At 73.4% G+C, this 55998-nt stretch carries 52 protein-coding genes (2 of these 52 only partly in view); 26 read left to right on the plus strand and 26 right to left on the minus strand.

The annotated features are described in order from the left end of the window. Positions 1-3023, minus strand: the 5' portion of a protein-coding gene (gene mfd, locus QA634_RS31865) for a transcription-repair coupling factor (RefSeq protein WP_012335952.1). Its footprint begins 589 nt before the window's first position; the window shows 3023 of its 3612 coding nt (coding positions 1-3023); its start codon is at positions 3021-3023; its stop codon lies off the left edge, out of view. Positions 3024-3181: 158 nt separating this feature from the next. Next, positions 3182-3478, minus strand: a complete 297-nt coding sequence (locus QA634_RS31870) for an FAD assembly factor SdhE (RefSeq protein ID WP_012335953.1) — start codon at positions 3476-3478, stop codon at positions 3182-3184. Between the two features lie 171 nt (positions 3479-3649). On the opposite strand from QA634_RS31870, the gene recG reads away from it, so the two are divergent. Then, complete coding sequence (recG, locus tag QA634_RS31875) at positions 3650-5764, plus strand: ATP-dependent DNA helicase RecG (RefSeq protein WP_012335954.1); 2115 nt, start codon at positions 3650-3652, stop codon at positions 5762-5764. Between the two features lie 21 nt (positions 5765-5785). On the opposite strand, the gene QA634_RS31880 is transcribed toward recG, so the two are convergent. Both QA634_RS31880 and QA634_RS31885 read right to left on the minus strand, forming a co-directional pair. Beyond that, on the minus strand, positions 5786-6127 hold the full coding sequence (locus QA634_RS31880) for a hypothetical protein (RefSeq protein WP_012335955.1): 342 nt from the start codon (positions 6125-6127) through the stop codon (positions 5786-5788). Positions 6128-6308: 181 nt separating this feature from the next. Then, on the minus strand, positions 6309-7586 hold the full coding sequence (locus QA634_RS31885; RefSeq protein WP_012335956.1) for an AMP-binding protein: 1278 nt from the start codon (positions 7584-7586) through the stop codon (positions 6309-6311). A 248-nt stretch (positions 7587-7834) separates the two neighbouring features. Between QA634_RS31885 and QA634_RS31890 the strand changes: the two genes are divergently transcribed. Next, a complete protein-coding gene (locus tag QA634_RS31890; protein WP_012335957.1) occupies positions 7835-8596 on the plus strand; it encodes an invasion associated locus B family protein in 762 nt (253 codons plus the stop codon). 136 nt (positions 8597-8732) lie between these two features. Here QA634_RS31890 and hspQ read toward each other — a convergent pair whose 3' ends face one another. Together hspQ and QA634_RS31900 are read right to left on the minus strand one after the other, a co-directional pair. Continuing rightward, positions 8733-9080, minus strand: coding sequence for a heat shock protein HspQ (hspQ, locus tag QA634_RS31895; RefSeq protein WP_012335958.1), 348 nt, complete (start codon positions 9078-9080; stop codon positions 8733-8735). Positions 9081-9229: 149 nt separating this feature from the next. Next, entirely contained in the window at positions 9230-10279 is a 1050-nt protein-coding gene (locus QA634_RS31900; protein WP_012335959.1) for an HpcH/HpaI aldolase/citrate lyase family protein, read from the minus strand. Positions 10280-10950: 671 nt separating this feature from the next. On the opposite strand from QA634_RS31900, the gene QA634_RS31905 reads away from it, so the two are divergent. Together QA634_RS31905 and QA634_RS31910 are read left to right on the plus strand one after the other, a co-directional pair. Then, positions 10951-12252, plus strand: coding sequence for an SLC13 family permease (locus tag QA634_RS31905; protein WP_012335960.1), 1302 nt, complete (start codon positions 10951-10953; stop codon positions 12250-12252). Between the two features lie 265 nt (positions 12253-12517). Next, entirely contained in the window at positions 12518-13882 is a 1365-nt protein-coding gene (locus QA634_RS31910) for a patatin-like phospholipase family protein (protein ID WP_012335961.1), read from the plus strand. Positions 13883-13889: 7 nt separating this feature from the next. Here the strand turns inward: QA634_RS31910 and hisI are convergent, their stop codons facing one another. Together hisI and folE are read right to left on the minus strand one after the other, a co-directional pair. After that, positions 13890-14297, minus strand: coding sequence for a phosphoribosyl-AMP cyclohydrolase (gene hisI, locus QA634_RS31915; RefSeq protein ID WP_012335962.1), 408 nt, complete (start codon positions 14295-14297; stop codon positions 13890-13892). Further along, positions 14297-14956, minus strand: a complete 660-nt coding sequence (folE, locus tag QA634_RS31920) for a GTP cyclohydrolase I FolE (RefSeq protein ID WP_012335963.1) — start codon at positions 14954-14956, stop codon at positions 14297-14299. The genes hisI and folE overlap by 1 nt, the downstream gene beginning before the upstream one ends. Before the next feature lie 264 nt (positions 14957-15220). On the opposite strand from folE, the gene QA634_RS31925 reads away from it, so the two are divergent. The 3 genes from QA634_RS31925 (at position 15221) to thrS (ending at position 18086) form a co-directional block, all read left to right on the plus strand. Next, a complete protein-coding gene (locus QA634_RS31925; protein ID WP_012335964.1) occupies positions 15221-15673 on the plus strand; it encodes an iron-sulfur cluster assembly scaffold protein in 453 nt (150 codons plus the stop codon). Continuing rightward, positions 15670-15975 carry a membrane protein insertion efficiency factor YidD gene (gene yidD, locus QA634_RS31930; protein WP_012335965.1) on the plus strand — a complete coding sequence of 102 codons (306 nt, stop codon included), beginning with the start codon at positions 15670-15672 and terminating at the stop codon, positions 15973-15975. The genes QA634_RS31925 and yidD overlap by 4 nt, the downstream gene beginning before the upstream one ends. A gap of 98 nt (positions 15976-16073) precedes the next feature. Then, positions 16074-18086 (plus strand): threonine--tRNA ligase, encoded by a 2013-nt coding sequence (gene thrS, locus QA634_RS31935; protein ID WP_012335966.1) that lies wholly within the window; start codon positions 16074-16076, stop codon positions 18084-18086. Positions 18087-18101: 15 nt separating this feature from the next. Here thrS and QA634_RS31940 read toward each other — a convergent pair whose 3' ends face one another. Further along, on the minus strand, positions 18102-18404 hold the full coding sequence (locus QA634_RS31940) for an alkylphosphonate utilization protein (RefSeq protein WP_018263469.1): 303 nt from the start codon (positions 18402-18404) through the stop codon (positions 18102-18104). Between the two features lie 77 nt (positions 18405-18481). Between QA634_RS31940 and QA634_RS31945 the strand changes: the two genes are divergently transcribed. Then, positions 18482-18928, plus strand: coding sequence for an NUDIX hydrolase (locus QA634_RS31945; RefSeq protein ID WP_012335968.1), 447 nt, complete (start codon positions 18482-18484; stop codon positions 18926-18928). A 64-nt stretch (positions 18929-18992) separates the two neighbouring features. On the opposite strand, the gene QA634_RS31950 is transcribed toward QA634_RS31945, so the two are convergent. Next, complete coding sequence (locus QA634_RS31950) at positions 18993-19664, minus strand: hypothetical protein (RefSeq protein ID WP_012335969.1); 672 nt, start codon at positions 19662-19664, stop codon at positions 18993-18995. A 347-nt stretch (positions 19665-20011) separates the two neighbouring features. Here QA634_RS31950 and QA634_RS31955 point away from each other — a divergent pair, with 347 nt between their 5' ends. The 7 genes from QA634_RS31955 (at position 20012) to QA634_RS31985 (ending at position 25336) form a co-directional block, all read left to right on the plus strand. Continuing rightward, positions 20012-20809, plus strand: coding sequence for a hypothetical protein (locus tag QA634_RS31955; RefSeq protein WP_012335970.1), 798 nt, complete (start codon positions 20012-20014; stop codon positions 20807-20809). A 384-nt stretch (positions 20810-21193) separates the two neighbouring features. Beyond that, positions 21194-21619, plus strand: a complete 426-nt coding sequence (locus QA634_RS31960; RefSeq protein ID WP_012335971.1) for a response regulator — start codon at positions 21194-21196, stop codon at positions 21617-21619. Positions 21620-21900: 281 nt separating this feature from the next. Next, positions 21901-22110: a NepR family anti-sigma factor gene (locus QA634_RS31965; protein ID WP_012335972.1), complete on the plus strand. Its 210-nt coding sequence runs from the start codon at positions 21901-21903 to the stop codon at positions 22108-22110. 175 nt (positions 22111-22285) lie between these two features. After that, positions 22286-23524 carry a poly(ethylene terephthalate) hydrolase family protein gene (locus QA634_RS31970; protein WP_012335973.1) on the plus strand — a complete coding sequence of 413 codons (1239 nt, stop codon included), beginning with the start codon at positions 22286-22288 and terminating at the stop codon, positions 23522-23524. A gap of 22 nt (positions 23525-23546) precedes the next feature. Continuing rightward, entirely contained in the window at positions 23547-24149 is a 603-nt protein-coding gene (locus tag QA634_RS31975; protein WP_012335974.1) for a glutathione S-transferase, read from the plus strand. A 53-nt stretch (positions 24150-24202) separates the two neighbouring features. Next, positions 24203-24397, plus strand: coding sequence for a hypothetical protein (locus QA634_RS31980; RefSeq protein ID WP_012335975.1), 195 nt, complete (start codon positions 24203-24205; stop codon positions 24395-24397). A 150-nt stretch (positions 24398-24547) separates the two neighbouring features. Further along, positions 24548-25336, plus strand: coding sequence for an SDR family NAD(P)-dependent oxidoreductase (locus QA634_RS31985; protein ID WP_012335976.1), 789 nt, complete (start codon positions 24548-24550; stop codon positions 25334-25336). Between the two features lie 19 nt (positions 25337-25355). On the opposite strand, the gene QA634_RS31990 is transcribed toward QA634_RS31985, so the two are convergent. The 3 genes from QA634_RS31990 to QA634_RS32000 form a co-directional block, all read right to left on the minus strand. Next, positions 25356-26225: a MipA/OmpV family protein gene (locus tag QA634_RS31990; protein ID WP_012335977.1), complete on the minus strand. Its 870-nt coding sequence runs from the start codon at positions 26223-26225 to the stop codon at positions 25356-25358. Between the two features lie 393 nt (positions 26226-26618). Further along, positions 26619-27848 (minus strand): amidinotransferase, encoded by a 1230-nt coding sequence (locus QA634_RS31995; RefSeq protein ID WP_012335978.1) that lies wholly within the window; start codon positions 27846-27848, stop codon positions 26619-26621. A 32-nt stretch (positions 27849-27880) separates the two neighbouring features. Continuing rightward, positions 27881-28144 (minus strand): hypothetical protein, encoded by a 264-nt coding sequence (locus QA634_RS32000; protein WP_150108761.1) that lies wholly within the window; start codon positions 28142-28144, stop codon positions 27881-27883. Here QA634_RS32000 and QA634_RS32005 point away from each other — a divergent pair. The 5 genes from QA634_RS32005 to hpnK all read left to right on the plus strand — a co-directional run bounded on the left by QA634_RS32005 (position 28143) and on the right by hpnK (position 33494). After that, positions 28143-29219 carry a flippase-like domain-containing protein gene (locus QA634_RS32005; RefSeq protein WP_012335979.1) on the plus strand — a complete coding sequence of 359 codons (1077 nt, stop codon included), beginning with the start codon at positions 28143-28145 and terminating at the stop codon, positions 29217-29219. The genes QA634_RS32000 and QA634_RS32005 overlap by 2 nt on opposite strands. A 5-nt stretch (positions 29220-29224) precedes the next feature. After that, the gene (locus QA634_RS32010) at positions 29225-29890 is read left to right on the plus strand and encodes a Tgt2/MlaC family protein (RefSeq protein ID WP_236728844.1); all 666 of its coding nucleotides are present in this window, start codon (positions 29225-29227) and stop codon (positions 29888-29890) included. Positions 29891-29953: 63 nt separating this feature from the next. Next, complete coding sequence (gene hpnI, locus QA634_RS32015) at positions 29954-31141, plus strand: bacteriohopanetetrol glucosamine biosynthesis glycosyltransferase HpnI (protein ID WP_012335981.1); 1188 nt, start codon at positions 29954-29956, stop codon at positions 31139-31141. A gap of 41 nt (positions 31142-31182) precedes the next feature. Beyond that, positions 31183-32622, plus strand: a complete 1440-nt coding sequence (hpnJ, locus tag QA634_RS32020) for a hopanoid biosynthesis associated radical SAM protein HpnJ (protein ID WP_012335982.1) — start codon at positions 31183-31185, stop codon at positions 32620-32622. Next, entirely contained in the window at positions 32619-33494 is an 876-nt protein-coding gene (gene hpnK / locus QA634_RS32025; protein ID WP_012335983.1) for a hopanoid biosynthesis-associated protein HpnK, read from the plus strand. Before hpnJ ends, hpnK begins: the two co-directional genes overlap by 4 nt. 33 nt (positions 33495-33527) lie before the next feature. Here hpnK and QA634_RS32030 read toward each other — a convergent pair whose 3' ends face one another. Next, positions 33528-36176 carry a hopanoid transporter HpnN gene (locus QA634_RS32030; RefSeq protein WP_012335984.1) on the minus strand — a complete coding sequence of 883 codons (2649 nt, stop codon included), beginning with the start codon at positions 36174-36176 and terminating at the stop codon, positions 33528-33530. A gap of 637 nt (positions 36177-36813) precedes the next feature. Between QA634_RS32030 and hpnH the strand changes: the two genes are divergently transcribed. Then, a complete protein-coding gene (gene hpnH, locus QA634_RS32035; protein ID WP_012335985.1) occupies positions 36814-37968 on the plus strand; it encodes an adenosyl-hopene transferase HpnH in 1155 nt (384 codons plus the stop codon). Here hpnH and QA634_RS32040 read toward each other — a convergent pair. From QA634_RS32040 to dxs, 11 genes are all read right to left on the minus strand, one after another. Next, positions 37891-38625 carry a phosphorylase gene (locus QA634_RS32040; protein WP_012335986.1) on the minus strand — a complete coding sequence of 245 codons (735 nt, stop codon included), beginning with the start codon at positions 38623-38625 and terminating at the stop codon, positions 37891-37893. The genes hpnH and QA634_RS32040 overlap by 78 nt on opposite strands. Positions 38626-38852: 227 nt before the next feature. Then, positions 38853-39113, minus strand: coding sequence for a hypothetical protein (locus tag QA634_RS32045; protein WP_050777528.1), 261 nt, complete (start codon positions 39111-39113; stop codon positions 38853-38855). Then, positions 39064-39684, minus strand: a complete 621-nt coding sequence (locus QA634_RS32050; protein ID WP_050777529.1) for an NAD-dependent epimerase/dehydratase family protein — start codon at positions 39682-39684, stop codon at positions 39064-39066. The genes QA634_RS32045 and QA634_RS32050 overlap by 50 nt, the downstream gene beginning before the upstream one ends. A 311-nt stretch (positions 39685-39995) precedes the next feature. Next, positions 39996-40817, minus strand: a complete 822-nt coding sequence (locus QA634_RS32055; protein ID WP_012335987.1) for a YdcF family protein — start codon at positions 40815-40817, stop codon at positions 39996-39998. A gap of 60 nt (positions 40818-40877) precedes the next feature. Continuing rightward, positions 40878-41909: a TIGR03885 family FMN-dependent LLM class oxidoreductase gene (locus tag QA634_RS32060; RefSeq protein ID WP_012335988.1), complete on the minus strand. Its 1032-nt coding sequence runs from the start codon at positions 41907-41909 to the stop codon at positions 40878-40880. 120 nt (positions 41910-42029) lie between these two features. Beyond that, positions 42030-44021 carry a squalene--hopene cyclase gene (shc, locus tag QA634_RS32065; RefSeq protein ID WP_012335989.1) on the minus strand — a complete coding sequence of 664 codons (1992 nt, stop codon included), beginning with the start codon at positions 44019-44021 and terminating at the stop codon, positions 42030-42032. A gap of 115 nt (positions 44022-44136) precedes the next feature. Next, on the minus strand, positions 44137-45411 hold the full coding sequence (hpnE, locus tag QA634_RS32070) for a hydroxysqualene dehydroxylase HpnE (protein WP_012335990.1): 1275 nt from the start codon (positions 45409-45411) through the stop codon (positions 44137-44139). Beyond that, a complete protein-coding gene (gene hpnD, locus QA634_RS32075) occupies positions 45411-46265 on the minus strand; it encodes a presqualene diphosphate synthase HpnD (RefSeq protein WP_012335991.1) in 855 nt (284 codons plus the stop codon). The genes hpnE and hpnD overlap by 1 nt, the downstream gene beginning before the upstream one ends. Continuing rightward, complete coding sequence (hpnC, locus tag QA634_RS32080; RefSeq protein WP_012335992.1) at positions 46262-47146, minus strand: squalene synthase HpnC; 885 nt, start codon at positions 47144-47146, stop codon at positions 46262-46264. The genes hpnD and hpnC overlap by 4 nt, the downstream gene beginning before the upstream one ends. Further along, positions 47143-48180, minus strand: coding sequence for a hopanoid-associated sugar epimerase (gene hpnA, locus QA634_RS32085; RefSeq protein ID WP_012335993.1), 1038 nt, complete (start codon positions 48178-48180; stop codon positions 47143-47145). Before hpnA ends, hpnC begins: the two co-directional genes overlap by 4 nt. 173 nt (positions 48181-48353) lie before the next feature. Continuing rightward, positions 48354-50318 (minus strand): 1-deoxy-D-xylulose-5-phosphate synthase, encoded by a 1965-nt coding sequence (gene dxs / locus QA634_RS32090; protein WP_012335994.1) that lies wholly within the window; start codon positions 50316-50318, stop codon positions 48354-48356. A gap of 365 nt (positions 50319-50683) precedes the next feature. Between dxs and QA634_RS32095 the strand changes: the two genes are divergently transcribed. The 4 genes from QA634_RS32095 (at position 50684) to ettA (ending at position 53959) form a co-directional block, all read left to right on the plus strand. After that, complete coding sequence (locus QA634_RS32095; RefSeq protein ID WP_265576470.1) at positions 50684-50914, plus strand: hypothetical protein; 231 nt, start codon at positions 50684-50686, stop codon at positions 50912-50914. A 28-nt stretch (positions 50915-50942) separates the two neighbouring features. Continuing rightward, a complete protein-coding gene (locus tag QA634_RS32100; RefSeq protein ID WP_018263449.1) occupies positions 50943-51824 on the plus strand; it encodes a DNA/RNA non-specific endonuclease in 882 nt (293 codons plus the stop codon). Between the two features lie 12 nt (positions 51825-51836). After that, on the plus strand, positions 51837-52100 hold the full coding sequence (locus QA634_RS32105) for a hypothetical protein (protein WP_012335997.1): 264 nt from the start codon (positions 51837-51839) through the stop codon (positions 52098-52100). A gap of 206 nt (positions 52101-52306) precedes the next feature. Then, positions 52307-53959, plus strand: a complete 1653-nt coding sequence (gene ettA, locus QA634_RS32110) for an energy-dependent translational throttle protein EttA (protein WP_012335998.1) — start codon at positions 52307-52309, stop codon at positions 53957-53959. Positions 53960-54035: 76 nt separating this feature from the next. On the opposite strand, the gene QA634_RS32115 is transcribed toward ettA, so the two are convergent. Then, positions 54036-55205: a polysaccharide biosynthesis/export family protein gene (locus QA634_RS32115; protein ID WP_012335999.1), complete on the minus strand. Its 1170-nt coding sequence runs from the start codon at positions 55203-55205 to the stop codon at positions 54036-54038. 257 nt (positions 55206-55462) lie between these two features. Between QA634_RS32115 and QA634_RS32120 the strand changes: the two genes are divergently transcribed. After that, positions 55463-55998 carry the start of an alpha/beta hydrolase gene (locus tag QA634_RS32120; protein ID WP_012336000.1) on the plus strand. The gene runs 730 nt beyond the window's last position, so only the first 536 of its 1266 coding nucleotides appear in the window; it begins with the start codon at positions 55463-55465; its stop codon lies off the right edge, out of view.

The following is a 55998-nucleotide window of genomic DNA, read 5'->3' on the forward strand; positions in this document are numbered from 1 at the left end:
GCGCCGCGGATGTCGAGGTCGTGGCTGGCGAGCTGGAAGCCCGCCCCCAGCGTGTCGAGGGATTGCAGCACCTTGAGCCGCCGCTCGGCCTGCACCGTCAGGGCCTTGCCCTCGGGCGTGGTGAAGAGCGCGTAGGCGCGGGCCTTCGAGCGGCCGACCCGGCCGCGCAGCTGGTAGAGCTGGGCGAGGCCGAACATGTCGGCCCGGTGCACGATCAGGGTGTTGGCGGTCGGGATGTCCAGGCCCGATTCGACGATGGTGGTCGAGAGCAGGATGTCGAACTTGCCCTCGTAGAAGGCCGTCATCACGTCCTCGAGCTGGCCGGCCGGCATCTGCCCGTGCGCGATCCCGACCTTGGCCTCCGGCATCTCCCGGTCGAGGAAGCGCTTGACCTCGTCGAGGTGCTCGATCCGCGGCACCACGTAGAAGGCCTGGCCGCCCCGGTAGCGCTCGCGCAGCAGCGCCTCGCGGACGAGCAGCGGGTCGAAGGGCGTCACGAAGGTGCGCACCGCCAGCCGGTCCACCGGCGGCGTCGCGATGATCGAGAGTTCGCGCACCCCCGTCATGGCGAGCTGCAGCGTGCGCGGGATCGGCGTCGCCGAGAGGGTGAGCACGTGCACCTCGGCGCGCAGGGCCTTGAGGCGCTCCTTGTGGGCGACGCCGAAATGCTGCTCCTCGTCGATGATGATCAGGCCGAGGTCCCGGAACCCGATCGTCTTGGCGAGCAGGGCGTGGGTGCCGACCACGATGTCGACCGTGCCGTCCGCGAGCCCCTCCCGCACCCGCTTCAGCTCCGCGCTCGACACGAAGCGGCTGGCCTGGGCGACGTTCACCGGCAGGCCTTTGAAGCGCTCCGCGAAGGTGCGGTAGTGCTGGCGGGCGAGCAGGGTGGTGGGCACCACCACGGCGACCTGCCTGCCCGAGATCGCCGCCACGAAGGCGGCGCGCAGCGCCACCTCGGTCTTGCCGAAGCCGACATCGCCGCAGATCAGCCGGTCCATCGGCCGCCCGGCCGTGAGGTCGCCGAGGGTCGCGGCGATCGCCGCCTCCTGGTCCTCCGTCTCCTCGTAGGGGAAGCGGGCCGCGAACTCGCCGTAGGTGCCGTCCGGCGGCACCAGCTTCGGGGCGGGGCGCAGGAAGCGCTCGGCCGCCACCTTGATGAGCGCGCCCGCCATTTCCAGGATGCGGCGCTTCAGCTTCGCCTTGCGCGCCTGCCACGCCCCGCCGCCGAGCTTGTCGAGGGGGACGTCGGCCTCCTCCGAGCCGTAGCGGGTCAGGAGCTCGATGTTCTCGACCGGCAGCAGCAGCAGGCCGCCATTGTACTGGATCTCCAGGCAATCGTGCGGCGCGCCCGCCGCCGTCACGGTCTTGAGCCCGGTGAAGCGGCCGATCCCGTGATCCGCGTGGACCACGAGGTCGCCGGGGCTCAGCGCCTGCACCTCCAGGATCACGTCCTGGGGGCGCTTGGCCTTGCGCTTGGGCCGCACCAGCCGGTCGCCCAGGATGTCGCCCTCGGCGACGACCGCGAGGCGCTCGATGGTGAAGCCCGCCTCCAGCCCCCAGACCGCCACCGCCACGTCCTGACCGCGCTTCAATGCCAGCGTGTCCGACAGGCGGGTGACGGTCTTCGGCTTGGGCAGGCCGTGATCGGTCAGCACGCCGCAGAGCCGGTCGCGCGAGCCCTCCGACCACGCCGCCAGGATGACGTGGTGGCCCGAGCCCTGCAGGGCGCGCACGTGCTGCACCGCCGCGTCGAAGACGTTGACGCCCTCCTGCGCCCGCTCGGGCGCGAAGTTGCGGGCGGGCTCGGCCTCGCAATCGACGATCGGGCGCCCGGGGCTCTCCGGCACCGCGAAGGGGGTGAGGCGGGCGACGCGGGCGCCCTCGACCCGCTTCGCCCACTCGGCCGGCGAGAGGTAGAGCGCGTCGGACCCGAGCGGCTTGTACGGCGCGACGCCGGGCTGCGGCGCCTTCAGCGCCTCGCAGCGGGCGTCGTGATACTCCTGGACCTGGCCGAGCCGCTCGCCCGCCGCGTCGTCCACGTCCTTGTCGAAGACCAGGGGCACGCCCGCCAGGTAGTCGAACAGCGTGTCGAGCCGGTCGTAGAAGAGCGGCATCCAGTGCTCGAGCCCGGCCGCGCGCCGCCCCTCGCTCACCGCCTCGTAGAGCCGGTCGTCGCGGGTCGCCGCCCCGAAGGCCGCGACGTAGCCCTGGCGGAAGCGCCGGATCGTCTCGGTGGTGAGCTGCACCTCGCTCATCGGAACGAGGTCGAGGGAGCGCAGCTGCCCGATCGTGCGCTGGGTCTCGGGATCGAAGCTGCGGATCGATTCGAGCGTGTCGCCGAAGAAGTCGAGGCGGACCGGGTTGGGCAGGCCCGGCGGCGAGAGGTCGATGATGCCCCCGCGCACCGCGTACTCGCCGGTGTCGCGCACGGTGCCGGTGCGCAGGAAGCCGTTGGCTTCGAGCCAGGCCACGATCTTGTCGGTGTCGACCGCGTTGCCGACCGCCGCCGAGAAGGTCTCGACCGCGATGCGGTCGCGGGCCGGCACCCGCTGCACCAGGGCGTTGACCGTGGTCACGACGACGCGCGGGCGCTCCTCGGAGCTGCGCGTGCGGGCCAGCCGCGACAGGGCCGTCATCCGCTCGGCCGCGATGGCCGGGTTCGGCGAGACCCGGTCGTAGGGCTGGCAATCCCAGGCCGGGATGCTCAGCACCTCGATCTCGGGCGCCACGAAGGCGAGCGCGCCCGCGAAGGCCGCCGAGCGGGTGCCGTCCCGGGCGACGTGGACGAGCGCGGCCGGGCCCTGCGAGGCCCGGCTCTGCGGATCTTGGCCGAGCACCCGCGCGAGGTCGGCCACGACCAGGGCGTCGAACCCGTCCGGGACCCGGGCGAGGGTGGGGCTGTCGCCCCGCCGCAGCGCCTCGACGGCCCGGGTGAGGGCGGCGGATTTGGGAAGCGCGAACCGGGCGACCGGCGGCTTGGAAGGCGGCTTGGAAGGCGGGTTGGGATCGGCTTTGGCCATCTCGAACGAATCTCGGGAATCCGGGGCTGCGCGGCCCCTGCGGGGCGGGGGCGGGTCCCCTGCAGGGCGAGGCGGGCCCCCGCGGGGGAGAGCTTCGCCCGCAGGAGGCCCGCGCGGCCCCTCACCCGCGCCGAAGGGGCCTCGCTCCCTCGGATTCCTCAGGTGTGGATCGGGGCGCCGTGCTGGTGGAAGCCCTTCAGGCGGCGGAAGACGGGGGTGTCGTAGTTCGACGGGGCCTCCTCCTCGCCGCTGATCCAGCGGAAGAGGTCGCGGTCCGGCACCTCGATCAGGCGCTCGAAATTGTCGAGCTCCTCCTCCGTGAGGGTGCCGATCTCCGCATCGGCGAAGCGGCCCATGATCAGGTCCATCTCGCGGATGCCCCGGTGCCAGGAGCGGAACAGCGTGCGGCGGCGGCGCGGATCGAGGTCGGCGCTGCTGCGGGTGGTGCCGGTCATCGTCGGGTCCCGAAGCGCAACGGGGGAGATCCGCAGGGCCACGCGGCCCGCGCGGATCGGTCTCGTATATGGGAGATGCCGCCGCCCGCGTCATCCCGCATCGTCGCAGGGCCCTCCGGGCCCGCCGCGCTCGTGTATACCGCCCCGGTCCCGCTCCTCGCCCACCCCCGCATGTCGCTTCGTCCCTCCCTGCTCGATCCCCTGTTCGCGCCCGCGACCGTGCTCCTCGGGGCGGGGCCCAAGATGGCGGCGCTGCTCGACAGGCTCCTCGGCACGCCCGAGCACCCGGCGCGGGTGGTCGACCTGCTCTTCCACCTGCCGCACGGCGGCGTGGCGCGGCAGCTGAAGGGGTCGATCGCCGAGGCGCCGACCGGCGAGCCGGTGACGCTCTGCGTCACCGTCGTGGCCCATCGCCCGCCCCAGACCGTCGGCGCCCGCAGGCCCTACCGGGTGCTGGTCGAGGACGGGAGCGGCGACATCAGCCTCGTCTTCTTCAACATGCCCCGCGCCCGCATCGAGAAGATGCTGCCGGTGGGCGCGCGCCGCTACGTCTCGGGCCGGATCGAGCTCTGGGACGGCTTCCGCCAGATGGTCCATCCGGCCCGCATCCTCGACGACAAGGGTTTCTCGGACCTGCCCGCCGTCGAGCCCCTCTACGGAGCGACCGAGGGCCTGACCTCGCGGGCGATCGGCAAGCTGGCGCAGGGCGCCGTCGAGCGCCTGCCGGACCTGCCCGAGTGGCAGGATCCGGCCTGGCTCGCCCGCCAGCGCTGGCCCGGCTTCGCGCAGGCCCTGCGCGCCGAGCACCGGCCCGACGCGCCGCCGCCCGCCGAGGGCGAGCCCCCGCCCGCGACGCGCCGCCGCCTCGCCTACGACGAACTCCTCGCCTCGCAGCTCGCCCTGGCGCTCGTGCGCAGCCGGATGCGGCGGCCGCCGGGGCGGATCAACGCGGGCGACGGCGACCTCTCGCGGCGGATCGAGGCGGCGCTGCCGTTCCGGCTCACCGGGGCGCAGATCCGCGCGCTCGCCGAGATCCGCGGCGACATGCGCTCCGACCGGCGCATGCTGCGCCTGCTCCAGGGCGATGTCGGCTCGGGCAAGACCGCGGTGGCGATGCTCGCCATGGCCTCGGCGATCGAGGCCGGGCGCCAGGCGGCCATGATGGCGCCGACCGAGATCCTGGCCCGCCAGCACGCCGAGCGCCTGCGCCCCCTGGCGGAATCCGCCGGCCTCTCCCTGGTGCTGATGACGGGCCGCGACCGCACCGCCGAGCGGCGCGCGACCCTGAAGGGGCTCGCCGAGGGCTCGATCGCCATCGCGGTCGGCACCCACGCCCTGTTCCAGGAGGAGGTGGCCTTCCGCGATCTCGGCCTCGCCGTCGTCGACGAGCAGCACCGCTTCGGCGTGCATCAGCGCCTCGCCCTCGGCGCCAAGGGCGAGGCGGTGGACATCCTGGTGATGACCGCGACGCCGATCCCGCGCAGCCTCGCGCTGACCTATTTCGGCGACATGGAGGTCTCGGTCCTCGACGAGAAGCCGGCCGGCCGCCAGCCCATCGCCACCCGCCTCGTCTCGACCGAGCGGATCGACGAGGTCGTGGCCGGGCTGGAGCGGGCGCTCGCCCGGGGCGAGCGGGTCTACTGGATCTGCCCCCTCGTCGCCGAGTCGGAGGTGATCGACCTCGCCGCCGCCGAGGAGCGCTGCGCCGACCTGCGCCAGCATTTCGGCGCCGCGGTCGGCCTCGTCCACGGCAAGATGCCGGGGCGCGACAAGGACGAGGCGATGGCGCGCTTCGCCTCCGGGGAGACCCGCATCCTGGTCTCGACCACGGTGGTGGAGGTGGGCGTCGACGTGCCGGAGGCGACCATCATGGTGATCGAGCACGCCGAGCGCTTCGGCCTCGCGCAGCTCCACCAGCTGCGCGGCCGGGTCGGGCGGGGGGCGGCCGCCTCGACCTGCCTGCTCCTCTATCGCGGGCCGCTCGGCCAGGTGGCGCGGGCGCGGCTCGAGATGATGCGCGAGACCGAGGACGGATTCCGCATCGCCGAGGAGGACCTGCGCCTGCGCGGGGAGGGCGAGGTGCTGGGCACCCGCCAGTCGGGCCTCGCCGCGTTCCGGCTCGCCCGGCCGGAGGTGGACGGCGACCTCCTGCTCGCGGCCCGCGACGACGCGCGGCTGATCGTCGAGCGCGATCCCGGCCTCGCGGGCGAGCGCGGCCGGGCGCTGCGGGTGCTGCTCTCCCTGTTCGAGCGGGACGCCGCCGTGAGGCTGCTCGGAGCGGGGTAGGGGGCGCCCGCCGCGGGCGCCTCAGAGGTCGGGCTCGTTCAGCACCCGCGTGCCGATCCGGCTCTGCAGGTCGATCGGCCCGCCATTCTGACCGCCGGCCTCGTCGATCACGATCACCGGGATGCCGGCCGTGCGCATCTGCTCGCGCAGGCGCTCGGCCATGGCGCGGAACGACCCCGCCTCGCGCGGGGGCACGTGCAGCAGGACCGCCGCCGGCCGGGGGATCACGGCCAGAACGTCATCCGCGGCTTCGAGCGAGGCGGTCACGCTCGCGTAACCCAGCCCGGCCAGCTCGGCGGAGAGAGCCCGATCGATGGCGCGGTGGCCATCGTCGACGACGAGAACTTTCTGCAGCGCACCCATGAGGCAAGTGGTAATCCGTCGCGCGCCTCTCGTGAAGGCGCCGCAGCATCAACTCGGATAGCCACCAAAGGTTCACCGCGGTGCGGCGCGGGGCTCCCGGCCGCGCGGCGCGCGGGACCGCCGGGCCATTCGCTAAGGCCCTGGTGAACCAAGCGTAAGCGGCGCCGCGAGCCGCCCCGTCTCAAACCGGCTCCAGGGCCGTGGCGACCCCGCCGAGCCGCGTCGCCCGGAAGCGCGACACCGTCCACTCATCCACACTTTCGTTGCGGGCGATGCCGCGCTGCAACACGCGCGCGGAGGCGGCCGGCCCCCGAACCGCGAGGCGCCCGTCCGGCTCGCGGCGAAGCTGCAGGAGGCCGCCCGCGCCGGCGCGCTCCGGCGCGGCCAGCATGAGGGCGACGTCCTGCGCGTCCCGGCGGCCGGCCACCAGGGCGAGCTCGTCGAGCACGACGACGTCGGTGACGCCGCGCCGCCCGGGCGCGCGGCCGCTCAGCCGGACGGGCGCGCGATGCACGAAGACGAGGCTGCGCAGGCGGGCGGGCACCTCCGTGCGGCCGAGGCCCGGCTCCATCCAGCCGGGCGCGACGAGATGCGTCGGGACGTCCCGCGCCAGCGTCGCCGCCAGGGAGGCGCTGTCGAAGACCGGGTGCGATTCCAGGGTCGCCCCCGCCAGCAGGGCCGCGGCGAGGCCGGGCACGAGGCCGCGCAGGTCGGCGGGCGGGAGCAGGCTGACGATGCGGTCGCCGGGCTCGATCCGGGCCGGGACCAGGAACTGGGCGGTCGCGGCCGTCAGCCCGTCGCCGTCGCGCAGGACCGGCCGGGGCGTCTCCTCGCCCGCGAAGGTGACGAGGCCGGCCACCTCGGCGCTGCCGAAGGCCGCGTCGGCCCGGTGGTCCAGCACCAGCCGGTCGATTCCCAGCACCCCGTCCGGGACGTGGGGACCGAAGGCGGCGACGAAGCGCAGGGGGAAGTAGCGCGCCGCGACCCGGCACAGGCGCTCGGCGGGGCGGTCCTCGCCGATCTGGCCCTGGGTGATCACGGCCTGGACCTGCGCCGCCTCGACGGCCTGGAGCAGGCGCGCCTCGTCCCAGGTCACCGGCAGCAGGCAGGGCAGGTGGCCCGCCTGCTCGATCGCCAGCAGGGCGAGGTGGCTCTCGGTGATCCCGGCCATGCACAGGCCGACGGGGCTGCGCGGCGGCAGGCGCAGGGCCTGCAGGCCGGCCGTGAGCCGCGCGGCGATCTCGCGCGCCGCCGCGAAGGTCCAGGTAATGGCGGGGCGCCCGCACCAGCTCGGCTTGTCGGGCTGGTCGATCAGGGCGATGCGCTCGGGATGGCGGTCCGCCGTGGCGGCGAGCAGCGCCGCGAGGCCGAGCGACCGCGCCGGCGCCGCCCCGGGCTCCCGCTCCGCCCCGGGGCGCGAGGCTCCCGCGTCCCGCATCACCGCATTCTGAGCCGCCACCGCGCACCTCGCCCGTCCGGCGCCACCCTCGCCGCTCGTGGTTAAGATCGGTTGAAGATGGCTCTCGCCAGGGCGGCGCCCCTGCGCTAAGGGCGGCGCCGGGAGGTCATGTCTTCGCCTCAATCGGCGGGGAAGCAGGCGCCCGAAGGTCGAGCGAGGTCGCCGGCCCCGCTCCCCACACCGTCCACACGCCGCCCGCGCGGCGCACGGCTTCAAAAAACCAAGCCGAACCGAGGGGTTCCCAGCTGATGTTCTTCGCGACACGTCCCGCGCGCCCGCACCAGGCCGCCCTCTGTCTCGCCCTGGCCGGGCTCGGGCTCGGCCTCGCGACCGGCCCCGTTCTGGCCCAGCCGAAGAAGCCCGCTCCCGCGCAGCCGGCGGCCCCGGCCCCGGCGGCCCCCGCGCCGCAGGGCGCGGCCCCGCAGCAGACCGGCCCGCAGATCGTGACCGTGAAGTCCGAGCCGTCCCAGACGGAATGGACCAAGGTCTGCGGCAAGGACCAGGGCAGCAACGCCGAGGTCTGCTACACCACCCGCGACTTCGTCTCCGAGCAGGGCCAGCCGGTTCTCGCCGCCGCGATCTACGACCTCAAGGGCGCGCAGGGCAACGTGCGCGTCGCCCGCTTCCTGCTGCCGCTCGGCCTGCTGCTGCAGCCGGGCATCCTGTTCTCGGTCGACCAGGGCCAGTCGACGCCGGGCAAGTACGCGGTCTGCTTCCCGAACGGCTGCTTCGCCGAGGTGGCAGGCCTGAAGGACGACCTCATCGCCGCCCTCAAGAAGGGCACGACCCTGAACCTGACCGTGCAGAACCAGGCGCAGCGCCCGGTGACCTTCGCGGTGCCGCTCGCGGGCTTCGGCAAGGCCTTCGACGGCCCGCCGATCGACCCGAAGGTGCTGGAGGAGCAGCAGAAGAAGCTGCAATCCGAGCTGGAGCGCCGCAGCGAGGAGATGCGCAAGCAGCTCGAGGCCCAGAAGGGCGGCGCCCCGGCCGCGGCCGCCCAGCCGAAGTGAGGGGGGGCCCGGCAGGGACGAGGACGGCCGGGCGGCGACGCCCGGCCTTTTTCATGGGCGCCTTTCATCGGCGCGTGTCATGGGTGCGTGTCATGGGCGGCGTCCCGCGCGGCGGGCCGGAGGCCGGGGCGCCGGCCTAATTCGCGGTCTCGGCCCGCATCCGGTAGGTGCCGGTCGCCGCGTCGTGCACGAAGAGGTCGGGGATGCGGGCGTGGCGCAGGGCCTCGCCCGAGGTGTCGGGCACGAGGTTCTGCTCGGAGACGTAGGCCACGTACTCGGTGTCCTGGTTCTCGGCGAGCAGGTGGTAGAAGGGCTGGTCCTTGGCCGGCCGCACCTCCTCGGGAATCGCCAGCCACCATTCCTCGGTGTTGTTGAATACCGGGTCCACGTCGAAGATGATCCCGCGGAACGGGTAGATGCGGTGGCGCACCACCGCCCCGATGTTGAACTTGGCGCGGCGGATCGCGACGGGCGGCGGAGACATGGCGGGGCCCATGGCGGGACTGACGGCGGGGTCGGGGGGACGGGTGTGCATCGCGCACAGGTAGGTGCGGCGGCACCGGCTTTCACCGGGCCGCCATGCCGCATCATGCCACAGGACGCGCGTCCCGGGGAGCCTCGGAGGCCGTCGCCTCAGAGCCCGTAGCTTTTGGCGAGGTCGGGATCCTTGGCGGCGACGAGCCGGGCGAGGTCCACGATCACCCGCGCCTGCTTCCAGGTCGCGTCGTCCTGCATCTTGCCGTCGATCATCACGGCGCCGGTGCCGTCCGGCATGGCCGCCAGGATGCGCGTGGCGAACGCGACCTCGGCCGGGTCCGGCGCGAACACCGCCTTGGCGATGGCGACCTGGCTCGGATGCAGCGTCCAGGCGCCGGCGCAGCCCATCAGGAAGGCGTTGCGGAACTGCGCCTCGCAGGCGGCGGCGTCGGAGAAGTCGCCGAAGGGGCCGTAGAAGGCCTTGATGCCGTTCGCCTGGCAGGCATCGACCATCTTGGCGATGGTGTAGTGCCAGAGATCCTGCTGCGCGCTCGCCCGCGCGGCCCCGCCCTCGGCCGGGTCGGCGAGGACGCGGTAATCCGGGTGGCCGCCGCCGACCCGGGTCGTCTTCATGCCGCGGGAGGCCGCGAGGTCGGCCGGGCCCAGGCTCATCCCGTGCATGCGCGGCGAGGCGCAGGCGATGGCGTCGACGTTGGCCACGCCCTCGGCCGTCTCCAGGATGGCGTGGACCAGGATCGGCTTGGCGATCCCGGCCCGCGCCTCGAGCTGGGCGAGGAGCTGGTCGATGTAGTGGATGTCCCAGGGCCCCTCGACCTTGGGCACCATCACGACGTCGAGCCGGTCTCCGACCTCGCCGACGATGTCGATCAGGTCGTCGAGGATCCAGGGGCTGTTGAGGGCATTGATGCGCGTCCACAGGCCGGTGCCGGCCGCCGCGAAGTCGGTGGCCTTCGCCATGGCGATGAAGCCCTTGCGCGCGGCGAGCTTCTGGTCGGCCGGGACCGCGTCCTCCAAGTTGCCCAGCACCACGTCGACCTGGCTGGCGAGGTCCGGCACCCGAGCCCGGACCTTGTCGTTGTGGGGCGGCACGAAGTGGATCATCCGCTCGAGGCGCACCGGCAGGTCGCGGAACGGGGCGGGCGCCCCGGTGGCGAGGGGCTGGAAGAAGCGGCGCGGCAGTTTCATGGCGTGATCTCCTGGTGGGGGTCGGGTCCCGTCGGGGGCTTCCCCCGGCCCGAGCCCTGCGCCGCGCGGGGCGGGGAGGCCCGTCCGCCGCCCTGGCTCGCCCGCGAGGGTTAGTGCATGCGCTGCGCCAGCGTAAAGACGCGGGCGCTCCGCCGATGGTCGGGGGCGGACCGGCGGCCGGGAGCGGAGCGTGGATGTCCAGGGATTGTTCGATCTCTTGGCCCCGTTCTTCGGGCTGATCGCCGTCGGCTGGGTCTCGGGGCGCTTCGTGCCGCGGCCCGAGGGGCGGCGGGCTTCGCGTGGCTGCAATTCTGCGTCATCCGCGTGGCGCTGCCCTGCCTGTTCTTCCGCCTCGTCTCGGACGAGCCCCTCGGCGAGACGACGCCGATGGGGCTGGCGGGCGCTTGCGCCCATAGCGGCCATATGGCTCCGCCCCTGGTGCTGGGGGCGCTCGGGCCCGCCGCGGGAGCGCCGGTCGCCCTGATCTTCGTGGCCGACAGCCTGTTCCTGGTCACGGCCGTGCCCCTGCTGATGGCGCTGGCCGGCCACGAGGGGCGGTGCCGTGAGGCGCCGCGCGGGAGCCCTTCGCGCGGCGCGAAGCGCCCCTTGCCCACTCACGCATGTCGGCGCGGCTCCGGTCATGCGATGCGGGGGCCAGGAGGAATCGCCACATGGGACCTGCCCTCGCCCCCGGGAGCCTGCTGCTGCCCGGCCTGATCGCTCTCGGCACGATCCTGCTCTGGGCCACCGCGCGGCTGCCCGAATACCTCACCGCGCTGCTCTTCTTCGCCGCCGCCATGGTGCTGCGGGCCGCGCCCGCCGACGCGGTCTTCGCGGGCTTCCAGTCCGCCGCCTTCTGGCTGGTGCTGAGCGGCTTCGTGATCGGGACGGCGATCCGCAAGGTCGGCCTCGCCGACCGGGTCGCCCGCGCCCTCGCCCCGCATCTCTCGGGCTCCTGGCCGCGCCTCGTCGGCGGCACCGTGGCGCTCGCCTACGCGCTCGCCTTCGTGATGCCCTCCAACATGGGCCGCATCGCCCTGCTCATGCCGATCGTGATGGCGCTGAGCGAGCGCTGCGGCCTCGCCGAGCCGGGGCGGATCGCGCTCGCGCTCGCGGTCGGCTTCGGCACCTACGAACTCTCGGCCAGCATCCTGCCGGCCAACGTCCCCAACCTCGTCATGGCGGGCGCGGCCGAGAGCGCCTACGGACTCCACGTCCCCTACCTGTCCTACCTCGCCCTGCACGCGCCGGTGCTCGGCGTGCTGAAGGGGCTGGTGCTGACCGCCTGCCTGTGCGCGCTGTTTCGCGCGACGCCGCGCCCGGTCGCGCCCGAGCAAGCGGCCCCCTTGAGCCCGGCGGAGCGGCGCCTCGCCCTTCTCCTCGCCGCCACCCTGATCCTCTGGGCCACCGACGCGCTGCACGGCGTGCCCCCGGCCTGGATCGGGCTCGCCGCCGCCTGCCTCTGCCTGCTGCCCCGGATCGGCTTCCTCAGCGGCGAGGATTTCGCCGCGGGGGTCAACATCCGCACCTGCCTCTACATCGCGGGCGTGCTCGGCCTCGCCGCCCTGGTCGCCCGCACCGGCCTCGGCGACGCGATCGGGCGCGAGGTGCTGGCGGTGCTGCCCCGCGACCCCGCGCGGCCGGCGCTCGGCTTCGCGGGCGTGCTCGGCCTCGTCACGGTGCTCAACTTCACGGTCACCGGCAGCGCCGCCCCGGCCCTGTTCACCCCGCTCGCCCGCGCCCTCGCGGACGGAACCGGCCTGCCGCTCGCCGCCGTGGTGATGGCGCAGGTGATCGGCTACGCGACGCCGCTCCTGCCCTACCAGGCGGCGCCGGTCGTCGTGGCCATGGGCATGGCCGGGGTCCCGGCGCGGGCGGGCCTGATCCCCTGCCTCGCCGTCGCCCTCGTCACCTTCGTGCTCCTCGCCCCCCTCGACTACGCCTGGTTCCGCCTCCTCGGCTGGATCCCCTGACCTCCCGCGCGATGTTCAGCCGGCTCACAGTCCCGCGCGGACCAGGCCGAGACGTCGTGGGGCCGCTCCACTGCCGTCGATTCGTGCAAATCCCCGGGTGAGCCGGACGGATCGCCCCGGCGGCACCCGAGGGTGCGCGGATACTTGGGGGCGCAAGTCGAGCCAGCCCCCTCATGTGTCGTCCCGCACATGCGGCGGCGCCGGGCCGGAACGGGGCCGGGAGCGGGGCGTTTCCTCTGCGAGGCGGGCGGCGGAGGACGAGACGATGTCGGGATCGACCCGGCGGCGCGGCATGGCCTGCGCCGCGATTCTGCTCCTCGGGGCGGGCCTCGCGACGCCGGCGACGGCCGGCAACCCGGCGGCCCCCGGACGGCGCGGCGACGCCCGCACCGAGTTCGCCCGCACCGAGTTCACGGCCGGCGACCTCGCGGCGGCGCGGCCCGAGGGTCTGCCCGCGCAGGTCCGCCTGAACGGCGACGACCCCGCCGCCTTCCGCGACCTCCTGGCCGGGGCGCCGCGGGCCGGGCAGGCGCCCTGGCTCGTGCTCTCGGGCGGGGGCGAGAACGGCGCCTACGCGGCGGGTCTGCTGAAGGGCTGGAGCGGCGCCGGGAACCGGCCGGATTTCGGCGTCGTCACGGGGGTCTCGACCGGCGCGCTGATCGCCCCCTTCGCCTTCGCGGGCGCCCGCTACGACGCGGCCCTCGAACAGGCCTACACGCAGACCACCGCCGCGGACGTGTTCGAGTTCGGGGGCAGCGACGCGGCGCTCACCGACACCTGGCCGCTGAAGCGCCAGATCGAGAAGAGCGTCACGCCCGCGCTCCTCGCCGAGGTCGCGGCCGAGCACCGCAAGGGCCGCCGCCTCCTGGTGGCGACGACCGAGCTCGACAGCGGCCGCCCGGTCCTGTGGGACATGGGGGCCATCGCCGGGATCGGCGGGCCCGCCGGGCTCAAGCTGTTCCGCGAGGTGATGCTCGCCTCGGCGGCGGTCCCCGGGCTCTTCCCGCCGGTGATGATCGACGCGGCCGGCCCGTCCGGCAAGAGGTTCCAGGAGATGCACGCGGACGGCGGCACCACCGCCCCGTTCTTCCTGGCGCCGGGCCGCCAGATCCTCGGGGAGGAGCCGGGCGGCCTGCCCGCGCCCGCCGTCTACCTCGTCGTCAACAACAGCCTCGCGCCCGATTTCCAGGTCGCCTCGCGCACGATGCTGAGCGTCCTCGGCCGCTCGCTCTCGGCGGCGATCCGGGCCCAGACCGCCGCGGCGGTCGCGCTCGCCCGCGGCTTCGCGGGCCGCACCGGCCTGACGCTGCACGTGGCGCTGATCGATTCCCGCTTCAGCCGCCGCTCGCCCGCGCCCTTCGACCAGGGCTACATGCGGGCGCTCTTCGCCCATGGCGAGGCGCTCGGGCGCGACGGCACGGCCTTCGACTGGCGGCCGGACGCCGTCACCACGAGCGCGATCGAGGGCAAGGGCGGCGAGGCCGAGGCCAAGCGCGGCGAAGCCGAGGTCAAGGGCGGCGAAGCCGAGGTCAAGGGCGGCGAAGCCGAGGTCAAGGGCGGCGAAGCCGAGGTCAAGGGCGGCGAGACCGCACGGAAGGGCACGGACCGGCGCGCCGAGGCGGCGCGCTGAGGGCGCCTCACCCGGCCGGGACGAGGCGGGCCCCGGCCGGCCCGGCCTCGACCGCGCGGTAGAAGCAGGAGCGGCGGCCGGTGTGGCAGCAGCCGCCGTCGCCGCCGACCCTCACCCGCAGCAGCAGCGCGTCCTGGTCGCAATCGACCCGGATCTCCACCACGCTCTGGACCTGGCCGCTCGTCGCACCCTTGTGCCAGAGCTCGCCCCGCGAGCGCGACCAGTACCACGCCTCCCCGGTCTCCAAGGTGCGGGCGAGGGAGTCCCGGTTCATGTGGGCGAGCATCAGCACCTCGCCGGTCTCGGCGTCGACGGCGAGCGCCGTGATCAGCCCGTCCGGCCCGAAGCGCGGCGTGAAGGCGGCGCCCTCCTCGACCTGGTGCCGGTCCCCGGGCGGCGCGAAGGCGAGGGCCATCAGCGCTGGTCGCGCACGAGGGTGAGGAAGCGGACCTGCTCGTGCGGGTCCTGCTTGAACACGCCGGTGAACTGGGTGGTGAGCGTCGAGACGCCCGCCTTCTGCACCCCGCGCATCGCCATGCAGAGGTGCTCGGCCTCGACCATCACGGCGACCCCGCGGGGATTGAGCACCGCGTCGATCGTGTCGGCGATCTGGGCCGTCATCGTCTCCTGGGTCTGCAGCCGGCGCGCGAAGGCATCGACCACCCGGGCGAGCTTCGAGAGCCCGACCACGCCCCGGCGCGGGTAATAGGCGATGTGCGCCCGGCCGATGAACGGCACCATGTGGTGCTCGCAATGGGAGTGGAACGGGATGTCGCGCACCAGCACGATGTCGCCGTAGCCCTCGACCTCCTCGAAGACGCGGTCGAGGATGTGGGTCGGCTCCTGGCGGTAGCCGCCGAAGATCTGCTCGTAGGCGCGGGCGACGCGCTGGGGCGTCTCGCGCAGGCCCTCGCGCTCGGGATCGTCGCCGGCCCAGCGGATCAGGGTGCGCACCGCCGCCTCGGCCTCCTGCCGGGTCGGCCGCTCGGTCACGCGCTCGGGGCGGCCCGTGTCGCTGCGCTTGTCGGCGGCGTCCGGCAGGCGGACCGACAAGGACTTCAGCACCGCATCCATGGAGCCTCCCGCCCGCGGGATACGGGCCTCACCTGCGCCTCTTCCCCGCCGGCCCCCGCCCCGGGAGGCCCGCGCCGCCCGCATGGGCGCGCCCACGCGCCGCGCCTCGCGATCCGGGGTCGGGCCGCCTATATCGTGCGTCTGCGTCCGGCGCGCAATGCGCCGGCTGCACGGCAGACCACCATGGTCCGGTGCCGATCCGAAGTCCACGGTGGAGACCATCGTCCCCGGCGGGGGCTCCCTCGTCCAAAGTCCGAAGCGGCCATGCTGAGCGACATCTACAACAGGCGCATCCTCGAACTCGCCGCCGACATCCCCCGGCTCGGCCGCCTGGCGGCCCCGCAGGCGAGCGCGAGCAAGCATTCCAAGCTCTGCGGCTCGACGGTGACGGTCGACCTCGTCACCGAGGGCGGGACCGTCACGGACTTCGCCCACGACGTGAAGGCCTGCGCCCTCGGCCAGGCCTCCTCCTCGCTGATGGCGCGGCACGTGGTCGGGGCGAGCGCCGCGGAGCTGCGCGACCTGCGCGACCAGGTGCGGCGCATGCTCAAGGAGGGGGGACCGGCCCCGGCCGGCAAATGGGCCGCCTTCGCGGTGCTGGAGCCGGTGCGCGACTACAAGGCGCGCCACGCCTCGACGCTCCTCACCTTCGACGCGGTGGTGGAGGCGCTCGACCAGATCGCGGCCCGGCCGAGCCCCGCCGAGGCGGGGGCGTGAGCCTGCCCCGCCGCGCCGCCCACGCGGCGATCCGCGCCTACCAGCTCACGCTGTCGGGCCTCGTCGGGCGCCAGTGCCGGCACTGGCCCTCCTGCTCGGCCTACGCGGACGAGGCGATCCAGCGCCACGGGCTCTGGGCCGGCGGCTGGATGGGCCTCGCCCGGATCTGCCGCTGCGGGCCCTTCGGCACCCACGGCATCGACCTCGTCTGCGAGGCGCTGCCGGAGGGCGCGGCCTGGCACCGGCCCTGGGCCTACGGCCGCTGGCGCGGGGTCAACGCGCCGGCACCCCTCGGCGAGTGATCCGTCTGGCCTTTTCCGGCCGCGCTGCTATGGAGGCGGCCCCGATCCGATCCGCTTACCTGCACGGTGCGCAGGAGTGAGCCGAAGGAGCCCGTCCCATGCCGATCCTGACATTCCCCGACGGTGCCACCCGCGCCTACGACGCCGCGGTCACCGGCCGCGCGGTGGTCGAGGGCATCGCCAAGTCCCTGGCCAAGCGCACGGTCGCGATGGCCCTCGACGGCCAGGTCCGCGACCTCGACGACGCGATCACGCGCGATGCCCGGATCGAGTTCCTCGACCGCACCGATCCGCGCGCGCTCGAACTGATCCGCCACGATTGCGCGCACGTCCTCGCCGAGGCCGTGCAGTCGCTCTGGCCCGGCACCCAGGTCACGATCGGCCCGGTGATCGAGAACGGCTTCTACTACGACTTCTACCGCGAGACCCCGTTCTCGCCGGAGGACTTCCCGGCGATCGAGGCGCGGATGCGCGAGATCATCGCCCGCGACGCGGCCTTCACCAAGGAGGTCTGGGCCCGCGACGCCGTGCGCGCGCTGTTCGCCGAGAAGGGCGAGAGCTTCAAGGTCGAGCTCGTGGACGCCATCCCGGAGGGCGAGGATCTCAAGATCTACCGGCAGGGCGAGTGGTTCGACCTCTGCCGCGGCCCGCACATGACCTCGACCGGCAAGGTCGGCACGGCCTTCAAGCTGATGAAGGTCGCGGGCGCCTACTGGCGGGGCGACTCGACGAAGCCGATGCTGAGCCGGATCTACGGCACGGCCTGGGCCTCGCAGGCCGACCTCGACGCCTACCTGCACCGGCTGGAGGAGGCCGAGCGGCGCGACCACCGCCGCCTCGGCCGCGAGATGGACCTCTTCCACTTCCAGGAGGAGGGACCGGGCGTCGTGTTCTGGCACCCGAAGGGCTGGACGCTCTTCCAGGAGCTCATCGCCTACATGCGGCGCCGCCTGAAGGCCGATTACCGCGAGGTGAATGCCCCCCAGATCCTCGACAAGGCCCTGTGGGAGACCTCGGGCCACTGGGACTGGTACCGGGAGAACATGTTCGTCACCAAGACCGAGGACGAGCGCGTCTTCGCGATCAAGCCGATGAACTGCCCCGGCCACGTGCAGATCTTCAAGCACGGCTTGAAGTCCTACCGCGACCTGCCGCTGCGCCTGGCCGAGTTCGGCGCCGTGTCGCGCTACGAGCCGTCCGGCGCGCTGCACGGGCTGATGCGGGTGCGCGCCTTCACGCAGGACGACGCCCACGTCTTCTGCACCGAGGCCCAGCTCGCCGCCGAGTGCCTGAAGATCAACGACCTGATCCTCTCGACCTACGCGGATTTCGGCTTCGACGAGATCGTCGTGAAGCTCTCGACCCGGCCGGAGAAGCGGGTCGGCTCGGACGCGCTCTGGGACCACGCCGAGGCGGTGATGACCCGGGTCCTCAGCGAGATCGAGGAGCAGTCGGGGGGACGCATCCGGACCGCGATCAACCCGGGCGAGGGGGCCTTCTACGGGCCGAAATTCGAGTACGTGCTGCGCGACGCGATCGGCCGCGACTGGCAATGCGGCACCACGCAGGTGGACTTCAACCTGCCCGAGCGGTTCGGCGCCTTCTACGTCGACGCGGACGGCCAGAAGAAGACGCCCGTGATGGTGCACCGGGCGATCTGCGGCTCGATGGAGCGCTTCGCCGGGATATTGATCGAGCATTTCGCCGGCCACTTCCCGCTCTGGCTCGCGCCCCTGCAGGTGGTGGTGGCGACGATCACGAGCGACGCCGATCCCTACGCGAGCGACGTGCTGGCCGCCTGCGAGGCGGCGGGGCTGCGGGCCGAGATCGACCTGCGCAACGAGAAGATCAACTACAAGGTCCGCGAGCACTCGCACGCCAAGGTGCCGGTGATGCTGGTGGTCGGGCGCCGCGAGGGCGAGGAGCGGACGGTGTCGATCCGGCGGCTCGGCAGCCAGCAGACCCGCACGCTGCCCCTCGACCAAGCGCTCGCCGACCTCGTCGGCGAGGCCGCTACCCCGGATCGCCGCCGCCGCGACGCGGTCGCCGCGACGGTGCCGACGGAGGCCGCCACCCTCGACGCCCATCACGGGGTCGCGGCGGCGCCCTGACGGGGCGCCCCGGCCTCAGCGCTTGCGCACGAATTCGGTGCGCAGCACGAGGCCCTTGATCGTGTCGTGGCGGCAGTCGATCTCCTCGGGGTCGTCGGTCAGCCGGATCGAGCGGATCACCGTGCCCTGCTTGAGAACCTGGTTGGCGCCCTTGACCTTGAGGTCCTTGATCAGGGTGACGGAATCGCCGTCCGCCAGCAGGGTGCCGGAGGCGTCGCGCACCTCCACCCGCGCCGCGGCGGCCGCCGCGGCCGCGACCTCCGCGGCCGGGCGCCACTCGCCGGTCGCCTCGTCGTAGACGTAATCGTCGTCGCCCATCATCCTGGCCCCACCTCGCGCGGACGGTCACGCCTTCTCGCTGCCGCCGGGGCAGATCGCAAGGGGCCGGAGAGCCGATGTGGGACGGTGAGGCCTTCGTCGGCGCCAAGCTCGCCCTCCTGTGCGGGGCGGACCTCGTCGCCTACCGGCGCGACCGGAATCCGGGCATCCCCTTCCCGGGTCTCTGGGATCTGCCGGGCGGCGGGCGCGAGGGGGACGAATCGCCGGTCGCCTGCGTGCTGCGGGAGCTCGGCGAGGAGTTCGGGATCCGGCTCGCGCCCGGCCGGCTCGCCTGGGCGCGCCGCTACCCGCCCCTCGCCGAGGGCCGCGCGGCGAGCTGGTTCTTCGCCGCCGCGATCGGCCCCGAGGAGGTGGCGCGGATCCGGTTCGGGGATGAGGGCGAGGCCTGGACCATGATGCCGGCCGGGCTCTTCCTGCGCCGCGCCGACGCGGTGCCGTACCTTCAGGCCCGCCTCGCGGATGTCCTGGCCGAGACTCCGCCCGGTTCCGCGCTCGGCCGATGACCCGGGGGCGCCGGCTCGGCGCCGCGATGCCGGTCCCGGCAATCGCTGCGGCGGGCCGTACCGCTCAGAACCCGAACGGGTCCGCGAAGGGCAGGGGGCGGCGGCGCACCGGGGTCTCCGGCAGGATCGGCCGCGCGATGTCGATCGCGACGAGCCCCTCGACCGCCAGCGCCAGCACGGCCGCCACCCCGTCCACGGCGTTCTGCACCACCCCGGCGCAATCGACCAGCCGGCCGGTCCCGCACTCGTCGAGGTAGTGCAGGATGCGCACCCGGTCGCCCGCCGACACGAAGCTGCGCCGGCAGGCCATCACCAGCCGCACCGTCGAGAGCCGCGGCTCGGCCCGCACGGTGGCGGCGCTCTCGATCACGAAGCGGCGCCCGTCCTCGGCCCAGACCGGTTCCCCCGCCACGTAGGCGGTGCGGAGCGGGTGGCGGGCGAGGTCCGCCTCCGCCACCACGTCGACGAGGAGCCCCGGCTCGTCCGTCCGGCTCACTTCGAAATCGGCCGCGTGCGCCACCGCCTCGTCCCCGAGCAGCAGCCGGGCCGGCGCGGGCCCGGCGCGCAGGGTCTCCACGGCCGGGTCGAGGGCCGCGATCGCCAGGAAATCGGCGACGAGCGCCATGCGGGGGGCGGCCGGGGCCGGCGCCGCCCGGCGCCCGCCCGCCCGGGCCGCGCCGCGGCGGGCCCCCGGGCGTTCGAGGAGGGCGGGATCGTGCAGGAGCGGGGCGGTCATGGCGGTGAGGGACTCCCGGAGCGCCGGCAGGCGCAGCCCAGCAGGCCACGCTGCAAGATCTTCTTGGATGAGGTAACAAGAACGATACGCGAACATGGCCCGGATGGTCAACGACCCGGCAGTGACCGCACCGCAAGCTTGGCCATTATGATCTTGAGCTTCTGCCGGATCTGCGTCGTCTCTAGCCGGAGCTCGGGTCCGAAATGCGGCGGTCGGGCGCGGCTGTGCTTCGCAAAAACGGTACAAATCACTCGCTCTTCGGAGTGATTCGTGCTAGACCAGCGGACGTGGTGGCGGGTGTCCCGCGCGGGCCCCGGCGCCGCCTTCGAGCAGGTGAGATCGATCGCATGAGTGCAACGACCGACAAGCAGATCGCGGAGATCCTCGCGACCTACGGGGAGCCTCTGGCCGGCAACGTCTGGCGGGTGCAGGGAACCGCCGTGATCTATCACAAGGCCCTGGAGCGGATCGCCGCCCAGGCCCGCATCCGCTTCGACGCGCCCGTGATCGTGCGCGCGGAGCGCGACGAGGCGGTGATCCTGGTCACCGGGCACATGCCGGGCCCGAACGGCGAGCGCAGCGAGTGGTCGATCGGCGAGGCGCTCATCGGCGTGAACTACAAGATCGGCGGCAAGCAGCCGGCCTACGTCTACGCCATGGCGGAGAAGCGGGCGAAGGACCGCGTGATCCTGAAGCTCGTGGGGCTCCACGGCCTGCTCTACTCGGAGGATGAGGCGGACGAGTTCAGGGCCTCCCGGCCCGACCTCCAGGGCGGCGCCTCCGCGCCGCATGGCGCCTCCGCGCCGCACGGCGCCTCCGCGCCGCAGGCCGGCGCATCGGCCGCGCGGGCCAAGCCGGCGCGGATCCAGGCGCCCGACGAGGAGGACGCGGAGGATCTCGCGGACGTCACCCGCGAGGGCGAGGCCCTGCCGGACGCCTCCCAGGCGGCGGAGGCCGACCTGAAGGCCGAGATCGACAAGGCCAAGAGCATCAACGCCGTCACCGACCTGATGCTCGACCCCGCGACCCAGGCGCGGCTCGCCGCCATGGCGCCGGGGCTGCGCGACGAGGTGCGCGAGCACGCCAAGCAGCGCCTCGTGGCCCTCGGCTGGCCGGCGAAGAGCCGCAAGGCCGCCGCGGCCTGAGTCGCGCGGGAGCCCGCGGCCCGAGCCGCGACGGGCGGGCGGTCCGGCCTCCGGGCCGCCCGCCCGTGTGCGGAGGCGCACGCGCTGCGCTCTTTTGCTGAATCGTGAACGGAATCCGGCCGCGCACCGCCTTGCGGGCGCGCGCCGATGCCGCAACATGGGGGTGGGAGACATCGACATCCGCGAGGAGCGGGACGGCGAGGGGCCGACGCGGCACCGGGCGGGGCGTTCCGCCGAGGCCGGACGCGGGGGCTCGTGGCCGGCGCGCCCTTGATTCGGTTCATCAAGAGCAAGATGATGCGCTGGTGGTCAAGCTTCCGTGAGCCCGCCGGGAGAACCGTTCAGGGCGATGCAACCAGTGGACTGGATTCCCGTTCCATGGCTATGAGCGAGTCCGGTGCCGCCAAGACGCAACCCGTGATCCTGGTCGTCGAGGACGAGCCGGAGGAGCGCTTCCTCGCGGCCACGCTTCTCGAGGAGACCGGCTTCCGCGTCATCGAGGCCGACACCGCCGAGAAGGCCCTCGCCATCCTGCGCGAGCGGGGCGGGGAGGTGAACGTCGTCTTCTCCGACGTGCGCACCCCGGGGCCGATCGGCGGGTTCGAACTCGCGCGGATCATCGGCGTGACCTGGCCGCGCGTCCACGTGCTGCTGACCTCGGGCGATGCCGGCGACCAGCCGAGCGACCTGCGGATGTCGGCCACCTTCATTCCGAAACCCTGGCGGGCCCTCGACATCCTCACCCTCGTCGAGCAGGCCGCCGGCTACCACGGCGGGCGCTCGGCCGTGGGCGACGCCAGCGCCGGCTGAGCGCCGCTGCGCCTGTTCCGGGCGCGCGGTGACGTCGCGGAAGCGGCCGGTCACCGCCGCGCGGGCGCGAATGCGGTCCCAGTCGTTCCGGGCGCGCCCGCCCGTGACGGCCGTGCAAGGTTGACGACCGAGAATCGCATCATCGCACCCTCGATCCGGAGGATCTGCGCAACCCGGCCCGGGGAGCCGCGTTGTTACTCGGGATTTGTTGACGCCTGCCGCCTCACGGTCCCGCGCGGCTGTTGCAAACCGGAGGCAGGGCACCCGCCCGAAGACGATCCATGAAGGTCATCCCGAGCAACCACGCGGCGAGCTTCGGCCAGACGCATGCGACGGCCTCGTCGCTGGCGGACGCCCTGCTGCTCGCCAAACTCGGGCACGATCTGCGCTCGCTCTACACCGACACGGTCAACCAGCCCGTGCCGGAGACCCTCACCCAGCTGATCGCGCAGCTCGACGCGCTCGACCGGGAGCGGCGCGAGGAGCGCTGACGGGCGCTCGTCCGTCAGCGCTCCTCGCCGCTGGACTGTACCGCGGAAGCGACACACCTGCCCGTGCCGGGCCGCGTGCGACCGATGAAGCCTTGAGATTGCGGGCGAAGTGGTGTCGGGTGGGGCGGATCGACGGTCCGGCTACCGCCGGCGGATCCCCGCTCGTCCCGGTCGCATGCGCCTCACGATCCGTTCCTGCCACGCCCTCGTCCTGACACTCGGCCTCTGCGCGGGGATCGGTCAGGCGGGGGCTGCCACGCCGCCCGCCCAGCCCAAGGAGGGACCGGGCGGCCAGGCCTACACCGCGTCCTCGGTGGTGAAGCGGGCGCTCGGCCGGACGGGGGCGATCACCTTCGCGTTCTACGGCAGCGGCCCGGCCCCGGCCGAGGGCCGGCCGGTCGCGGTGGTGCTGCACGCCTGGGGCGCGGTCAACCCGCAATCCTACGGCTCCTGGATCGAGCACCTCGCCCGCGAGGGCTACCTCGTCCTGTTCCCCCGCTTCCAGGAGGTGAACCGCACGCGTCCGGCCGATGCCAGCGCGGCGGCGACCCGGATGGTCAAGGAGGCGCTCGACGCGCTCGCGGGCGACCCCGAGGCCAAGCCGGACCCGGCCCGGCTCGCGCTGATCGGCCACCTCGCGGGCGTGCCGATCGCCGCCAACCTCGCGGCGGACGCGGCGGAGGCCGGCCTGCCGGCCCCGAAGCTGATCTTCGGCGCCATGCCGGGGGGCATCGCCCGGGACGAGAAGACCCGCGGCATCGCGCTCCACGACCTCTCCCGGATCGCGCCCGGCACGCTCCTCATCACCATCATCGGCGACCGGGACGCGCGGGCGGCCGATCTCGCGGCGCGCCGCCTGATGCGCGAGACCGCGGCGGTTCCCCCCGCCCGCAAGCTGCTGATGCGGGTGCTCTCGGACGATCACGGCTTCCCGGCCCTCTCGGCGACCCTGGCCTCTCCGGCCGGCAGCAACGCCGCCTACGACGCGGCGGCGATCAAGCTGCCGCCCGAGCCGCCCAAGGATCAGAAGCAGAAGCCGCCGCCCTTCAAGTGGTCCGCCGACATGGCGCTCACCGGGGAGCAGACGACCCTCGTCGCGCAGATCAACGCGGCGGGGACCGACACCCTCGACTACCTGGGCTTCTGGAAGACCTTCGACATGGCGGCGGCCGCCGCCTTCGCGGGGCAGGACGCCGCCTCGCTCAAGGCCAATCCGCGCTTCACCGACATGGAGCGCTGGAGCGACGGCTGGCCGGTGCGCCGCCTCGCCGCCGAGAGCCCGCGCCCGCCGGCCGAGCGGCCGGCCGCCACGGCCGCCACCGCCGCCAAGCCCGCTTCCGCCAAGCCCGCTTCCGCCAAGCCCGCCGCCCCGAAGCCGGGCCCGCGCCCGGTCGGCCAGCGCCCGCGGCCCTGACGCCCCTCTCCGGGAGGTCCCGATGCAGCTCTACCACTCGGTGACGTCGCCCTTCGTCCGCAAGGTGATGGTGACGGCCCACGAACTCGGCCTGGTCGGCCGGCTGGACCTGGTGCCCGCGGCGGCCCATCCGGTGAACCGGGACGGCGGCCTCGTCGCCCGCAACCCCCTCGGCCAGGTGCCGACCCTGGTCCTCGACGACGGCACCGTGCTGGCCGACAGCCGGGTCATCTGCGAGTACCTCGACCATGTCGGGGAGGGCGGGCTGTTCCCGCGCAACGCCACCCGCTGGGGCGTGCTGGCGGCCCAGTCCCTCGGCGACGGCCTGCTCGACGCGGCCCTGGTGACCGTCTACGAGACCCGCGTGCGGGCGGAGAACGAGCGCTCGGAGGCCTGGGTGGCGGGCCAGCGCGCCAAGATCGAGTGCGCGCTCCAGGCGATCGAGGCGGCTGCGCCGGGCCTCGGGGACCGGCTCGACATCGGCACCATCACGTTCGGCTGCGCCCTCGGCTACCTCGACCTGCGCTTCGCCGAGATCGACTGGCACGGCCGCTACCCGGCGGCGGATGCGTGGTTCGCCCGCTTCGGCGCCCGGCCCTCGATGCAGGCGACGCGGCCGGTCTGATCCCGGCTGGCCCCGGCCTTGCACGGAGGCCCGGACATCGCCGGGCCTGAACCATGAACGACTTCCTCGCGCTCCTCCTCGCCGCGCTCGCCTTCTGCGGCGCGTTCCTGCTCCTCGGCCTCGCCGTGCGGCTGGCGCACCAGCTCCAGCTCGGCTCGCCCTACCTCAGCGACGGCAACTTCCTGCAGGTCGCCCTGGCCCTCGGCCTCGCCGTGGCGACCTGGCGGCGGGCGACGCGGGCGGCCTGATCCGGGCATCGGGGCGCGCAGGCCGGGCGGGTCCCTTGCGGGCGCCGCGGCGGGGAGCCATGCGGGCGCCGGATGGCGGTCCTGCTCCCCGGCCGGTTGCGGGAGGACGGGGTTTCTCGCGAGTCTCCCGGGGCACGCGAGACTGCCCCCATGCCCGACCGCCTCATCGGAAAAACCGCGATCGTCTTCGGCGCCGGCTCGGCCGGAACGGGCTGGGGCAACGGCAAGGCCGCGGCCGTGGCCTTCGCGCGCGAGGGCGCGCGGGTGGTCTGCGTCGACCGGCTGGCCGAGGCCGCCGAGGAGACCGCCCACCTGATCGCCGAGGAGGGCAACGACGCCGAGGCGCTCGCCGCGGACGTGACCGATTCCGAGGCGGTGGTGCGGGCCGTCGCGGCGGCCGAGCGGCGCTTCGGGGGCATCGACATCCTGCACAACAATGTCGGCCTGGCCGAGCCCGGCGGGCCGGAGGACCTCGACGAGGCGGCGTGGCGGCGCGCCATCGAGGTGAATGTCGGCGGGGTCTGGCGCACCTGCCGGGCCGTGCTGCCCGGCATGCGGGCGCGCCGGCGGGGGGCCGTCGTCAACATCTCGTCCGTGGCCTCGATCCGCTGGACCGGGGCAGCGGCCTTCGCCTACGGGGCCGCCAAGGCCGCGGTGAACCAGGCGACGGTCGCGGTGGCGATGCAATATGCCCGCGACGGCATCCGGGCGAACGCCATCCTGCCGGGGCTCCTCGACACGTCCCTGCGCGACGATTGCCGGGCGGCCGGGACCCGCGACGCGGGCCGCGACCGGCTCGTGCCCCTCGGGCGGCTCGGCGAGGCCTGGGACATCGCCCACGCGGCGGTGTTCCTGGCCTCGGACGAGGCCCGCTTCATCACCGGCGTCTGCCTGCCGGTCGATGGCGGCCAGAGCTGCAGCATGGCCCACCTCGCCTGAGGGGGCGAGCCGCCGCCGCTCAGAACGGCGCCGGCATGGTGAAGCTGTAGTCGACCCGCGTGCCGAAGATGAACTGGTCGGGCGTGCCGAAGCGGCCGCGCACCAGCGGGCTCGCCCCGGCATCCGCGACGATGCGATTGTAGCTCGCGTAGCCGGTGGCCGACCATTGCTCGTTGAACGTGTAGGTGAGGGCGGCGAGCGCCCCGACCGTCACGTAAGTGTCGGGCCGGTAGGGGGTGACGAGGCCGTTGAGGGCGGCCTCGTCCGGCGTCACGCCGAAATAGCGGCGGGCGAAGGACTCGTCGCCGAAATTGAAGCGCGGGCCGAGCGAGAGGACGAAGCGGTCGACGGGCTGCACGTAGTCGAGCGCCAGCGTGCCGACGAGGCCGTGATGGCCGAAGACGCCGTGGCGCAGCTCGCCCCGCGCGCGCAGGATCGGGATCGGCCAGAACTCGACGAAGATCCCGGGCTCCACCGACCAGCGCACGTCCTTGAAGCCGAACAGGGCCTTGCGGTTGTCGCCGAAGTAGCGGCCCGTCAGGATGCGGGCGGTCGGCCCGATCCGCAGGCTCGGCGAGTCGTAGAGCGCGAAGCTGATCCCGTCGTCCGGGGCCGAGAAGCGCTTCGGCTCGCCGAGCCGGCGAATGCTGCCGGACGGATAGACGATCCCCGTATAGTCCTTGCTGCCGGGATATTGCGGCATGGCCTGGACGTTGGCGGAGAGCGTGACGACCCACATCGGGGGCGGCGCCTCGACGAAGGCCGGCACCGGGCGGGGCGTCAGGTCGGCGGCGAGCGCGGCCGCCGGCAGGAATGCCCCCGCGGCCGCGACGAAGCGAGCGAGGCGCGGGAGGGGGAGGCCCGCCATCAGCTGTTCGATCAGATCCATGGCCAGGATCTTAGGCCGCGGCGCGTCGATGACCTACCAACCGGACCGTGAAGCGTGGCGATTAGCCGGCCCTGTGTCACCGCGGCAACGCACGAGAAACAACGGAAAGTCAGCCGCGACGAGGCGGCAGATCGCGAAGTTTTCTTCATGCCCGTGACAAATTGGGCGCGCCCGGCGGCAATATCGGAGCAGCAGGGCCCGAGATGGCGCCGTCGCCTGCCCCAGGGGCGGCCGGCGATGCGCGGCCCGGGCCGGGTGGCGCGGGCCGCGCGCTCATGCGGGATCCGGTTGATCAAAGCGGATCCCGGATCCCAAGCCCGCGCGGCGCCTGAGCGAAGCCGCCATCCGCATGGCCGAAATCGGAGATGGCGAAGCCATCAACCGGATGGCGGTTCAGAAGTAGGACTTGAGCGTGCCGCGGCGGCGCACGTCCAGCGTCGCGCAGTGGAAGGAGCCGCCGAACGGCCCGTAGGACAGGAAGGGCGCCGGGATCGGGTCGAAGCCCCAGCCCTTCAGCGCCTTGATCAGGGTCGGCTGGCTCGCGTCGACGACGACTTTCTTCTCGTCGAGCATCAGCACGTTGATCGAGGTCCAGGGCGAGCACATCGAGATCCTGCTCATGAAGCCCTCGACCGGGTCGGGCCGGGGGGCGATCAGCACGTCCCAGGACTTCAGGACCTTCGGCAGGCGCTCGACGTCGACGTAGTCGGGGTTGACCAGCACCTTGCCGGGGGCGAGCGGCATGAAGGAGGAATCGATGTGCATCGGCTGCGGGCAGCGGCTCTCGATCTCGTGGATGCGGAAGCCCGGCCCGAGGTGGCGGCGCAGCCACTCGATGCCCATCAGGTTGGTCACGTTCGAGCGGGTGACGAAGAGGTCGCGCCCGCAGCGCACGAAGTCGGCCGCGTCGAAGACCGGCTCGAACTCGTTGACCGTGTAGCGCATCGGCTCGCCGGCCTTCAGGTTCGGCACCCGGTAATCGTAATTGTAGAGCTCGTCGGTGAGCTGGGGCCGCGGCGCCGAGGTCCAGCGGGCGCCGGCCCGGAAGTACTCCTTGAACAGCGAGCGGTAGGCGTCGCCCTCGAAGTAGCGCGAGCGCCAGCACATCGGCGACTCGATGATCTCGTCGCCGATCACCAGGTAGGGGTCGCGCGGGCAGGCGACGCAGAAGCCGCGCGAGGTCCAGCGCGGGGCCCTGAACTTCTTCGAGAAGTCGACCGCGTCGGGACGGCGCACCCTGACGCCCTCGCCCGCCAGGATGCGGATGAAGTTGTCGAGCTCGGCCTGCGCGAGCTTCTTCATGAATTTCGGGTATTTCCAGCCCGAGGCGAGCCGGTAGAAGGGCTGGGCGGCCCGCGGCAGGTTGAAGATCACCGTGAGGTGGTGGGTCGGGATCGTCGCCCCGTCGAGGCTGCCGACGATCACCTCCTCGAGCGGGTCCCACTCGTTCCAGGCCATGACGGGCGATTGGGGCGCGGGCACCCGGTGGCTGCCCGCCTGCGGCCCCTCATGGCCGCTCGCCTGCGGCCCCTCATGGCCGCTCGCCCCCGTGTCGAGGAGATCCCGGCCAGCGGCGGCGTCGAGCAGGTTCTGCCCGCTGTCGATGGTCGTCTCCCGGTCCATGTCGTCTCCTTCTCGGCCGTTGCAAATCGGCCTCATCGGGGCGCTTCCGCATCCGGCGCGAACCGCGCCCCGACCGGAAAAGCGCCCTGCGCCATAATCTTGCGGGCATTTCCGGTCATGCGCCCTGGAGGCTGGCGCGGCGCGTTTACCCGGCACTGTGTCCGGCCGGTGATAGACAGGCGGTGGCGGAGCTGCAACGTCACCCGGGACACGCTGATGATTTGCGCCGCATCCGTTGCACGAATGGCGCGCATTCCGGGGCCGGCCAGCGGCCGCGGCAACTGAAAGAGGACCATGAGGCGTCTCACCACCCTGGCCCTGGCGGCAGGCCTGTGCACCGCCATCGGCCTGTTCGTGTCCTCGGGGCCCGAGGCCGTCATGGAGGCGGCCTGGACGGCCGGGTGGGGCGCCGCCCTGGTGGTCCTCGCCCGCGTGGTCGCGGTCGCCTGGGCGGGGCTCGGTTGGTGGGCGGTCTTCCCCGCCGCGTCCCGGCCCGCCCTGCGGGTCTGCGTCGCCATCCGGTTCGTGCGCGAGGGCATCAACACGCTGCTGCCGGTGGCGCAGGTCGGCGGCGACCTGATCGGGGCGCGGCTCCTGACCCTGCAGCGGGTGCCGGGGGGGCTGGCGGGCGCGAGCATGTTCGTCGACCTGATGCTCCAGGCGCTGACGCAGTTCCTGTTCACGGTGATCGGGCTCGGCCTGCTCGTGGCGCTCGGCGGCGAGGGGCCGATCGTGCACTACGTCACGGTCGGGCTCCTGATCGCGGCGCCGGCCCTCGGCGCCTTCTACCTCGTGCAGCGGCGCCACGGGCACCGGCTGCTCCAGGCCGCCCTGCGCCGCTTCGCGAGCGGGCGCGAGTGGCGGGCGCTCGGCGCCGTCGACGTGCTCTACGACTGCCTGCGCGGGCTCTACGGGGCGCCGCGCCGGATCGCCACGGCGAGCGGCCTGCACCTCGTCGGCTGGGTGATCGGCGCGCTCGAAGTCTGGGTGGTGCTGCACTTCATGGGCTACGGCGCCCCGTTCCTGGAGGCGCTGGTGATCGAGAGCCTCGCCCAGGCCGTGCGCGGCGCCGCCTTCGCGGTGCCCGGCGCCCTCGGTGCCCAGGAGGGCGGCCTGATCGCCCTCTGCGCGGTGTTCGGCATCCCGGCCGAGTCGGCCCTCGCCCTGTCCCTGGTCAAGCGGGTCGCGGATCTGGCGGTCGGCGTGCCGAGTCTCGGCCTCTGGCATGCCCTGGAGAGCCGCGCCCGTGGCGAGACGACCGGGCTCGGGTCGTCCCTGCGCTCGCTGTTCGGGTCGGCGCCGATCGCGCCGCCCCTCGATCCCGCCTACGGCTACGCGCCGGCGGCGGCCGACGCCAAAAGGGGAGAGTGACGCTCGTGCGGAATCGACGGGAGTTCCTGCGGGCCGGCCTGTCGGCCGGTGCCGGCCTCGCGGCCGGGGCAGCCCTGGAGTGCTGGGTCGGGGTGGGGGCGCTCGTCGCGCCCGGGCCGGCCCGGGCGGCCGACGATCCGGCGGTCGCGACGGTGCAGCGGATGATCGCGGCCTTCACCGAGGCGCTCAAGCAGCCGGACGTGCGCGGGCGCGTCGCGGTGCTGACCGGGCCGGTGGCCGAGTCCTTCGACCTGCCCGCCATGCTGCGCCTCGCGATCGGCAGCCGCTGGAAGGACGTGCCGGCCGACAAGCAGGCCGCGCTGATCGAGGCCTTCGGGCCCTACCTCACCGCCACCTACGCGACCCGCCTGTCGGCGGCGGCCGGCGGCCGCTTCGACGTGCAGCCCGCGAGCGAGGCGCGCGGCAGCGGGCGCATCGTGCGCAGCACCGCCACCGACGCGAGCGGCGATTCCTCCCCGGTCGACTACATCACGACCAACGACGGCAAGATCACCGACGTCTACCTGCAGGGCACGATCAGCGAGGCGGGCACCCTGCGGACCACCTTCGCCGAGCCGCTGAAGAGCGGCGGTCCGGACGCGCTGCTCGACTTCCTGCGCCAGACCACCGCCACGATGCTCGCCGCCGCGCCTCCCGCCCAGAAGCCCTGACCTCGCGGGGGCCGCCCCCGACCCGCCGCCCCGTGGCGGCCGCCAGCGTCCTCGGAACCCCTCATGGACTCCACCTGGATCTCCACCCTGCTCCTCACCCTGGCGGCGGCGGGCTGCGCCTACGCCCTCGCGGCGGCGTGGCTCGCTGGCCGCGCGGCGGGGCGCCCGACGCCGACGCTCCCGGCCGGCGCGGCCCGGCCCTCGGTCACGCTGATGAAGCCGCTCTGCGGGGACGAGCCGAACCTCTACGAGAACCTGACCAGCTTCTGCCGCCAGGATTACGCCGGCCCGGTCCAGATCATCTTCGGCGTGCAGAGCGCCGCCGACCCGGCCCTGGCGATGGTCGCCCGGCTCAAGGCCGAGCACCCGGACCTGCGCATCGACCTCGCGCTCGACGCCCGCCAGCACGGTTCGAACCGCAAGGTGTCGAACCTGATCAACATGGCCGGGCTGATCGCCCACGAGGTCGTGGTGCTGGCCGACAGCGACATGGTGGTGCGCCCGGACTACCTGGAGCGCATCGTCGCGGAGCTCGGCCGGCCGGGCGTGGCGGCGGTGACCTGCCTGTATCACGGCGTGCCGGCCGAGCGGAGCGTCTGGGCGCAGCTCTCGACGCTGGCCATCGACACGCAGTTCCTGCCGAACGTGCTCGTCGGCACCGGCCTCTCCCTGGCCGAGCCCTGCTTCGGCTCCACCATCGCGTTCCGGGCCGAGGCGCTCGCGGCGATCGGCGGCTTCGAGCGGGTGAAGGACGACCTCGCCGACGATTACGCGCTCGGCGCGGCCCTGCGCGGGGCCGGGGGCGGGATCGTCGCCATCCCGAACTTCACCATCGGGCATACCTGCGTCGACACCTCGCTCTCGGACCTGTGGCGCCACGAGACGCGCTGGAACCGGACCATCCGCAACGTCGACCCGGCCGGCTACGCGGGCAGCCTCGTCACCCACGCCTTCCCGCTCGCCCTGATCGGCGCGCTGATGCCCAACACCAGCCCGCAGGGCCTCGCCATCGCCGCCCTGGCGCTCACCTGCCGCATCGTCCTGTGCCTGCGGCTGGAGCGGGCCTTCGGCCTCGACCCGCATCCCTACTGGCTGCTGCCGATCCGCGACCTGGTCTCGTTCGCCGGCTTCGTGTGGTGCTTCGCCTCCGGCGCCGTGACTTGGAAAGGTCACGATTATCGCGTTGTGGCTGACGGCACGCTCATCCCCGAGCCGGGCCTCGCGCAGGAGACCGGCGCCCCCACGACCTGACGGCCGCCCCGGCGGCCTCACCTCATCGCGAGAATTCCCCGATGCGCACCCTCTTCCTCCAGGCCCCCACCTTCGACGGCTTCGACGGCGGCGCCGGCTCCCGCTACCAGGCCAAGCGCGAGATCAAGTCGTTCTGGTACCCGACCTGGCTCGCCCAGCCGGCGGCGCTCGTCGAGAATTCCAAGCTGATCGACGCGCCCCCGCACAACCTGAAGCTCGGCGACGTGGCCGCCCAGGCGAAGGATTTCGACCTCGTCGTGCTCCACACCTCGGTCCCGTCCTTCAAGCAGGACGTGGCGACGGTCGAGGCGCTGAAGGCCGTGAACCCGAACCTGAAGGCCGGCCTGATCGGCGCCAAAGTGGCGGTGGACGCGCAGGGCTCGCTGGAGAAGGCGCCGGCGATCGACTTCGTGGCCCGCAACGAGTTCGACTTCACCTGCAAGGAGGTCGCCGACGGCCGCGACCTCGCGCAGATCAAGGGCCTGTCCTACCGCAACGCCTCCGGCGTCATCGTGCACAACGAGGACCGGCCGGTGATGATGGACATGGATCAGCTGCCCTTCGTCACCAGCGTCTACAAGCGCGACCTGGTGATGGAGAACTACTTCATCGGCTACCTGAAGCACCCCTACATCTCGTTCTATTCCGGCCGGGGCTGCAAGTCGCGCTGCACCTTCTGCCTCTGGCCGCAGACGGTGGGCGGGCACACCTACCGGACGCGCTCGGTCGGGCACGTGATCGAGGAGATCAAGTACTGCCTGAAGGCGTTCCCGCAGACGAAGGAGTTCTTCTTCGACGACGACACCTTCACGGACAACCTGCCGCGCGCCCAGGAGATCGCCCGCGAGCTCGGCAAGCTCGGCGTGACCTGGTCCTGCAACGCCAAGGCGAACGTGCCGCGCGAGACCCTGAAGGTGCTGCGGGACAACGGCCTGCGCCTGCTGCTGGTCGGCTACGAGTCCGGCAACCAGCAGATCCTGCACAACATCAAGAAGGGCATGCGGGTCGAGGTGGCGGAGAAGTTCACCAAGGATTGCCACGACCTCGGCATCGCCATCCACGGCACCTTCATCCTCGGGCTGCCGGGCGAGTCCAAGGAGACGATCCAGGAGACGATCAAGTTCGCCACCCGGATCAACCCGCACACCATCCAGGTCTCCCTCGCGGCGCCGTATCCGGGCACCTTCCTGTACAAGCAGGCGGTCGAGAACGGCTGGCTCGACGAGGCCAATGCCGAGCTCGTCGACGAGAACGGGGTGCAGATCGCGCCGCTGCACTATCCCCACCTGTCGCACACCGAGATCTTCAACTCGGTGGAGGAGTTCTACAAGAAGTTCTACTTCCGGGCGCCGAAGATCGCCTCGATCGTCGGCGAGATGGTGCGCTCGCCCGAGATGATGAAGCGCCGCCTGCGCGAGGGCGTCGAGTTCTGGCACTTCCTGAAGGAGCGTCAGGCGGGCGGCAGCGCCAAGGCGGCGTGAGCCCCCGGTCCCGGGACGGGCGCCGGCAGGTCAGGCGCCTCGTCGTCACCTCCGACGATTTCGGTCTGTCGCCCGAGGTGAACGAGGCGGTCGAGCGGGCGCACCGCGAAGGCATCCTCTCGGCCGCGAGCCTGATGGTGGCGGCCCCCGCCGCCGCGGACGCGGTCGCCCGCGCGCGGCGGCTGCCCTCGCTGCGCGTCGGCCTGCACCTCGTGATGGTCGAGGCCTGGCCGTGCCTGCCGGCGGCGGAACTGCCCGACCTCGTCGACGGGCAGGGCCTGCTGCGGCGGGACATGGGCGGGCTCGGCCTCGACCTCGCGGCCAAGCCCCGCGCCCGCCGCCAGCTCGCCGCCGAGATCCGGGCCCAGTTCGAGGCCTACCGGGCCACCGGGCTGCCCCTCGACCACGTCAACGCGCACAAGCACTTCCACGTCCACCCGGTGATCGCCGGCCTGGTGCTGCGGATCGGGCGCCCGCACGGCATGCGGGCCCTGCGCGTGCCGCGCGAGGACCGGGCCGTGCTGCGCCGGGCGGAGCCGGGCGCGGCCCCGGGCCTCGCCCTCGACACGGCGCCCTGGGCGGCCCTGCTCGGCCGGCGCGCCCGCCGGGCCGGGCTCCTGGTGCCGGACGGCGTGCTCGGCCTCGCCTGGTCGGGGCGGATGAGTCCGCCCCGGGTCGCGGCGCTGCTGCGGCACCTGCCGGCGGGGCTGACCGAGCTCTACACCCATCCGGCGACGCGGGGCGGCTTCCCGGGCGAGGCGCCGGGCTATGCCTACGCGGAGGAACTCGCGGCCCTCACGGCCCCGGAGAGCCGGGCGGCGCTCAGGGAATCGGGCGCAGTCCTGGGCGGGTTCGGGGATTTCCTCGCCTGATCCGGGATCCGCCTGATCAAAGCGGATCCCGCATCACACCGCCCGGCGCGCCACCACGCCCTCGGGCTCCCGCACCGGCTCCGGGGCCCGGGCGGGCGCGTCCTTCCCCTTCGCCTTCGGCGGCGGGCCGAGGAAGGCCGGCACGATGAAGAAGGCCGCCACCAGCGTGAAGAACAGCGAGAGCGCGAGCAGCTTGCCCATGCTCGCGGTGCCCGGATGGCTCGACAGGACCAGCGAGCCGAACGCCGTCCCGGTCGTCAGCGCCGAGAAGAAGATCGCCCGGGTCAGGCTCGAGGCCAGCATGTCGGCCACGCCCGCCCGCCACGCGATCACGTAGTAGATGTGGAAGGCCACGCCCACGGCCAGCATCAGCGGCATCGCGATAATGTTGGCGAAGTTGAGCGGCATCCCGATCAGGTAGAGCGCCTCCAGCGTCCACAGGGTCGCGAGCACCAGCGGGCCGAGCGCCATCGCCACGTCCCACGGGCGGCGCAGCGCGACCGATAGGATCACGAAGATCGACAGCAGGGCGAGGGCGCCCGCCTCGATGAAGGCGCCCAGGATCGTGCTGCTCGACCGCGTCGTGGCGATCGGCGCGCCGGTCGCGTGCGGCGCCACGCTCAGCACCTCCTTGGAGAAGCGGCGCAGCACCGTATTGTCGTTCGAGTTGCCCTTGGGCTGCACCTCCAGCCGGGCGCGCCCGTCCTTGGCGATCCATTCCGAGCGGATCTGCTCGGGCAGGCTCTCCAGGGTGATCTTCTCCGGCGAGAGCAGGCCGCGCAGGCGCGCGAGAAGGCCCTTGAGGTCCGGCACGGTCGCGGCCGCGGCCGCCTCCCGCACCTGCGGGGAGGCCTCGGCGAGGCGGTCGAGCGTGTCCGTGAAGGCGAGCACCTCCTTCTCGGGCGCGCTCTCGCCCTTGCCGGCGATGCCGCGCAGGGCGCCCGAAGCGGATTTGAGCGCCTGGACCACGTCCCGGTCGCTCGGCGGCGGCGCCACGCGGGGCGGGTTCAGCACCGGGCCGAGCACGCTCGCCGCGTCCTCGATGGTCGCGAGCTTCTGGTCCTGGTCCAGGGGCACGAAGGTGTCGATGTCGATCACGTTCGCGACGATCGGCAGCGCCCGCAGGCGCTCGGCCATCGGCCGCACCGCGTCGCGGTTCGGCACCAGCACGTCGATCGTGTTGGGGCTCGTGGCCGGGTCCTTGGCGAGGTCGAGATAGGTCGCGACCGATTCCACCTTCGGGCTGCGCAGGTGCATCGGGTTCGAGTCGAACGGCAGGTAGTAGAGGAGCGGCAGGCCCGCCACGGTCACGAGCCCGGTCAGCACCAGCACGAGCTTGCGGTTCTGGATGATCCAGTGGTCGACCTTGGCCAGCGAGGCGGTGCCGACCTCCTCCTTCTCGCCCCGCGGCTTGAACACCGCGATCAGGGCGGGCAGCAGCGTCAGCGCGAACAGGTAGGCCACGATCATGCCGACGCCGGCGATGAGGCCGAGTTCGGACACGCCGCGGAACTCCGTCGGCAGGAAGGAGAAGAAGCCCGCCAGCAGCGACACCGCGGCGAGCGTCAGGGACCAGCCGACCCCGTGGGCGGCCGAGCGGATCGCCTTGGCCAGGTCGGGCTGCACGAAGCGGTCGGCCCGGTAGCGCACCGCGAACTGGATGCCGAAATCGATGCCGAGCCCGACGAACAGGGCCGCGAAGGCGACCGAGATCGGGTTGAGTTCGCCGACCATCAGCAGGCCGAGCGCCGCCGTGACGATGAGGCCCGCGAAGGTCGTGATGATCACCGCGACCACGAGGCTCGGCGAGCGCAGCGCCAGCCACAGGAACAGGACGATGGCGCCCACCGTCACCGAGTTGTTGAGGAGGGCGTCGTCCGAGAGGGTGGCGAACTCGTCGTCCGCCACCGCGACCTGGCCGGTCAGGCGCACCGTCACGCCGTCCTGCGGCGTGAGGTGGAGGTCGCGGGCGGTCTTGCGGATCAGCGCGCTGGCGTCGGCGCCCGGCTGCAATTCGTCGAAGTCCAGGCGCGGCTGGGTGATCACGAAGCGGCGCAGATCCCCCGTCTCGGCCTTGCCGCCCGAGAGCAGGAGCTGCCAGGACAGGCGGGCCGGCTCGCCCCTCAGCGCCTTCTCGAACGTGTCGCGCAGCTGGCCGAGCGGGCTCGTCAGGTCCTCGATCTTGGCCTGGCCGCCCTTCACGCCCTGCGCGCCCAGGCCCATCGCCTGCAGGATGCCGCGCAGCGACGGGTCCGCCGCGAGCGGCCCGAGCAGCCCCTGCTGCTGCACCAGCCGCTCGGTGGTCTGCTCCAGCTCCTTCTGCGGCATCAGCAGGAAGCCGTTCTTGTCGAAGAAGGGACCGCCGTCGGGCCGGTAGACCACCGGCAGGCGGCTCCTGTGCTGCGACAGGGCCTCGGCGAGGCGCGTCGCCGCCTCGTCCGCCTGCTCGGGGGTGCGCGCGTCGATCACCGCCACCAGCAGGTTGCTGCGCTGGGGGAAGGCCTTCTCGAACTGGATCTCGTCCTGACGCCAGCCCACGTCGGGCGCGATCAGGCGCTCGACGTCGGTGTTGATGCGGAAGCGGTGCGCCGCCGTCAGCGCGCTCGCCGCCGTCAGGGCGAGGCAGGCGAGCAGCACCAGCCAGCGATGGCGGACGGAGAGCGCGACGAGCCGTTCGATCACGTGGTCTAGCCTAACCTTGTGCGGGGCCGGGAGCGCGCTCCCGCCCGGATCCGTCGGTGCCGCGACCCCACGCTTGCGCACGCCGCGCGTCGGGGCGGGCACGGTGCCGGGGGCCCTCGTCCGGCAAGCCGGAGCGCCCCGCATCGTTCCCGGGCGTTGGCGCGCTAAGTAGTGGCCCCGAGAGGCGATTGCAACGCGCGGGGCTCCGGACGGGTGCGCGTCCCCGGCGCGGCGCGCCCGCCCGGACCCCGCGAGGACGCGCTCCCGCGGCCCGTCCCGAGGCGCCGCGTCCCTCGCCCGGGAGGGCCGCACCCCGTCTCGAACGGGCCGGCGCGCGGGAGCGAATCGTCCGGACGGGGCAGCGAATCCCGGAACGGGCACCGAATCGCCCGGGCGCCCGGTTGCGCCGCCGCGCGGCGCCCGGCCGCCGCCCGGGCCGTGGCTTGCTGCGCTGCAGCGTCGCATCAAGGTTGCGCCCGCGGCATTGGTCGACGCGCGAGGGCGGGTTAGCGTCGCCGGACCGTTGGGTTTGGGCAACGGTTAGAGCCATTCGAACCTAGGTTGCTGGAATTCCGCCGTTTTTCGCGCTAAGGACCCTCGGTTCATCCCCCTGCAAGCGAGACAAGGAGCCTCGATCTTGGGCATCCCTCTTCGGTACGTCGCAAAGATCGGCGGCTACATCCTCAAGCAGCACCTCACGGGCCGCAAGCGCTACCCGCTCGTGATGATGATGGAGCCGCTGTTCCGCTGCAATCTGGCCTGCGCCGGCTGCGGGAAGATCGATTATCCGGACGAGATTCTCAACAAGCGTCTGCCGGTCGACGAGGCCCTGGAATCGGTCCGCGAGTGCGGCGCGCCGGTCGTCGTCATCGCGGGCGGCGAGCCTCTGCTGCACAAGGACCTGCCCCAGATCGTCGAGGGCATCATCCAGCAGAAGAAATTCGCGATCGTCTGCACGAACGCTTTGCTGCTCGAGAAGAAGATCTCGCAGTACAAGCCGAGCCCGTACTTCACTTGGTCGATCCATCTCGATGGCGACAAGGAGATGCACGACAAGTCGGTGTGCCAGCGCGGCGTCTATGACAAGGCGGTGGCGGCGATCAAGAAGGCCAAGGATCTGGGCTTCCGCGTCACGATCAACTGCACCTTCTTCAACAACTCCGCGCCGGAGCGGATCGCCGACTTCTTCGACAGCGTGACCCGGATGGGCATCGACGGCATCACCGTCTCGCCCGGCTACGCCTACGAGCGCGCGCCCGACCAGCAGCACTTCCTGAACCGGAAGGCCACCAAGGAGCTGTTCCGCGGCGTGTTCCGCCTCGGCAAGCAGAAGGGCCGCGAGAAGTGGACCTTCCAGCAATCGGGCCTGTTCCTTGACTTCCTGGCGGGCAACCAGTCCTACCATTGCACGCCCTGGGGCAACCCGACCCGGACCGTGTTCGGCTGGCAGAAGCCCTGCTACCTGCTGGGCGAGGGCTACGCCAAGACCTTCAAGGAGCTGATGGAGACGACCGACTGGGACGCCTACGGCACCGGCAACTACGAGAAGTGCGCCGACTGCATGGTGCATTCCGGCTACGAGGCGTCCTCGGTGGTCGATTCGGTGCGCAAGCCCTGGAAGCCGCTCGTCTTCGCGCTGCGCGGCATCCGGACCGAGGGCGAGATGGCCTCGGAGATCTCCCTGGAGAACCAGCGCCCGGCGGAGTTCGTCTTCTCACGCAACGTCGCGCAGAAGCTCTCCGAGATCCGGAACGCCGAGGCCGACGCCAAGAAGCGCGCGACAGCGGCCTAGGGAGGCGAAGGCCGCCGAGGAATCGCGGGCGAGGCGCACGAGCCCGCCCACCCTGGCGGAGCGGCGCGCCAGCGCCGACAGGACGGCGAGCAGGTCGGGCTCGCCGTTCGGCTTGAGGGCCTTGGCGATCGCGGCGGGGAGCGCCCGGTCGGCGGGGTCGCAGATCACCCGCACGGCGCAGAAGGGCAGCCCGTGCGCCTGCGCGAAGGACGCCGCCACGTGCGACTCCATGTCGACGGCGGCCGCGCCCGTCTGCACGTGCAGCACCGCCTTGGCGTGGGGCGAGAGCACGGCGAAGTCCTCCCCGGCGAGGTCGGCCCGCCGGACCCGGAACGGCGCGTCCGCGAGGCGCGCGGCCAGCGCCCGCACCACGTCCGGATGGGCGCCGTGGCGCCGGCCGGCCGCGACCACGCCGGTGGCCACCACCACGTCGCCGGGCGCCAGGGCCGGATCGAGCCCGCCCGCGATGCCGATGCTCATCACCGCGCGGCAGCCGGGCCGCACCCGCTCGCGCAGGACGGCCCGCAGGCGCTCGGGATTGCCGCCCGCGCCCACCGTGGCGACGCCCGGCCCCGCGGCGAGGCGCGCCTCGCGGGCGAGGCCGGTCACGGCCAGCACGGGATGGGGTCCGGTGAGACTGTCCTCGACGACGATCATGCGGATGGGCGCCCCGTGTGAGCGGAAGGGACCGGCGGGATCCCGCCGCGGTGCATCCTTCATACCAGCGGGCTCGGGGCGGGGATGTGGCGACGCTGCCACGGGCGGACCGCAGGCGCGCGGCGGGGGCTGGTCCGCGGCGGGAGGGTGCCGGCGGTCCGGGCCTGCGGCAGGATCGCGGGTCCCGGGCGGGGCCCGGCGCCCGCATCCGCCCCGCCGCCGAACCCTCAGGACACCCATTTGAGCAGGCGGATGATCCCCATCCCGGCGGCGCGGCGATGGGCCGAGGCGCGTCGGCGGGCCGCGATCTCCGCGCGGTGGGCCGCGTCGCAGCGGTAGGCCGACAGCGGCATGGCGCCGTTCGTCCGGGTCGGGCGCCAGCCGAGCGCCGCCTTGAGGCGGGTCGTGTCGAAGACGAAATCCTGGGTGATCATGCGGTCATGGTAGGGCCCGAGGGGCGAGACCCGCAGGGCGTGGGCCAGCCGCATGGCGAGCAGGGTCGGGGCCGCCGGGAGATGCGCCGCGCGCGCCGGTGCCGGCCGCCGCCACCTGCGCGAAGGTGTCCCGCATCGTGCCGACATGGTCCGCGCCGATGCCGAAGGTGCCGGCGATGCGGGCGCGCCACGCGCGCAGCATCGCGTCGATCAGATCCTGGGCGGCGACGAACCGGGAGCGGTTCCCGCCCCGGCCCACCAGCCAGACCCTGCGCCCCTCGGCGATGAACTCGAACAGGATGGCGAGCAGCCCGAGCCGCCCCTCGTCGATGATGGTCGGCGAGCGCAGGATCGCGGCCGCGAAGTCGCCCGCGTGGTCGGCCAGGATCCTCTCGCCCTCCCACTTGCTGGCACCGTGGATCTCGCACGGCGCGGTCGGGTCGTCCTCGCGCACCGGGCGGTCGAAGCCGTGTCCCCAGAGACAGTTGCTGGAGACGAAGACGAGGTTCGGGACGCCGGCGGCGGCGGTCGCGCGGGCGAGGCAGCGGGTTCCCTCGACGTTGCTGGACCAGATCTCGCGGCGCCCGCGCGCCGCATGGGCGAGGAGGGCCGCGCAATGGAACACCCCCTCGGGGCCCCCGGCGAGCAGCCGGCCGACCAGGAGGCTGCCGAGGAAACCGGAGCCCTCGTGACGAAGAGCCGTGCCATCGCGGTGTTCCCTGGTGGTGAGGGCGGGATCAGGCCGCTGGGGCGCGCCGCGGCGGTCGGAGGGCGGGCAGGAGCCGCGCCGCGGCGGGCAGGCGCGCGGCCTGCGCGAAGCGCGCGCAGGGCACGATCGCGCCGAGGATCGGGAGCCCGACCCGCACCAGAGGCCCCGCGAGCGGCACCAGCAGCCAGGGCGCGGCGAGGGCGGGATTGGTTAAGCTTGACCTTACGTCAGGTGCGTCCGGCGATCGCCGGCTCGGGCGCGGGCAGCAGCCGGTCGCTGCGGCCGCGCAGGCGGTAGGCGAGCAGCCCGGCCCATTCGTGCGCGGCGAGGTCGATGGCCGCGAGCTTGGCGCCGAGGGGCCGCAGGGCCGCCGCGCCGCGCCGCGTCGTGCGGTAGGCCACGGGCCAAGCCAGGAGCGGCGGCCACCCGGCCCGCCGGAACGCGCCCATGGCCCGGGGCATGTGGCTCGCGGAGGTCACGAGCAGCCACGTCTCCCCGGGCCCGGGCCGCGCCAGGGCGCGGGCCTCGACGGCGTTCTCCCAGGTGCTCCGCGAGCGGTCGTCGACGAGGAGCCGGCCGGGGGGCAGGCCGATCTCCTCGAGCAGGGCCCGGCTCGCCTGCGCCTCGGTGAGCCCCTCCCGCCGCCCCGAGGCCGGGCCGCCCGCGAAGACGAGCTTGGCGGCCGGGTAGCGCCGCGCGAGCGCCGCGAAGGCGACGAGCCGGTCCGCCTCCCGGTTCAGGCCCGGCGCGCCGCGCTCCGCCCGGATGCCCTCCGCCAGGGCGCCGCCGAGGACGACCACCCCGTCGACCCGCGCCAGCCCCGCGGCGGCGGGAAAGCGCTCCTCCAGGGGCCGCAGCAGCCACTGGTCCAGGGGCAGGACCAGGACGAGGCCGAGCGCCGCCGCCGCGGCGCCGAGGAGCAAAGCCCCGCCCGCGCGCAGGCGCCGCGGCCCCCCGAGGACCAGCCCGGCGCCGGCCGCGCAGCCGAGGGCCAGCAGGCAGCTCGGCGCGCCGAGGGCGCGCAGCGACGCCAGCACGTCCATCATCATGCCCCCCGCCGGCCCGCGGGGCCGCCCGAATCCGTCGCGACGGGCCGCCGGGCGGGACTCCTACCCGGCCCGCGCGGCCGGCCGCATCAGGGCCGGGTCGAAATCCGCCGCCGGCGCCCGGCGGGCGCGCAGGGCCGGCAGCACCCGCTCGCCGAAGGCGTCGATGAACGCGGCCTGGCCCCCGCCGACCTGGTGCAGGTCGATGCTGTCGAAGCCCAGAGCCGCGCAGGCGGCGATGCGCTCGGTCATCTCGCCGAGATCCGCCGAGACCAGCACCTGGGCGTGCATGTCCTCCGGCCGCACGAACCGCGACGCGGCGTCGAACTCGGCCGGGCTGCGCAATTCCCAGGCGACCGGGCTGCCGAGCTGGTTGAAGCGCCAGGCCGCGTGCGCCTGCGCCAGCGCCTCGGCCGGGTCGCGGGCGAAGCTGAGATCGAGCTTGAGGAAGATCGGCTTGTCGGCGCCGCCGGTCTCCCGGAACGCCTCGACGATCGGGGCGAGCGCCTCGGGCCGGCTGCCCACCGTCAGGAGCCCGTCCGCCCAGGTGCCGAGCCAGGCGGCGGTCTCCGGCGTGGTGGCGGCGCCGACCAGCCGGGTCGGCGTCTCGGGGCGGGACCACACCTTGGCGTCCAGGGCCGAGACCCGGCCGCGATGGGTCACGGTCTCGCCCGCGAGCAGCGCCCGCATGATCTCGGCGCCCTCGCGCAGCCGCGCGTGGCGCTCGGGCCGGTCGGGCCAGGGCGTGCCGGTGACCGATTCGTTGAGGGCCTGCCCGCTGCCGAGCGCGACCCAGGGCAGGCGGCCCGGATACATCTGGCCGAGCGTCGCCACCGCCTGGGCCAGCACTGCCGGGTGGTAGCGCCAGCCGCCCGGCACCGTGATGATCCCGAAGGTCAGGCGCTGCGTCGCCTGGAGCGCCGCCCCGAGCCAGGCCCAGGCGAAGCCCGACTGGCCCTGCGCGGCCGACCAGGGCTGGAGGTGGTCCGACGAGAAGGCGCCGTCGAACCCCGCCTGCTCGGCTCGCTGCACGTGGGCGAGGAGGTCGCGCGGGGCCACCTGCTCGTGCGAGGCGTGGTAGCTGAAGAGCGTCATCGCGCAATCCCGCCGGCCGCCGGTCGGACCGGCTCTCGATGGAGGAACCGCGCAGGCAGGCGCAGGCTCCGCGGAGGGGCGCGGCCTGCCCGCGCGGGCGGGCCGGCCCCTCCGCCGGGGTCACATCCCCACCGCCACCTTGAGGCTGTTGCCCCGCTGGAGGTTGCGGTAGCGGGCCAGCGCCCAGAGGGGGAAGAACTTCGCGTAGCCGTGGTAGCGCAGGTAGAAGACGCGCGGGAACCCGGTCGCCGTGTAGCGGTCCTCGGCCCAGAGCCCGTCCGCCCCCTGGGTGCGGGTCAGGTAGTTGATGCCGCGCGCCACGGCCGGGTTGTCCGCCTCGCCGGCCGCCATCAGCGCGAGCAGCGCCCAGGCGGTCTGCGAGGCCGTGCTCGGCGCCCGCTCGTAGCCGCGATATTCGAGCTTGTAGCTCGACGCGTCCTCGCCCCAGCCGCCGTCGGGGTTCTGGATCGCGGTGAGCCAGGTCACCGCCCGCCGCACCGGCTCGCAGGCGGGGTCGATCCCGGCCGCGTTGAGGGCGCAGAGCACCGACCACGTCCCGTAGATGTAGTTCATGCCCCAGCGGCCGTACCAGCTGCCATCCGCCTCCTGATCGGCGAGCAGGTAGGCGACGCCGCGGTCGAGGGGCGGGCAGGTCTCCCGGGTCTCGCCGAGCTGGGACAGCATCGAGACGCAGCGCGCCGTCACGTCGGCGGTCGGCGGGTCGAGCAGCGCCCCGTGATCCGAGAACGGAATGTAGTTGAGGTAGTGGTAGGTGTTGTCCGCGTCGAAGGCCGCCCAGCCGCCGTCGCGGCTCTGCAGGCCCTCGACCCATTCGCGGGCGCGGGCGATCGAGAGCCCGTAATCGGCCGCGTCGGGCCCGGGGCTGCGGCGGCTCTGCACCCGGTCCATGGCCATCACCACGACCGCGGTGTCGTCGAGGTCCGGGTAGTGCGGGTTGGCGTACTGGAAGGCCCAGCCGCCCGGCCGCACGTCCGGCTTGGAGGCCGCCCAGTCGCCCTTGATGTCGAGCACCTGCAGGGGCTTCAGCCAGTCCATGGCGCGCTTGGCGTGGCGCTCCGCCTCGGTCCCGCCGGCTTCCATCAGGGCGTGGGCGGCGAGCGCCGTGTCCCAGACCGGGGACAGGCAGGGCTGGACGTAGGCCTCGTGCTCCTTGACGGTGACGAGCTTCTCGACCGAAGAGCGGGCCGTGACCGCGAAGGGGTGGTCGTCCGGGTAGCCGAGCGCCTCGAACATCAGCACGGTGTTGACCATGGCTGGGAAGATCGCGCCGAGCCCGTCCTCGCCGTTCAGGCGCTCGCTGACGAAGGCCACCGCCTTGTCGATCGCCCGCGCCCGCGAGCCGGCCGGGAAGAAGCCCTCGACCTTCTGCAGCACCTTGTCGATGGCCGCGAAGACCGGGCGCCAGGGCGAGGATTCCTGCGGGCCGGCCGGCCAGCGCTTCACGCGCTCGGGCGCCTCGACGAAGAGTTCGCGGATGCCGATGCCGCGCGGGTTGCGGGCCCGCGGCTTCTTGGCCTGCAGGACGAAGAGCGGCACCATCACGGTGCGGGCCCAGTAGGAGACCTTGTCGAGGTGGAAGGGGAACCACCGCGGCAGCAGCATCACCTCGACCGGCATCACCGGCACGGCGGTCCACGGCACCTCGCCGTAGAGGGCGAGCATGATCCGGGTGAAGACGTTGGCGTGGGCGGCGCCGCCCCGGCGCAGGATCGCGTCGCGGGCCCGGCGCATGTGGGGCGCGTCGATCGGGTCGCCGACCATCTTGAGGGCGAAGTAGGCCTTGACGGTCGCGCTCATGTCGAAGGGGCCGTCATGGATCAGGGCCCAGCCGTCGTGCTGCGCGCTCTGGGTGCGGCGCAGGTAGGCGGCGATCTTCCCCTCCAATTCGGCCGTCGGGATCGAGCCGCGGAAATGATGGTAGAGGATGTACTCGGACGGAATGGTGGCGTCGGCCTCCAGCTCGAAGCACCAGTGCCCGTCCGCGTTCGCGAGCCGCATGAGAGCCTTCGACGCGAGCGTGACGCGCCGCTCGACGTCGTCGAGCGTGATGTCCTGCGTGCTCGTGCGGTGGAGCGTCTCGACCTTGCCCACGATGATCTCACCTTCTCCTGTCGGGCGGCGCGCCCGACGCCGGTTGGATCCCTGATTCGCGGCGATGCAAGAACGCCGCCTATGCTCAAGCTGTTCCGACGCGGCGCGGCCCTCGTCAAGCCGCTCCGCGCAGAGCTGATCGTTCCTGTGTGAAAAGGGCCGCGGCCGTGGCGCCGGAGCGGATCGCGCCCTCGATGGTCGAGGGCAGCCCCGTCGCGGTCCAATCTCCCGCAAGGGCGAGGTTGGCGAGGTGCGTCCGCGCACCTGGGCGCCGTGCCGCCTGCGCGGGCGTGGCCGCGAAGGTGGCCCGCTTCTCCTTGACGACCTGCCAGCGGGGCAGGGCCGCGCCGGCCTGGCCGGTGAGGCGCGCGACCTCGGCCCAAATCCGCTCGGCGAGATCCTCGCGCGGGGTCTCGAGCAGGCGGTCGGCGCCGCTGATCGTCACCGAGAGCCGGTCCGGATAGGCGAAGAGCCACTCGGTCAGGCCGCCGATCACCCCGAGCAGGAGCGGCGAACCCGGGGGCGGCGCCACCGCGAAATGCGCGTTGACGATGGCGCGGTGCTCCTGCGGGGCGTCGAGGCCGGGCAGCAGGTCGGTCGCCACCCAGGCCGGCAGCGCCATCACGGCGCCGTCCTCCGGCCCCAGCGCCTCGGCGCCGTCCGCGAAGGCGAGGGCGGCGACCCGGTCCCCGGCGATCTCGAGGGCGCGCAGGCGCCGGCCGAAGCGGATCTCGGCGCCCGCGCGCTCCAGGAAGCGCAGGGCCGGCTCCACGAAGGCCGCCGACAGGCCCTCGATCGCCACCAGGGGCCGGCAGGCCCGGCCGCCCGCCCCGAGCGTCTCGCGCAGGATCGCGGCGGCGAGCGCGGCGTCGCTCTCGCGCGGGTCGGTGTTGAGGGCCGCGAGCAGCACCGGATGCCAGAGCCGCTCCCAGAGCAGCCCCTCGCAGGCCATGCTCTCCCCGATCGTGCGGGGATGGCCCGCCCGCATGAGGCCGATCGGCGCGAGGTAGTCCCGCGCGCGGCTGCCCGGCACGCGGCGGCTCGCGTCGAGCACCCACCAGGGCAGGCGGCCGGCATTGGGCCGCAGGGTCCAGCGCTCGCCGGTGGCGAGGTCCGCGAACGGGAAGGCGGCCTCGTCCGGGCCGGTCAGCGCCCCGGCCGGAGCCCCGACCGCGCGCAGGAAGGCGAGGGCGTCGCGGTTGCCCGACAGGAGCAGGTGGTTGCCGTTGTCGATGGTCAGCCCGAGGGCCGGATCGTGGTAGGAGCGGCAGCGCCCGCCGGCCTGCTTGGCGGCCTCGTGCAGGACGACGGGCCGGCCGGCCTGGACCAGCCGCACGGCCGCCGAGAGGCCGGCGAGCCCGGCGCCGAGGACGTGGACGCGGCCGGCCATCACAGGATCCCGTGGCGCAGGAGGACGCCGACCAGCGCGAGCTTGCCGGGCTTCACCCGGGGGCGGGGCGCCGCCCAGCCGCGCGCCCTCAGCCCGTCGAGGATGAGGTGGTAGGCCGCCGCCATGATCCGCGGCGCCTTGGTGGCCCGGCGCGGCGAGGCCGCGATGATGCGCCAGGAGGCCCGGTAATGGGCCTCGGCCTCGGCGGCGAGCGCCTCGCAGACCTCCCCGAGCCGGGGGTGGCGCAGGGCCGCCTCCGGCGTCGGCCGGGGAAGGCCGATGGCGGCGAGGCGCTCGCGCGGCAGGTAGAGCCGCCCGCGCTCCGCGTCCTCGTCGACGTCGCGCAGGATGTTGGTCAGCTGCAGGGCGCGGCCGAGATGGTGGGCGAGGTCGCGGCCCGGCCCCTCGGCGAGGCCGAAGATCCGCACCGAGAGCCGCCCGACCGCGCTCGCGACCCGGTCGCAGTAGAGGTCGAGCACGGCCTCGTCCGGCGCCACGATGTCGGCCTCGGCATCCATCGCCATGCCGTCGATGACGGCCTGGAAATCCTCGCGGCGCAGGCCGAACTGCCCCACCGGCCCGGCGAGCGCGGCGGTGCGCGCCACCGGGCGCCCGGCATAGAGCGCGTCGATGTCGGCCCGCCAGCGGTCGAGCTCGGCCGCGCGCTGCTCGCGCGGGCCGCCGTCGTCGGCCACGTCGTCGACCGCCCGGCAGAAGGCGTAGACCGCGTACATCGCGTCGCGCTGCGCCGCCGGGAGCAGGCGCATCGCCGCGTAGAAGGACGATCCCGCGGCGGGGAGGGCCGGGGCGTCCGGCGCCGGCGGGGCAGGGGCGGGGGAGGCGATGGCGGTCACGGGCGGGCTCCCCGGACGGAGGGGGCGAGGTGCCGCCGGAAGGGCCGGCGGGCGAGGGCGGTGCCGGCCGCCCCGAGGGCGATCAGCGCGAAGGCGGCCTTGCCGTGATGGACGCGCTGGCTCAGCGGGTCGCGGGCCGTGAGGCCGCGGGCCAGCATCACGGCGAGGCGGTGGATGGCGGCGATCTCCATCGCCAGCCGGGTGTCCTCGATCAGGTCGGGCAGGGCCCGTCCCTCGTGCAGGAGGTCGAGGCAGCGGTGGGCCAGCGTGCCGATCACCGCCCGCAGGCCCGGCGAGGCCCGCGGCGCGCCGAGGTCGCCCGCCGCGACCCCGTGCGTCGCCATCAGGTCCTCCGGCAGGTAGACCCGGTCGAGCTGCGAGAAGTCCTTCCCGCAATCCTGCAGGTGGTTGATGATCTGCAGCGCCGCGCAGATCGCGTCCGAGGCCGCCCAGGTCGCGGCCGGATCCTCGCCGTGCACGTCGAGGACGAAGCGGCCGACCGGCATCGCCGAGTAGCGGCAATAGTGCATCAGCTCGTCGAAGCTGGCGTAGCGCGACTTGCGCGCGTCCATCCGGAAGGCGTCGAGCAAGTCGAGGGCGTGGCGCGGGGAGAGGCCGCGCTCGGCCAGCGCCGCGCGCAGGGGCGCGGCCTCGGGATCGTCCGGGCCGGTGCCGGTCAGCGCCGCCGCGAGCCCGTCGAGGAGCGCCACCTTGCGGGACGGGTCGAGGCCCGCATTGTCGGCGACGTCGTCGCCCGCGCGCACGAAATCGTAGAAGGCCAGGATCGGCCGCCGGTGGCGCGGATGGATCAGGTGCGACGCGACCGGAAAGTTCTCGTCGCGGTGCGACTTGCCGGAGCGCGCCTCGGTCGCGGTGGTCATCGGACGTATCCTGCCTGGCGGAACCACGCGACGGCGTCCTCCAGCCCCTGCCGGTAGGGCCGCGCGGCGTAGCCGAGTTCGGCCCGGGCCTTGGCGTCGGAGAAGAACATCCGGTAACGCGACATCCGGATCCCGTCGAGGGTGGCGAGCGGCGCCTTGCCGGTGAAGCGGGCGGCGAGTTCGGAGACGAGGGCGACCGGGTAGACCGCCGCCCGCGGCAGCCGGATGGTCGGGGGCCTGCGCCCGACGAGGCCCGCGATGTCGGCGAGCATCCGCGACAGGAGCACGTTCTCGCCTCCCAGGATGTAGCGCTCGCCGATGCGGCCGCGGCGCAGGGCCAGGAGGTGACCCGCCGCCACGTCGTCCACGTGGGCGAGGTTGAGGCCCGTATCGACGAAGGCCGGCATCCGGCCGTTGGCGGCCTCCACGATGATGCGGCCGGTCGGCGTCGGCTTGACGTCGCGGGGGCCGATCGGCGTCGAGGGATTGACGATCACGGCGGGGAGCCCGTCCCGGGCCACCATCTCGTCGACCACGCGCTCGGCCACGACCTTGCTGCGCTTGTAGGCGCCGATCGCGGTCTCGGGCGTCAGCGGGCGCCGCTCGTCGGCGGGCGTGCCGTCGTCGTGCGGTTTGATCGTCGCCACGCTCGACGTGTAGACGACCCGCTCGACGCCCGCGTCGAGGGCGGCCCGCATCAGCACGCGGGTGCCGTCGCGGTTCGTGCGCACGATCTCCTCCGGGTCCGGCGCCCAGAGGCGGTAATCGGCCGCGGCGTGCACGAGGTAGCGCATGCCCCGCAGGGCGGCGGCGGCGGCGGCCGGGTCGCGCATGTCGCCCTCGGCCACCTCGACGTCGCTCCAGGTCAGGTTGGTGCGCGGGCTCGTCGCCCGCACCAGGATGCGGACCGGGAAGCCGGCGGCGCGGAACACGTCGACCAGCGCCGGTCCGAGAAAGCCGCTCGCGCCGGTGATCAGCACCGGGCCGACCTCCGGCCGGGCTTCAGACAGGGTGCGGTCCGAGGCCTCGATCATGCTCACGTCACTGTCCAGAGAGGCTGCCGCCCGAACCGGCGGCAGGACACCGCCGCGCCGGGCGGCGCACCGCAGGCTGCGGGGGCCAAAGGCCCGCCGCTTCTGCCATTTCGGGGCCCGCCCGACAAGCGCGGGAGGACCGCAGCGTTAACTTCCGCCGCCCAGGACCCGGGTCAGACCCGGCGCAGGCGCGCGCGCTCCCGGCGCACGTCCGGGAGCGCGTGCTCGACGGCTCGGACGATGGCGGGAGCGTCGAGGCCGGCCTGGGCGTACATGCGCTCGGGCGTGTCGTGGTCCTGGTAGCTGTCCGGCAGGGTCAGCGTGCGCACCCGCACCGTCCCGGCATCCAGCGCCCCGCGCCCCGCGAGCAGGTGCAGCACCATCGCGCCGAAGCCCCCGGTCGAGCCCTCCTCCACCGTCACCAGCACCTCGTGGCTGCCCGCAAGATCCAGCAGCAGCCCCTCGTCCAGCGGCTTGGCAAAGCGCGCATCCGCCACCGTCACCCCGATCCCGCGCTCCTCCAGCTGCTCGGCCGCCTTCAGCGCCTCCGCCAGGCGCGTCCCCAGGCTCACCAGCGCCACCCGCGCCCCCTCCGGGCGCCGGATCACCCGGCCGCGGCCCAGCGCCAGAACCTCGCCCTTCTCGGGCAGGTCCACCCCCACCCCCTCGCCCCGCGGGTAGCGGAAGGCGATCGGGCCGGCATCGTGCGCGTGGGCGGTCGCCACCATGTGCACCAGCTCCGCCTCGTCGGCGGCCGCCATCACCACCATGTTGGGCAGGCAGCACAGGTAGGCCAGGTCGAAGGCCCCCGCATGCGTCGCCCCGTCCGCCCCGACCAGGCCGGCCCGGTCGAGCGCGAAGCGCACCGGCAGGTTCTGCAGCGCCACGTCGTGCACGACCTGGTCGTAGGCCCGCTGCAGGAAGGTCGAGTAGATCGCGCAGAACGGCCGGTAGCCCTCCGCCGCCAGCCCGGCCGCGAAGGTCACGGCGTGCTGCTCGGCGATGCCGACGTCGAAGGTGCGCCCCGGATGGGCCTTGGCGAACAGGTCGACCCCGGTGCCGGAGGGCATCGCGGCGGTGATCGCCACCACCTTGTCGTCGGCGTCCGCCGCCTTGACCAGGCTCTCGCCGAACACCCGGGTGTAGGTCGGGGCGTTGGCCTTGGCCTTGACCTGCTGGCCGGAGACGACGTCGAACTTGACCACGGCGTGGCCGCGGTCGGCGGCGGCCTCGGCGGGGGCGTAGCCCTTGCCCTTCTGGGTGACGACGTGGACCAGGACCGGCCCCTCGGGCGCGTCGCGGACGTTCTTGAGGATGGGCAGCAGGTGGTCGAGGTTGTGGCCGTCGATCGGGCCGACGTAGTGGAAGCCGAGCTCCTCGAACATGGTGCCGCCGCCCGCCAGGATGCCGCGGGCGTATTCCTCGGCGCGCACGGCGGTGTCGTAGAGGGCCTTGGGCAGCAGGCGGCCGAACTGGCGGGCGGTGTCGCGCAGGGAGCGGTAGGTGTCGCCGGAGACCAGGCGGGCGAGGTAGGCCGACATGGCGCCGACCGGGGGCGCGATGGACATGTCGTTGTCGTTGAGGATGACGACGAGGCGGGAGCGCAGGGCGCCGGCGTTGTTCATGGCCTCGTAGGCCATGCCGGCGGAGATGGATCCGTCGCCGATGACCGCCACGACGTTGCGGCGCTCGGGGGTCTCGCCGCGGGCGCGGGCGGCGGCCTCGGCGAGGTCGCGGGCGACGGCCATGCCGAGGCCGGCGGAGATGGAGGTGGAGGAGTGGGCGGCGCCGAAGGGATCGTAGGGGCTCTCGGCGCGCTTGGTGAAGCCGGAGAGGCCGCCGCCCTGGCGCAGGGTGCGGATGCGGTCGCGCCGGCCGGTGAGGATCTTGTGCGGGTAGGCCTGGTGGCCGACGTCCCAGATCAGGCGGTCGTCGGGAGTGTGGAAGACGTAGTGCAGGGCGACCGTGAGTTCGACCACGCCCAGCCCCGCGCCGAGATGGCCGCCGGTGACCGAGACCGCGTCGATGGTCTCGGCGCGCAGTTCCGCGGCGAGCTGCGCCAGGTCGCTCTCCGGCAGGGCGCGAAGCTCCGACGGATCACGGACGCGATCGAGGAGGGGAAGAACCAGTGCTGACAAGATCGTACACCCGTGGTTGAAGCGGCCAGGCTCGGCCCGGCGAGGCATATGCGGTGAAGTTCAGCGTCGTCCGCTGCGGGGTGCTGGCCCTGCATCGGGACACTTTGCGATCGGGACAGAACCGGGGTGCCATTGCGGTGCCATGATCATCCCGGCCGTGGCGGTGTGGTTTGTAACAAGTCCGAACAACATTCTGAACCCCCACCGCGTCAGGAAGGGATCCGCCCCTCCGGAGGGCCGTCCCGCCCGGTGTCCGCCCGGCCGGACAGCCGCCCGGCGGGGCGGCCGTCCGGCGGGACAGCCGTCCCGCCCTGGGGTAGAACGGGCCGGGCCGCGTGGCGCGGCCAGCCGGACGGGGCGGAGCGATGCGAGCGGTGGCGAGCGCCTGGTTTCTGGCGGGCGGGGTGCTGGGGGCGCAGGCCGCGGACGCGTCCCGGCCGGCGCTGCCGCCGCCGAACGCCCCGGCCTACGCCCCCGGCGGCACCCAATGCGACCTCTTCCTGCACTGCGCCTGGAATCCCCTCTACCGCCCCCCCTGCGGGTGGCGTTGGCGCCCGACGCCCGAGGGGCCGCGGCGGGTGCGGGTCTGTTTCTGAGATGGGCGGGTCTGTTTCTGAGATGGGGATGCGGTCCGGCCCGCGGCGCCTCCTGCCGGCGCTTCTCCTTGTCGCGGGGCCCGCCCTCGCGGAGGAGTGTCCCCAGCACTTCGCGGACGGGCAGCCGCCCGCCCTGACCAACCCGCGGCTCGCTGCGGGCGCGACGCTCCTGTGCTTCCGCGCCTTCGCGGTGCTGCATTCGAGCCTCTCGCGCACGCCGCTCTACGCGGCCGAGCATCTCGACCGGGCGCGCGTGGAGGCGGCGCGCCGGCTCGACCGGGTCGATTCCTTCCACGAGGAGGCGCGCCTCCCGGCGGCCGAGCGGGCCGACCTGTCGGACTACGTCGGCAGCGGCTTCGACCGCGGCCACATGGCGCCCTCGGGCGACATGCCGGACCCGGCCGCGATGGCGGAATCCTTCAGCCTGGCCAACATGGTGCCGCAGAACTCCGACCTGAATCGCGGGCTCTGGGCCGGGATCGAGAGCGCGGTGCGCAATCTCGCGGCGGAGCGGGGCGACCTCTACGTGGTGACCGGCCCGACCTTCGAGGGCGGCAACGTCCAGGCGCTGAAGGGCCGGGTGCTGGTGCCGACCCGGCTGTTCAAGGCGGTCTACGACCCGCGCCGGGGCGAGGCGGGGATCTACCTCGCGCGCAACGCCGAGAATGCCGGCTACGAGACGGTCTCGCCCGCGCAGCTCGCCGCGATCGCCGGCATCGTGGTCTTCCCGGGCCTGCCGGAGGCGGCCCGGGCCCGCGCGATGCGGCTGCCCGAGCCCCGGCGCGACGAGGTCTCCGGCGGCCACCGCCCGCGCGGGAGGCCGGAACCCTCCTTCGTCGACTGGCTCGCCCACGAGCTGACCCGGATGGCCAAGCGGGCGCTCCGCGAGGCGATCCGCTCGCTGTTCTGAGGAGCCCCGCCCATGGCGTCCTGCCCGCTCATCCCCTTCTCCGACGACGCCACCGTCCAGACGCTCGGCGCGTTCACGGTCGAGAACGGCACCGAGCGGATCGTCCTGCACGGCTCCCTGGAACTCGCCCGCGACCGGCTGAGCCTGGAGCGGGCGCGGACGCTCCGGGCGATCCTGGAGGGGGTGGTGACGGCGCTGGAGGCGCAGGCCCACCTACCCGAGGAGGCGCCGCGGCCGCAGCCGCGCACCGAGAGCGTGCGCAACCCGTTCGGGTAGCCCCTTCCGGGGGGCCGCGATCCGATCCCGCGCGGGGGGATCCCGGCGCGGTCGGGCCTCCCGACCCCCGCCTTGCACACCCCCGGCCGCCCTGCTATCGCGGAGGCGACCCCTTATCCTCGCGCGGACCTTCGCGCCGGCGCCCGCGACGGTCGGCCCGGCGCGCCGGCTTTGCGGGACCGCGCCGCTCGACCGAAGGAACTCCGATGGCCCGTGAATTCATCTACCACATGCGGGGTCTGACCAAGACCTACTCGGGCGGCAAGAAGGTGCTCGACAACGTGCACCTCTCCTTCTACCCGGACGCCAAGATCGGCGTGCTCGGTGTCAACGGCGCCGGCAAGTCGACCCTGCTGCGCATCATGGCCGGCATCGACAAGGATTTCACCGGCGACGGCTTCGTCGCGGAGGGCGCCCGGGTCGGCTACCTGCCCCAGGAGCCCCAGCTCGACACCAGCAAGACCGTGCGCGAGAACGTCATGGAGGGCGTGGCCGAGAGCCAGGCCATCCTCGACCGCTACAACGAACTCGCGATGAACTATTCCGAGGAGACGGCGGACGAGATGACCCGCCTGCAGGACGAGATCGAGGCCAAGGGCCTGTGGGATCTCGATTCCAAGGTCGACCAGGCCATGGACGCCCTGCGCTGCCCCGGCGACGAGGTCGCGGTCGCCACCCTCTCGGGCGGCGAGCGCCGCCGCGTCGCCCTCTGCCGGCTCCTGCTCTGGCAGCCCGAATTGCTGCTCCTCGACGAGCCGACCAACCACCTCGACGCCGAGACCGTGGCCTGGCTCGAAGGCCACCTGCGCACCTATCCGGGCGCGATCCTGATCGTCACCCACGACCGCTACTTCCTCGACAACGTCACGGGCTGGATCCTGGAGCTCGACCGCGGCCGCGGCATCCCCTACGAGGGCAATTACTCGTCCTGGCTCGTCCAGAAGCAGAAGCGCCTCGCCCAGGAGGGCCGCGAGGAGGAGGCGCGCCAGCGCACCCTCGAGCGCGAGCAGCAATGGGTCGCGGCCTCGCCGAAGGCCCGGCAGGCCAAGTCCAAGGCCCGCATCGCCCGCTACGAGGAGCTCGTGGCGAAGTCGCAGGAGAAGGGCCCCTCGACCGCCCAGATCGTCATCCCGATTGCCGAGCGCCTCGGCAACAACGTCATCGAGTTCGACGGGCTCGGCAAGGCCTTCGGCGACCGGCTGCTGATCGACGATCTCAGCTTCAAGCTGCCGCCGGGCGGCATCGTCGGCGTTATCGGGCCGAACGGGGCCGGCAAGACCACCCTGTTCCGCATGATCACCGGCCAGGAGACCCCCGACAAGGGCACCATCACGGTCGGCGAGAGCGTCAAGCTCGGCTACGTCGACCAGTCGCGCGACACCCTCAACCCCGACGCCACGGTCTGGCAGGAGATCTCGGGCGGGAACGACATCCTCTATCTCGGCAAGCGCGAGATCAACAGCCGGGCCTATTGCGGCGCCTTCAACTTCAAGGGCTCGGACCAGCAGAAGAAGGTCGGCGTCCTGTCGGGCGGCGAGCGCAACCGGGTCCACCTCGCCAAGATCCTGAAGAGCGGCGCGAACGTGCTGCTGCTCGACGAGCCGACCAACGACCTCGACGTCGACACCCTGCGGGCGCTGGAGGAGGCGCTGGAGGATTACGCCGGCTGCGCGGTCATCATCAGCCACGACCGCTGGTTCCTCGACCGCATCGCCACCCACATCCTCGCCTTCGAGGGCGACAGCCACGTCGAGTGGTTCGAGGGCAATTTCGCGGATTACGAGGAGGACAAGAAGCGCCGGCTCGGGGTCGATTCCACCATCCCGCACCGCATCAAGTACAAGAAGTTCACCCGCTGAGGCGGCGGGGAGCCGGCACCGGCTCCCCCCTCCGCCGCCGGGACCACGAGGAAGGGCCCCCCGCGGGCCCCTCGCCTCATCGCGTCGTCTGGTAGAGCGAGGCGCCGGCCGAGACCGGCGCGGTGACGGTGGAGAAGACGCTCAGCACCTTCTGCACCTCGGTGAAGGGCGCGTTCGAGACGTAGAGCATGTCGCGGTTGCGCATCCGGAAGGCCTGGGTGACGAACAGGCTGTTGGGATCGCGCATGTTGACCCGGTAGACCACCGGCACCTGCGGGCTGGCGAGGAGCGGGCTGCGCGGGCGCAGGCGGCGCACCACCGAGGCCGGCTCGAAGCGGAACACGAACACGCCCTGCGCGTCGGCCTGGAAGTCGCGCAGGCCCCCGGCCTTGGCGATGGCCTGGGCCAGGGTGATGCCCTCGGCCTGGAACGGGATCTCGTAGTTCACGCCCGTGGCCCCGGTGGCCAGGAAGGTCTGGGGGTCGCGCACGAGGGTGAGGGTGTCGCCCGGGCGCAGGTAGATGTTCTCGCGCGGGTTCGAGACCACCGCGGTCAGCGGCACGGTGGCGGTGGTCTGGCCCCGCGAGAGGCGCACGAAGGTCTCGCTCACCGCCGCGCGCACGCCGCCCGCCGAGGCGATCACGTCGAGGAGCCGGTCGCCCTTGGTCGAGAGGGGGATGCGGGCGCCCGCCGTGACCTCGCCGGTCACCGTCACCACGGTGCTGGCGGGCTGCGTCACCGTGACGATCACCTGCGGCTCGATCGCCTTGCCGGCGAGTTCCTGCTCGATCTGCCCCTGCACGTCCTGGACGCGCTTGCCCGCGACCTGGATCCGGCCCGCGTAGGGCACCGTGATGGTGCCGTCGCGGGTGACGACCTGCGGCGGGATGGTGGCGGATTTCGAGCCCGCCGAGAACCGGTCCGCCACCAGGGCGCCGGAGAACAGGCCGCCGGTGCTCGCCTCCCAGATCGTCACCGTGACGGCGTCGCCGATCCCGATCACCGGCTCGACCGAGGGGCGGCGGTCGCCGAACGAGGCGAGCAGGCTGTCGAGGGGCCGCCCGCGCAGGGCCTCCACCGTCGACGCGTCGACGTCGATGATCTCGTAGCGGGCGAACAGGCCCTGGTCGGTGGCGATGTCCGCGCCCTCGGCGACGGCGCTGCCGGTCGGTCCGGAGGCGGGCAGGAAGCTGCTGCAGCCGGAGACGGCGAGCGCGGCGCAGAGAGCGATCGGGAGGGGGCGCATCCGTTCGTGGCTCGTCCTTGTCCGCGTGAGCTTGGCTCCTACTCCAAGCGGCGGGGGCTGTCCGTGGCCGCCGTGTCACACTGGGTCGGGCAGGGGGGAGGCTCCCCGCACTCCCCGTATCGCACAGGGCCGCCCGCGTGCCGGAACACGATCTTGACGGCCCGCCGGGTCGCGCCGCCGGTTGGACCCGCCCGCCCGGAGGGGCTAAGACCCCGGCCTCGCGGCGCGGTCGAGGAGCGCATGCGGTCGAGGGGCGCATGACTGGAACGATCGGCTACACGCCGCCCGATTTCCCCCAGGGGCCGGGCGGCCCGGTGCGGCGGCGGCAGGTCTTCTACCTGCCGGGCTACGACCCGGAATCTCATAAGCGCTACCGGGCGCTCTTCGTGCGCGAACTCTCCCGCTACGGCCGGCGCTTCGACCTGCCGCGCCGCCGGGTCTCGCCGGCGCGCGCGAGCCCGGACGGGCTCGTCCAGGCCTGGACCGTCGAGGCCGGCCGGGCGACCTGGGAGACCCGCATCGACTACGAGGTGCTGCTCTGGGACGACCTCGTCCGGCAGGATTTCCGCCGGCCGCTGCCGCTCTCGATGCTGCTGCTCACCGTCGGCATCCTGCACGCCCTCGCGACCGGGAAGTTGTTCCGCCTCTACGCGCTGAACTGGAAATACGGGAACGTCATCCTGTACCCCTTCGTGATGACGGTGCTGCTCGTGGTCCTGGGCGTGTTCCTCGGGCTGGGGCTCGGGGCGGGGCTGGAGCGCGGCGGGACGGGGCTGCCGGCCCTGGCGAGCGT

This window comes from Methylobacterium sp. CB376 (assembly GCF_029714205.1).
Lineage (GTDB): Bacteria > Pseudomonadota > Alphaproteobacteria > Rhizobiales > Beijerinckiaceae > Methylobacterium.

Bases quoted from the DNA above. Each gene is read 5' to 3' on its own strand.
- QA634_RS32005 (WP_012335979.1), top strand. From the start codon at position 28,143: ATGAGGCGTCTCACCACCCTGGCCCTGGCGGCAGGCCTGTGCACCGCC.
- QA634_RS31945 (WP_012335968.1), top strand. From the start codon at position 18,482: ATGTGGGACGGTGAGGCCTTCGTCGGCGCCAAGCTCGCCCTCCTGTGC.
- QA634_RS31890 (WP_012335957.1), top strand. From the start codon at position 7,835: ATGTTCTTCGCGACACGTCCCGCGCGCCCGCACCAGGCCGCCCTCTGT.
- QA634_RS32100 (WP_018263449.1), top strand. From the start codon at position 50,943: ATGCGGTCCGGCCCGCGGCGCCTCCTGCCGGCGCTTCTCCTTGTCGCG.
- QA634_RS31950 (WP_012335969.1), bottom strand. From the start codon at position 19,664: ATGACCGCCCCGCTCCTGCACGATCCCGCCCTCCTCGAACGCCCGGGG.
- hpnJ (WP_012335982.1), top strand. From the start codon at position 31,183: ATGCGCACCCTCTTCCTCCAGGCCCCCACCTTCGACGGCTTCGACGGC.
- QA634_RS31925 (WP_012335964.1), top strand. From the start codon at position 15,221: ATGCTGAGCGACATCTACAACAGGCGCATCCTCGAACTCGCCGCCGAC.
- QA634_RS31970 (WP_012335973.1), top strand. From the start codon at position 22,286: ATGCGCCTCACGATCCGTTCCTGCCACGCCCTCGTCCTGACACTCGGC.
- QA634_RS32055 (WP_012335987.1), bottom strand. From the start codon at position 40,817: ATGATGATGGACGTGCTGGCGTCGCTGCGCGCCCTCGGCGCGCCGAGC.
- QA634_RS32095 (WP_265576470.1), top strand. From the start codon at position 50,684: ATGCGAGCGGTGGCGAGCGCCTGGTTTCTGGCGGGCGGGGTGCTGGGG.
- hspQ (WP_012335958.1), bottom strand. From the start codon at position 9,080: ATGTCTCCGCCGCCCGTCGCGATCCGCCGCGCCAAGTTCAACATCGGG.
- QA634_RS31905 (WP_012335960.1), top strand. From the start codon at position 10,951: ATGGGACCTGCCCTCGCCCCCGGGAGCCTGCTGCTGCCCGGCCTGATC.
- QA634_RS31980 (WP_012335975.1), top strand. From the start codon at position 24,203: ATGAACGACTTCCTCGCGCTCCTCCTCGCCGCGCTCGCCTTCTGCGGC.
- hpnA (WP_012335993.1), bottom strand. From the start codon at position 48,180: ATGATCGAGGCCTCGGACCGCACCCTGTCTGAAGCCCGGCCGGAGGTC.
- QA634_RS31880 (WP_012335955.1), bottom strand. From the start codon at position 6,127: ATGGGTGCGCTGCAGAAAGTTCTCGTCGTCGACGATGGCCACCGCGCC.
- QA634_RS31940 (WP_018263469.1), bottom strand. From the start codon at position 18,404: ATGGGCGACGACGATTACGTCTACGACGAGGCGACCGGCGAGTGGCGC.
- hpnC (WP_012335992.1), bottom strand. From the start codon at position 47,146: ATGACCACCGCGACCGAGGCGCGCTCCGGCAAGTCGCACCGCGACGAG.
- QA634_RS31900 (WP_012335959.1), bottom strand. From the start codon at position 10,279: ATGAAACTGCCGCGCCGCTTCTTCCAGCCCCTCGCCACCGGGGCGCCC.
- QA634_RS32105 (WP_012335997.1), top strand. From the start codon at position 51,837: ATGGCGTCCTGCCCGCTCATCCCCTTCTCCGACGACGCCACCGTCCAG.
- QA634_RS32040 (WP_012335986.1), bottom strand. From the start codon at position 38,625: ATGATCGTCGTCGAGGACAGTCTCACCGGACCCCATCCCGTGCTGGCC.
- ettA (WP_012335998.1), top strand. From the start codon at position 52,307: ATGGCCCGTGAATTCATCTACCACATGCGGGGTCTGACCAAGACCTAC.
- QA634_RS31985 (WP_012335976.1), top strand. From the start codon at position 24,548: ATGCCCGACCGCCTCATCGGAAAAACCGCGATCGTCTTCGGCGCCGGC.
- QA634_RS31995 (WP_012335978.1), bottom strand. From the start codon at position 27,848: ATGGACCGGGAGACGACCATCGACAGCGGGCAGAACCTGCTCGACGCC.
- QA634_RS31955 (WP_012335970.1), top strand. From the start codon at position 20,012: ATGAGTGCAACGACCGACAAGCAGATCGCGGAGATCCTCGCGACCTAC.
- QA634_RS31965 (WP_012335972.1), top strand. From the start codon at position 21,901: ATGAAGGTCATCCCGAGCAACCACGCGGCGAGCTTCGGCCAGACGCAT.
- QA634_RS32115 (WP_012335999.1), bottom strand. From the start codon at position 55,205: ATGCGCCCCCTCCCGATCGCTCTCTGCGCCGCGCTCGCCGTCTCCGGC.
- QA634_RS31960 (WP_012335971.1), top strand. From the start codon at position 21,194: ATGAGCGAGTCCGGTGCCGCCAAGACGCAACCCGTGATCCTGGTCGTC.
- folE (WP_012335963.1), bottom strand. From the start codon at position 14,956: ATGGATGCGGTGCTGAAGTCCTTGTCGGTCCGCCTGCCGGACGCCGCC.
- QA634_RS31990 (WP_012335977.1), bottom strand. From the start codon at position 26,225: ATGGATCTGATCGAACAGCTGATGGCGGGCCTCCCCCTCCCGCGCCTC.
- recG (WP_012335954.1), top strand. From the start codon at position 3,650: ATGTCGCTTCGTCCCTCCCTGCTCGATCCCCTGTTCGCGCCCGCGACC.
- hpnE (WP_012335990.1), bottom strand. From the start codon at position 45,411: ATGGCCGGCCGCGTCCACGTCCTCGGCGCCGGGCTCGCCGGCCTCTCG.
- QA634_RS31910 (WP_012335961.1), top strand. From the start codon at position 12,518: ATGTCGGGATCGACCCGGCGGCGCGGCATGGCCTGCGCCGCGATTCTG.
- QA634_RS32045 (WP_050777528.1), bottom strand. From the start codon at position 39,113: ATGCGGCTGGCCCACGCCCTGCGGGTCTCGCCCCTCGGGCCCTACCAT.
- QA634_RS31975 (WP_012335974.1), top strand. From the start codon at position 23,547: ATGCAGCTCTACCACTCGGTGACGTCGCCCTTCGTCCGCAAGGTGATG.
- QA634_RS32000 (WP_150108761.1), bottom strand. From the start codon at position 28,144: ATGGTCCTCTTTCAGTTGCCGCGGCCGCTGGCCGGCCCCGGAATGCGC.
- thrS (WP_012335966.1), top strand. From the start codon at position 16,074: ATGCCGATCCTGACATTCCCCGACGGTGCCACCCGCGCCTACGACGCC.
- QA634_RS32060 (WP_012335988.1), bottom strand. From the start codon at position 41,909: ATGACGCTCTTCAGCTACCACGCCTCGCACGAGCAGGTGGCCCCGCGC.
- hisI (WP_012335962.1), bottom strand. From the start codon at position 14,297: ATGGCCCTCGCCTTCGCGCCGCCCGGGGACCGGCACCAGGTCGAGGAG.
- hpnI (WP_012335981.1), top strand. From the start codon at position 29,954: ATGGACTCCACCTGGATCTCCACCCTGCTCCTCACCCTGGCGGCGGCG.
- QA634_RS31870 (WP_012335953.1), bottom strand. From the start codon at position 3,478: ATGACCGGCACCACCCGCAGCAGCGCCGACCTCGATCCGCGCCGCCGC.